We start from the raw sequence: 57,671 nt of genomic DNA, 5'->3' as shown, positions 1-57,671 counted from the left end.
AGTGCAGTTGTTTCTTTTCCCGGACACCCCTATACCCGAAGGCTGCTGGCAGCTGCTCCGGCGCTGCCGTACGGGTTGAACAGCGGGTTCCCGGCAAATAACAACAAGCGGCTGAGCGTCTAGTTGGGATAATTAACAAAAGGTGGTGACAAAATTATGGTTGCAGCAGGAGCCTGGGAAGAAGATAGAAAAAGACATTTGAAGTACTGGGTCACAGCCTGGGAAAAGGCGTCTGATTATCAAACCCGGAGGAAAATAGAAATGTGGAACAACCGGGCCGAGAGCTATGCCAAAAACACCGTCAAGGGGGAAAACAGCAGCAGGCAGAGGGCTGTATTTGAATTTCTCGGATCCTCAGGGGTCAGGGTCACAGGTGCAAAAATACTTGATGTTGGCTGCGGTCCCGGGAATTATGCCGTACCTTTAGCTATGGAGGCGGAACATGTATGGGCTCTTGAACCGGCTTCCCGGATGCTTGAGATATTGAGGAAACGTGTCTCGGATCAAGGTATTGGTAATATCACCTGTATCAACAGGCCCTGGGAAGATATCGATATTGAGCGGGAAGGCTGGAACGGTAAGTTTGACCTGGTATTTGCTTCAATGACCCCGGGGGTTAATGACCAAGAAACACTGGATAAGGTGGTTAGAGCCTCCAAAGGTTACTGCTATGTAAGTAAATTTGCCGGACCGCGCCGCAACAACCTCCAGGAGAAGCTATGGCAGCAGGTGTTCGGCGGTATCCGGGCAGATACTTCCATGGATATCATTTACCCGTTAAATATTGTTTATGCCATGGGGTATTTTCCGGCGCTGAGGTTTTTTCATACACACTGGGTTAATGAAGAATCTGTGGAGGATACAGCTCAAAAACTGAAGGACTGGATTTCGGGATATACAGAGATAACTTCCGCGATATTACGCGAAATAAAGGCAGTAGTCGATTCTGAAGCCGTCGGCGGTGTAGTCAGGGAGGAAGTGGAAGCCACAGTAGGGATGATGGTCTGGAAAGTATAAGCAAAATTGTCTGGACAGTCCAGTTGCAGTCATGATACAATTATTAAAAGAATATAGATGAGCAAGTGATTCTGTTTGACAGAATTGAAAAGGGAAGCCGGTGAAAATCCGGCGCGGTCCCGCCACTGTAAGAGGGAGTCCTGCTGCAAATGCCACCGGGGAACCGGGAAGGCGCAGCTTGGGCAGTGATCTTGAGCCAGGAGACCTGCTTGCTTTAATCTTACCGCCGGTACCCACGATGAATGGGGAGGAAGACTACAGTATTAGTGTTTTTTATTCCTTCCACACAGTCGTGTTGAGGGAATTTTTAGTTTACCCGGTATGGGCTTTTAATAATTATATATTTGAGTAGGTGTTATACCCTGAGGGGTGTAACTTAATAAACACAAGGTTTAAACGCTTTTTGACCGCAGAACGGGTGTAAAAAGAGGTATTATACTTACTCCTGTGATGACAGCGGAAACAATCAGCGATGCCTATTCTGCCACACTGTCAATTTGTTCTGGGGAGGTGGTCAGTTTAGGCTTAGCCTAAAGCTAATCCCCGGTCACTGTCTTAATGACCGGGGTTTTTGTTTCAAATTATGGAGGTATATTAAATAAGAATTGAGGAGGTTAAATCAAATGAGGATGTTAAGTGAAATTATGAAAAGCTCTTTGAAAAAAATAAAACTGCCTGTTTTCATAATCCTGTATGCTGCTGCCCTTCTTCTGACCTTCCCGCAGAATGCCTTTGCCATGCATATCATGGAAGGCTTTCTGCCGGCGAGTTGGGCCGGTTTCTGGTTTGTGCTGACTATTCCTTTTCTGATCCTGGGACTGCGTTCAATTCAAAAAACCGTTACTGCTGCGCCCAGTGTTAAAATGCTGTTGGGTCTGGCGGGGGCCTACGCCTTTGTGTTATCGGCTTTGAAAATACCGTCGGTTACCGGAAGCTGTTCCCACCCTACGGGAGTAGGTTTGGGGGCGATAATGTTCGGCCCTTTGGCTATGGTGGTCCTGGGATGTGTTGTACTTATTTTTCAGGCCCTCCTTTTAGCTCATGGCGGTATAACCACCCTTGGTGCCAATACCTTTTCGATGGCGGTGGTCGGCCCCATAGCAGCATTTGTGATTTACCGGGTTCTTAAGAAAATCGGCGCCCCCGGTTGGCTGGCAGTGTTTCTGGCTGCTGCTGCCGGCAACATGCTTACATATATAACTACATCAGTTCAACTAGCCCTGGCGTTTCCTCTGCAGAGTGGGGGCTTTACCGCTGCCCTGGCAAAGTTCCTGGGCGTATTTGCGGTGACTCAGCTTCCTCTGGCCATAATGGAAGGAATTCTGACAGTAGTAGTTTTCAATGTGCTGACTACTTATAGCAGGCAGGAACTACTGGAATTATCTGTTATCACTGAGGAGGTGTCGCAGTGAGAAAAAATCTGATCCTAATTCTTTTGGTAGTGCTGCTGGCTGTTGTGCCATTGCTTATGAACCGCGGAGCCGAATTCGGGGGTGCCGATGGTCAGGCTGAAGAAGTGATTACCCAAATTAATCCTGATTATCAGCCATGGTTTTCATCCTTGTGGGAACCCCCCAGCGGTGAAATCGAGAGCCTTTTGTTTGCTCTTCAGGCAGCTTTGGGAGCCGGATTTATTGGGTATTACATCGGTTATGTCAGGGGAAGAAAAAAGGCGGAAGAAAAGGAAATACATGCTAAAAATTGACAGTTTTGCATATGCCAATAAGCTGCGGAAGGTACATCCGGCCGAAAAAGCTGCCTTTGCCCTGACGACTATGATTTTGTGCCTGATTTTTTCATCAGTGACAATATCATCAGTTATAATTTTACTTATGGCAGGTGTGACTGTCGGGCTTGCCGGGATTCCTGTTAAAACTTACCTCAGGCTGGTGTTCCTGCCCTTCTCCTTCCTGCTGGTTGGGGTGATGACAGTTGCTGTTTCGGTATCTGCGGGTGATACCGTGGTTGGTGCAAATGCAGCGGAGTGGTTAGTCAGCATAAAAATGCTAAAAATAACCCTGGGCATTACTCCTGAGGGACTGCTTGCGGCTGCCAGGTTGTTTTTTAAATCCCTGGGTACGGTTTCCTGCCTGTATTTTATGTCATTAACAACACCTTTTGTGGAAATAGCCATGATGATGCGAAAAATCAAACTTCCTGCCTTGTTTATTGAGCTGGCTGAAATAATTTACAGGTTTATTTTTGTTTTGCTGAAAACTGCAGAAGATATTTATACAAGCCAGTCTTCAAGATGGGGATATTCTTCATTCAAAAACTCTATGAATTCTTTAGGCTGTCTTACAGCTGCTCTGTTTGTCAGGTCGCTGCATCGCTCACAGGAGCTTTTCACCACTCTCACGGCAAGAGGTTATACCGGGCAATTAAATGTGCTGGTCCCGCAATACCCTGTTTCTAAAGCTAACATAACTCTGATAATTATTGTAGAAACGTTTTTGATAATTTCTGCGGTCCTGCTGGAGGTGAATAAATTTGTCTGATTACATCATCGAAGCTGAAAACCTGATATATACATATCCCGATGGGACACAGGCCCTTAGGGGTATAAATATAAAAATACCCAAAGGGAAGAAGGTTGCGGTCCTTGGTTCCAACGGTGCTGGGAAATCTACCCTGTTCCTTCAATGCAACGGTATTCTGAAACCACAGCAGGGTATTGTGAAATATGACGGAAAAGAAGTCAGGTATGACAGAAAAAGTCTGCTGCATTTGAGGAAAAATGTGGGGATTGTTTTTCAGGACCCCGACAGCCAATTGTTTTCAGCGAGTGTATACCAGGAGATTTCCTTTGGCCCCCTTAATTTTGGACTTCCTGAAGAAACTGTAAGAAAACGGGTGGAACGGGCAATGTTGGCAACAGAAGTTGCCGGGCTGAAGGAGAAGCCTACCCATATGCTGAGCTATGGGCAGAAAAAAAGGGTTTCAATAGCAGATATTCTGGTCATGGAGCCTGAGGTAATTATATGTGATGAGCCAACGGCTTGGCTTGATCCCAAACATGCACAGCAGACGGTGAAGTTGTTTGACCGGATCAATAGCGGTGGTACAACCATCATGATGTCAACACATGATGTTGACCTGGCTTATTCATGGGCAGATTACATTTTCGTATTGAGCAATGGTGAGGTCATCGGAGAGGGGATTCCGGAACAGGTTTTTACCAATGAAATACTGATTAAGAAAGCAGACTTGGAAAAGCCATGGCTGGTACAGGTATCCGAAGTGCTACTGATAAAAGGCTGTTTACCCAAAGCGGTCGTTTTACCGCGTAACCGGGAAAGCCTTTTTGAACTCATTATTAATCACGGCACAAATGTTGGAGAGGAAGAGATAATTAATGATTTTGGTGATTTCAGGAACAAAGGAAGGGAGAGAGATCACATCTCTGCTGATCTCAAAGGATTATAAGGTGTTATCCGCAACTGTGGTAAACCATGGTGCAAGGCTTATTTTACATAATGATATGATGGAAAACACCCGGGAGTACACGATTCGAGAGGCTTTTAATAAAATATTTCAAATCAATCCATTCCGGCTGATTGTTGATGCTTCCCATCCTTATCCTGAAGGAGTTTCTAAGTTTGCCAAAGAGTTTTGCAGTAACCGGAATATTCCTTATTTCAGGTTTGTCAGGGAGGAAGTACAGCTTCCGGAGAACCCCCTTCTTTTTGCGGTCTATTCGTGGGAGGAAGCGGCAAGGAAAGCCGCGGAGATGGGAGATACCATTTTCCTAACTACAGGAAGCTTTAATCTGGAACAGTTTCTCTGCCACCCGGACATGGCCGGGAAAAGAGTTGTTGTCAGGGTGCTTCCCGACCCTCAGGTAATTACAAAGGTCCGGTCCCTGGGGCTGCCGTCCCGGGATATCGTGGCCATGCAGGGGCCCTTTTCCAGGGAAATGAACCGAGCCACCTTTAAAATGTATGGCGCTTCCGTAGTGGTAACAAAGGAAAGCGGCCGCGCCGGAGGGACAGACAACAAGGTCTCGGTGGCCCTGAAATTGATGATACCGGTAGTAGTTATAAAACGACCGCCGGTAAAAGGGCATGATGCAATTATTGTAAACTCTTATGGACAAGTACTCCAGGGAGTGAAGTCAATATTGGCGGATGATAAATAACGGCTTATAAATAATAGACTTTAATCATAATGAATTTTAATCCGGGAATGTCCCTAAAGTCAGTGTTCTCTTATTGCACAGAGAACCTCTATGGGGGCATTTCTCTATGTAAACGATTTTTTGCAATGGGCCCTGACATTTTTAGTTATGGGCATTTGACAAAAACCAAAAAATGGGGTAATATTTATATGGGCATATGCTCAAAATATTACTGATTCTGAAAGGGAGGAACCGCCATATGGCAGAAGCATGTAATACATGCAGTGAGAGCAGCGAGTGCACAGGTGAGGACTGTCCTGCAGCCTTAAAGGAGCTGCAGAAAATCAAAAATGTAATTGCTGTAATGAGCGGGAAGGGAGGTGTCGGGAAGAGTTCGGTGACTGGTCTTCTGGCGGCGTCTCTGAGGAAAAAAGGATTCAGTGTGGGGATAATGGATGCTGATGTTACCGGGCCAAGTATACCCAGGCTGTTTGGGCTGCAGGCCGGGCAGCTGGAAAACGGACACAGGGGAATTGTTCCGGCCGGGACCGGTTTGGGGATAGAGGTTATCTCAATTAATCTTTTACTGCCCAGTGAAGAAGAACCGGTAATCTGGAGGGGACCAATTATTTCAGGGGTCATCAAGCAGTTCTGGACAGAAGTGGGCTGGAGTGAGTTGGATTATCTGCTGGTGGACCTTCCGCCAGGGACGGGTGATGCACCTCTGACAGTGATGCAGACCCTGCCTTTAAATGGTGTTATTGTGGTTACTTCACCACAAAGCCTGGTCTCAATGATCGTCCGGAAATCGATTAATATGGCTAACAAAATGAACATTCCCGTTATTGGGTTAATTGAAAATATGGCTTACCTGGAATGCCCGGACTGTAAAAAACAGATTAGGCTATTTGGCTCGGACAGTACTGAGGAAATGGCGGGTAAAATGGGAGTGCCATTACTGGGGCAGCTCCCGCTGGAGCCAAGGTTTGTAGAACTCTGTGATAAGGGGAAAATTGAAGATTTTACCAGGGAAAAATCAGAGATAAATAGGGTTATGGAGGGTATAGTGAAAACCTTTGATACGGTTGAACAGATGAACTGAACAAAAAAGACTGTTGATTAAAGGGGGAGAAAGAAAATGGCCGGATTAACTGATGAGGTTAAAGGAGTAATTGAAAAATCAAAGGGGTGGGCATTTGCCACTGCAGATGTGAACGGTAATCCCAATGTGGTCTCAATAGCTTTTGGCAAGGTGTTGTCCGAAAGCCAGGTAATGTTGATTGATGTTTTTATGGATAAGAGTCTTGAGAACATCACCGAGAACCCAAAGGTTGCTGTATCTGTATGGGATATGGACACACTTCAGGGTTACCAGTTAAAAGGAAATGCAAGAGTTGAGACAAATGGCGAACTCTTTGATGAAGGCGTAAAAATGGTTAAGAGTATAATGCCCCAGCTTAGGGCAAAAGGGGTTGTTTTAATCGATATCGAGAAGATATATGTTACCAGCCCCGGGCCTGATATTGGGAAAGAGCTCTGTTAATCAGAAGTTTTTGATTGAAAAAGCACATGGTATATTTGAGGGGATGAAGTGTTATGAAAATAGTAATATCGACAGAGGGTAAGGAGTTAGATGCCCGGGTAGACCCCAGATTTGGCAGGTGTGAATGGTTTATTTCAGTGGATTCCGAATCCATGGATTTTGACTGCACGGCAAATTCTGCGGTTAATTCATCTCAGGGGGCAGGAATTCAGGCAGCCCAATTTGTGGTGGACAACCAGGCGGAAGCGCTGATCACCGGGCATGTTGGGCCCAATGCTTTTGAGGTTCTTGAGGCCTCAGGAATTAAAATTTATGATGGAACAGGTCTAAATGCAAAACAGGCAATAGAAGAATTGAATAGTGGCAAGCTTAGTGAAATAACAAAGGCCGGACAGGCACATGCAGGAATGAATGCAGGAACCGGAGCAGGAATGAACCGAGGGGCCGGTGCAGGAATGAGAAACGGCCCACGTGGCAGAGGACACGGGCAGAGGCGGCCCTGAGGGGAAATGATAATATCAGTTCTCAGTGGGAAGGGCGGTACCGGTAAGACTACGGTGGCCACCAACCTTGCCTGTTCCGGGCCCAAAACGGCTTACATCGATTGCGATGTTGAGGAGCCAAATGGGTTTTTATTCCTGAATCCTGCCATTGAGCAAAGGGAAAAAGTCAATGTAATGGTTCCCAGCATTGACAAAGATAGCTGTCTGGCCTGTGGCCAGTGCAGCAAATGGTGCCAGTTCAATGCCCTGGCCCAGGTGAAGAATAATCTGTTAAGCTTTCTGCAGTTGTGCCACGGGTGTGGCCTGTGTACCCTGGTTTGCCCTGAAAAGGCCATTAGCGAGGTCCCGCGGGAAATTGGTGTAATTGAACGAGGAAAGTTCAATAATAATGTGTTCATCCACGGAGTGCTGAAAACAGGTGAACCTATGGCCGTACCTGTTATTGACAGGATAATAGAAGAGATATGGAAAATAACTGCGGATGTTGTGATTATTGACTGCCCTCCCGGGACTTCCTGTTCTGTTATTGCAGCTGTTGAAAAGAGCGATTTTTGTCTTCTGGTTACAGAACCGACTCCCTTTGGGCTGCATGACCTGAAAATTGCAGTAAATCTGATAAGAACCTTGGATATTCCTGCAGGTGTGGTGGTGAATAAGGCCGATGACAGTTCCCGGATCATCAGGGGATACTGCGAAGCAGAAGGTATTCCGATTCTGATGGAACTGCCCTTTAGTAAAAGAGTTGCCCAGATATATTCAACCGGAAAGCTGCTGATCCAGGAGGATATGCTTCTGAAACAACAGTTTCAGGACTTAATGGCCAAACTGGAGGGGGTTATCTCATGAAACAGATTGCCATAGTAAGTGGTAAAGGGGGTACGGGAAAAACAACTGTCTGTGCCTCCCTGGCAGAACTGGCAAAAAACAAGGTAATTGCCGACTGTGATGTGGAGGCCCCCAACCTGCATTTACTTATTGATTCAGAGGTCCTCCGCGAAAAGGATTTTTATGGTTCGAAACTTGCTCAGATTGATCGGGAAAAGTGCCAGGAGTGCGAAAAATGTCTGACTGTCTGCAGGTTTGATGCCATTAGGGATTTTTCCGTAAATGAACTAAAGTGTGAAGGATGTGCTGCCTGTGTTTTCATCTGTCCGCATAAGGCAGTTGTTATCAGAGATGCGATTACAGGCAAAACAATTTTGTCGGCGAGTTCCTGGGGTAAATTCTCTCATGCGAGGCTTAATATCGGCGCCGACGGTTCCGGGAAGCTGGTTACAGAGGTCAGGAAAAATGCTTCAGGTTATGCCGGTGAGGATGACATCGTAATAATTGACGGTTCTCCGGGAATAGGTTGTGTTGTCATAGCATCAATAACCGGGTGTGATGCCATACTTGTGGTTTCAGAACCAACGTTGTCGGGAAAACATGACCTGATAAGGGTGCTTGACCTGGCAGAACACTTTGGGATAAAGGCCTATGTCTGCATAAACAAATATGACCTGAATGCAGGCATAACTGAGGAGATTTCGGATCACTGCAGAGAGCGCAATGTTAAGGTCCTGGGCAGTATTCCCTTTGAGAGGGAGGTCGGCCAGGCAATAAACCGGGGCATCCCGGTGGTACGGGTTCCGCACAGCGCTGCCGGAAGAGCTGTCAAAAAAATCTGGGCTAATTTAAGTAAAGAATTGTCTCTTGTTTAAGATGCTAAATATAACAGAAAATAAGGAGGGTTTTTTCAAGTGAGAGTTGCTGTAGCTATGGAAGGAAATGTGGTTTCGGAACACTTCGGCCACTGTGAAAGGTTTTGCCTGGCAGATATAGATAATTGCCAGATAACTAATTTACAGGTAATTGATAACCCAGGGCATGTCCCTGGATTTCTCCCCGAATTTCTGGCCGGTAAAGGCGTAAATTGCGTTATTACCGGTGGTATCGGGGCCAAGGCTGTCCAACTGTTTAACCAGAACAATATTGCTGTAATTTCAGGAGCCCGGGGTACAGATCAAGAAGTCTTGAATAAGTATTTGAAGGGGGAGTTGCATTCTACGGGCAGTATATGTACTGAACATATGCATGCCGGGGAGTGTGGCGGCCACAAATAGATTATTCCAGGGACACGGTTGTGTCCCTGGCTGCTTTCCCGACTAAATTGCAATTAATGGTTTAGAAAAGTTAGCTGTCAGCCGATAATTATAGTATAATATTTGATGTATGAATCTGTCAGTATATCGGAGGCGGTTATAAGATGCCCAGACCCAGAAAATGGCGCATAGTGGAATTTGTTCCACAGAATATCCATTTTATTCCTGCCGGCAGGCCCAAGTGTGACCTGGAGGAGGAAATTTTAAAGGTGGAGGAAATAGAGGCAGTCAGGCTGAAGGATATTGAAAGCCTTAACCAGGACGAGTGTGCCGAAAGGATGCAGATTTCGCGGCAGACTTTTCAGCGTATCTTATCTGACGCACGCACCAAGATTGCCACCGCCCTTATTGAGGGAAAGGCGCTGAAGGTGCAGGGCGGAGATTTTACGCGGAATGTCTGTAAGGTTTTTTGTCCCAAGTGCGAGGAACGCTGGGAAGAGAGATATGAAAATTATAATGATGCAGATGAAGACGGCTATAAGTGTCCTCGCTGCGGCTCAGAGGTTATCCAATGCCGGAACCTCAAGGGTGATTTTTGTTCAAAGTGCTGTCATAAAAGAATGAAGTAATAGTTGTTTACAAATTAACAGCAGTATTATATAATAAAAACAAATAATTAGCGTATGCCCAAAAACCAGTTTGTTTATTTGCTGTTTTGAGCATATTAAAAAGGCGCAGTAAAAGTACAAGTAAATGAAGTTGCATTATTTCAATCAGGCAAATTCCAAGGAGGAGACAACATGAAAATTGCTATACCTGACGATAATGGGCAGGTAAACCAGCATTTTGGGCAGAGCAGAAGTTTTTCCATAATTGAAATTGACAACGGTAATCAGGTTGTCGGCATCAACACTGTTTCTGCTTCGGGATTACAGCATCAGCATGAAGGAATAGCTGATTTCCTTAAGAACCAGGATGTTGAGGTGGTGATTGTCGGAGGTATCGGGCAGGGGGCCATTAGTGGTTTGGAGTCCCGGGGGTTAAAGGTATTGTTTGGCGCTGCGGGGCCGGTTAAGGATGCCGCCGAGGCTTTTGCGGAAGGTAAATTTGTTTCCAAAAGGACAGTCTGCAGTCATCATGGGGAACATCAGCAGCACAATCACGGGTGCGGCCACAGTTAAATAAAACAGGCACAGCTAAGGGAATCAGTTTCAGTTAAAGGAAGATTCGCTCCATTATATAGGGAGGGCTATTTTGAAAAGGGTAGTCCTCTCCTTTTATTTATTCAATTTTCCAAAAATATGTTTTGTGTTACGGGCTCCGGTGATATAATAAGTAACAGTTATGCAGGCTGTACCAGGCTAAATAAGAGAGGTAAATATCAATGAAGCATATTCATATGGATGAGTTTGCCAAACTGGAGTCACCACTTCATGCTATGGACCCCCGGGTGAAGGTACTGGCAATCATCCTCTTCATTTTCGTCTCAGTAACCCTGACAAAGCCGCGTTTTTTGGCAGTGGCGGTTATTTTCTGGGCGCTTGTACTGCTGATTTCCCGCATACCGGTAGGTTATGTGCTGCGCCGGCTTACATGGGTCATTCCTTTTGCCGGAATGCTTATTATATTGTTTCCTTTCATTACCCCTGGGGACACGGTCTGGAATGCGGATTTGCGTATTATTAGGATTTCTGCCACCTCACAGGGCTTAGAAAGAGCCCTGATGCTGTTATTACGCGCATTGGCATCTGTATTGGGGATTGTAACCTTGATGTCCACGACCAGGTTCAATAATCTGATGAAGGCCCTGAGTGACCTTAGAGTTCCCACCGTTATTGTACAAATGCTGGAGTTTACCATCAGGTACATATTTGTGACTATTGATGAGTTAAAAAGGATGGCCAGGGCCCGGAGAGCCAGGGGCTTTGTCCTTGGCCGGAATCTATGGCACTCCCAAACTGTAAAAACCCTGGCACAGATGGTAGGGGTCATGTTTATCAGGGCCTATGAACGCGGTGACAGGGTTTATATTGCCATGATTTCCAGAGGGTTTACGGGAAAGATGAACAGTATGAGTAATTTTGCAGCCGGCCCGAAAGACTACCTGCTGGCAGCGGTTATCAGCATAGTGGCTGCAGTACTGCTGGTGTTGGACAGGGCTGGATAAGGGAGGGCTTTTGTAGTGACGGCTATTGAAATAAGTGACTTAAGATATACTTATGCTGATGGGACAATGGCGCTGAAAGGAATCTCCCTGGCCATAAAAAAAGGGGCCAGGGTAGCCTTGTTGGGACCTAATGGGGCCGGGAAATCTACTCTGCTTTTGCATTTAAATGGGATAAACCTTCCTCAGCAGGGTGCGGTCAACGTGTTTGGCCGTCAGGTGAATAAAAAGACTGAGGCGGTGATCCGCCGGGAAGTAGGACTGGTATTTCAGGATCCTGATGATCAGGTGTTTTCCACATCGGTTTGGGATGATGTGGCTTTTGGCCCCTTGAATATGGGCCTGTCAAGGCATGATATTGAACACAGGGTGGCTGATGCCCTGAATACTGTGGGTATGTGGGAATTAAGAGAAAAAGCGCCACATCACCTTAGTTTTGGGCAAAAGAAGCGTGTTGCCATTGCCGGAGTTCTGGCGATGGACCCGGAGGTCATCGTCTTGGACGAACCTACGGCTTATCTTGACCCTGGCGGGCAGGAAGTGCTGATGGCTATTCTCCGGGATTTTCACAGCCGCGGCAAAACACTGATTGTGGCCACTCATGATATGGATATGGCTGCAGAGTGGGCCGATTCAGTTATTATCATTAAGCACGGCGCCACCCTTGCCCAGGGCGGGACAGAGCTGCTTGGGGATTGTTCGCTGATGAAGGAAGCAAATTTAAAGCTGCCCACGGTTTCACTGGTATTCAGCCACTTCGATGGGTTTAAGGGGAAAGCGCTGCCCAGGACGGTTGCCGAAGCGGTGAGTATTCTGAAAGGGTATTTAAAGTAAGTGCGGAGGGTCCGGAATTTTTTGCATTAGATCCTTTGTTTTGCAGGAACATCTGTAACTTCCTCGAATACTATATAAATTATCGCTGTTTTATTCGAAAGCGGCATCACTTGATGAGAAGAGCTCTATTATTGAATTGTGAGGTGTTAGACGTTGTTAATAGTGGGTTTGAATGGGAGTCCCCAAAAAGAAGGCAATACCGTAAACATGATTAATGCTGCCCTGGAAGCTGCATCACGCATGGGTGCAGAGACCAGGGTGCTCCATATTACCGATGCCATGAAGGGAGTTGCCCAGCCTTTCTGCAATAACTGCTCACCTGTATGTGAGGGTGTATGTGCCAGGGGCAATAATCTTGGAGAAGCATTTGACCTGTTGCGTAGGGCTGATGGTATCATTATCGGCAGTCCGGTATACTTTGGAACTGTTTCTGCACAGCTCAAGGGATTTTGGGATAAATCAAGGGTGCTTCGTAAGGAAAAGGCCCTGGTAAATGTTGTGGGCGGAGCTGTAAGTGTAGGTGCGTCGCGTTTCGGCGGCCAGGAAACAACAGTAAGGGCCATTCAGGATATGATGTTAGTCCAGGGAATGACGGTTATCGGGGATGGTTACATTGAGGATGATGCCGGACACCTGGGAGCCTGTGCCCAAAAGCCCTCTTCTGAAGACAGTTTCGGACTTGAGAGAGCAGCTATCATGGGACGCAGGGTTGCTGAACTGGCAGGAGCTACGATGGCTTTGCGGAAGAGGTAAGCGGGTGAGGTAAGCAGCGGGTGAGGTGGTTTCCGTTATGAAAATCAGGTTACGTATTGAAGAAATGGAAAAGCAGCAGCTTTCTCAATATGCTGCCCTCAGTTCTGCTAGCAGAGGCAGGGAGGTATGGGAAGAGCTATGCCCTGTCAGAACGGCTTTCCAGCGTGACCGTGACCGGATTATCCATTCCAAAGGATTTCGCAGGCTGAAACAAAAGACACAGGTTTTCATTTCTCCTACCGGTGATCATTACCGGACGAGGCTTACCCATACTCTTGAGGTCGCTCAGATAGCCCGCACAATTGCCAAGGCTCTCAGGCTGAATGAAGACCTGACTGAAGCAATTGCGCTGGGACATGATTTAGGGCACACTCCCTTTGGACATGCCGGTGAGGAAGCCCTTGACGAAGTGCTCGCAGACTTTGGGCTGTCATTTAAACATAATGAGCAGAGCCTGCGGGTTGTTGACATTTTAGAGCCCATGAACCTGACCCGGGAAGTACGGGACGGCATTCTGAACCATACCGGGAAAACAGACCCGATAACTTTGGAGGGCCGTATCGTCAAGACAGCTGACCGGATAGCATATATTAATCATGATATCGATGATGCCCTCAGAGGTGGAATTATCACCGAGGAAGATATTCCCCCGGAATGTATCATGGTTTTGGGCAGCAGGCACAATGAAAGGATTAACACCATGGTCACAGACATGATTGGCTCCAGCTGGGAAAGTCCTGAAATAAGTATGAGTCCTGAGGTATGGGAAGCCATGAATAGCCTGAGGGATTACCTGTTCAACAGGGTATACATAGGCTCAGAGGCCAAAACAGAGGAACAGAAGGCCAAAAAGGTACTTCAAAAGCTCTTTGCCTATTATGTTGAAACCCCGGAAGCGCTTCCGCAATATCTGCGAAAAATGCAGGCGGAAAGTACCGGGGCCCGCACAGCCTGTGATTATGTGGCAGGGATGACAGACGGATATGCTCTGCATACCTACAAAAAGCTTTTTCTCCCCAACCCATGGCTTGACCAATAGTTTAAATAACTAATAAATGGATATAATACTATTGTTTTGGTTAATTGGCATGAGTTTCCGAAATTTTTAAAAAATTTGTCGCTTAAGGAAGGAAAATTCTATGTGGTCTCGAATAGTAGTAGAGCAACTCCTAAAATTCTGGTAGATGCTGATTCGTGTCCGGTAAAAGACATAATTATTAAAGCAGCCGGTGATACTGGGACTCCTGTCGTTTTGGTGGCAAGTATTTCCCACCTTATTTCCTGTGATAATGAAGATGTGCAGGTAATAACTGTTGATAATGTTCCTCAGGCAGCGGATATGGCCGTGATAAACCATACTGATGCCGGAGACATTGTGGTTACAGGGGATTATGGACTGGCCTCACTGGCATTGGCAAGAGGAGCAATACCGGTTTCATCAAGGGGATTTGTTTTTACGTCTGACAACATAGACAGGCTGCTGTTACAGAGGCATATTGATGTCAAAATACGCAGAGGCGGTGGCAGGACCAAAGGCCCCAAAGCATTGACAGAAGCGGATCGGCAGAGTTTTGAGAGGGTGTTAAGGAAATTAGTCAAACAGCAGGCTCGGAATAATCTGGATATTTTACAAGGTGATAACCCTCCGGAAGGATAACAGATAATTTTGGCGAATGGTTTAACAATAAGATTCCGGAAAAAGGGTGGTTAAATTGAAGGTGTTTATTCCGGAAGAAGTAATTGATGAAGTGCGTGCTTCGAGTGACATAATTAATGTGGTCTCGGATTATGTAAGACTTCGAAAACAGGGTAATAACTATGTTGGCCTCTGCCCATTTCATAGCGAAAAAACCCCTTCATTTATGGTCAGCGCGGACAAACAGATTTTCCGCTGTTTTGGCTGTGGTGAGGGTGGTAATGTTATTTCTTTCATTATGAAGTGGGAAAAAATTAGTTTCCCTGAAGCTGTTAGGTTTCTTGCCAACAGGGCCGGAATTACAATCTCTGAAGAAGAAGACCCTGTAAAAAACGCCAGATTAAAAGAGCTTAATGAGGCATATGAAATAAATGAACTTGTTAAGGATTTTTATCAATATATATTAGCGAATCACCCGGTTGCCGGGGAAGCCAGGAATTACCTGAAAAAAAGGGGATTAACAGAGGAAACAATAGATAAATTTCAGATAGGTTTTGCCCCACCTTCGTGGGACGGTCTGCTCCATTTTTTAAATAAGAAGGGATATGCTCCGGAAAAACTGGAAAAGTTGGGTGTGGTTTTGGCCCGCAGCAAAGGGAAACCGGGGTTTTATGACAGGTTTCGAAATAGGGTGATGTTCCCTATATGGGATATCCGTGGTAAGGTGGTGGGTTTTGGAGGCCGTGTTTTGGATGACGGTGTTCCCAAATACCTGAATTCACCTGAAACGATTCTTTTTAACAAAAGCCATCTACTATATGGAATAAACAAAGCAGCTGAAAGTATCAGGCGCGAGGACCAGGCTATAATAGTTGAGGGATATCTTGATGTTATAACGTGCCATCAGGCGGGGATTTCCAATGTAGTGGCTTCACTGGGCACAGCTTTCACCAGAGAGCAGGGTAAACTCCTGCTAAGGTACTCTCAGTCAGTAATTATGGCTTATGATGCTGATGCTGCCGGTGTCCATGCCACAATGCGCGGTTGGCAGCTTCTTGATGACCTGGGCTGCAGGGTTCGCGTTGTCAGTATCCCGGATGGAAAAGACCCCGATGAATTTATCAGAACTCACGGGGCGGATGAGTTTCTTCAGGTTGTCAGGCAAGGCGCCCAGACACTCAGCGAATTTAATACAGATAGGGCCCTGGAAAAATATGATATGGCAACTTTAGAAGGAAAATTCAAGATTGCCAGCGAAGTAATACCTAGTATCACGAATATTTCAAATGAAATAGAGAAAAACGAAGCCATTATGAGGCTGGCCCAAAGGCTTCACCTGAGCCCGGAGGCAGTCAGGGCCGAAGTTGAAAAAAAGCCTCGGACAGCAAGAAATACCTGGTCAAAACGGGATAAAATTACTGACGCTAGGAATAATAACGATAATCGTGTTCTGGGCCAAATTGCTTCCGGAGACGAGGATGCCAGGTCAAAAGCTGAAGAATCACTACTGGTTTTAATGTTAAATGATAGCAATATATTTTTGAAAGTAAAGGAAGAAATAGGAGTTCATTTTAGTTTAAGGCAGGAATATCTTAATATTGTAAACTTATTGAATGAAATTGTTGAAAATGAGTTAGATTATCAACCGGCAGTACTTTTTGATCGTTTACAAGACGAATCTGCGACACAGGTTCTGAAAAGACTTATCCTTATGGAGATACCAAGGGAGAATATGAACCAGGTAATTGAGGACTGTATCAGGACCGTTAAAGAAGATGAAATACGGAAAAAACGTGAGGAACTGTTAAAAAGGATGGAAGAGGCAGATAAAGCACGTGACCAGGAACTCAGGAAGCAGCTCCTGTTGGAATATTCTAAGTTAATTTAAACTGGAGAAATTAGTGGTAAATTCCAAATGAAAGGGGGGTAGTACATGTCAAAGGATATCGTTCAGATCGAAGGAGTTCAGGAATTAATTGATAAAGGGAAAAAACGGGGAATTTTATCATATACTGATATAATGAACACTTTGCAGGGAGTTGAACTGACTCCTGAACAGATAGAAGATGTTTATGACAAACTGGCAGGCGCTGGTATTGAAGTTGTGCCTGAAGTGCCGGACCTGGAACCCCTCGATAGTGAGGAAATTGAAGCCGAAGGTGAGGAAGATGAAATAGAAGTTGACCTCTCCGTACCCGAAGGCATAGGAATAGATGATCCTGTACGCATGTACCTGAAAGAAATCGGCAGAGTCCCCCTCCTAACAGCTGAAGAAGAGGTAGAACTCGCTAAAAGGATGGAAAAAGGTGAGGAAGAAGCCAAACGAAGGCTGGCAGAGGCAAACCTGAGGCTGGTAGTAAGTATTGCCAAACGTTATGTTGGCAGGGGACTGCTGTTTCTGGACCTCATTCAGGAAGGGAACCTTGGCCTGATAAAGGCTGTTGAAAAGTTTGATTACCAGAAGGGTTTTAAATTCAGTACTTACGCTACATGGTGGATCAGACAGGCAATCACCAGAGCAATTGCCGATCAGGCAAGGACCATCAGGATTCCGGTACACATGGTGGAGACTATTAACAAGCTGATTAGAGTGTCACGTCAGCTTCTTCAGGAATTTGGCAGGGAGCCTGTTCCTGAGGAAATTGCTGAGGAGATGGATATACCGGTTGAACGGGTCAGGGAGATAATGAAGATTGCCCAGGAACCTGTTTCCCTGGAGACACCTATAGGTGAAGAAGAGGACTCCCATTTGGGTGATTTTATAGAGGACCAGGAAGCTCCTGCTCCGGCAGAAGCTGCATCATTTATCCTGCTCCGGGAGCAGTTGGAAGATGTTCTGGAGACCCTTACCCCGCGTGAGGAAAAAGTATTGAGGCTGAGGTTTGGGCTTGATGACGGAAGATCACGGACCCTTGAAGAAGTGGGGCAGGAGTTTGGGGTTACCAGGGAGCGCATCAGGCAGATTGAAGCCAAGGCGCTGCGAAAACTACGCCATCCGAGCCGCAGTAAAAAACTTAAAGATTTTTTAGATTAAGAGAGCATACTCCAGATAGCAGTAATTTGGTTAAGATAACTTGCACTGAATTCACTTAAACCTTGTATAAAACTCTTGACCGAAAATTAAATCTGTCGTATAATAAGTTTTGTCACTTGTGACACGTTCCTCGGTAGCTCAATGGTGGAGCAACCGGCTGTTAACCGGTAGGTTGTAGGTTCGAGTCCTACCCGGGGAGCCATTTAAATTCTTTAAATTCTGGCTATTTCAGCGTTATCCGATATCGCTGCAAGTTAAGATGGGCCTATAGCTCAGCGGTAGAGCAACCGGCTCATAACCGGTTGGTCCCAGGTTCGATCCCTGGTGGGCCCACCATAAATAAAAAAAATGGCCCCTTGGTCAAGCGGTTTAAGACACCGCCCTTTCACGGCGGTAACACGGGTTCGAATCCCGTAGGGGTCACCATTATAACAAATAACAAATTTTCATATAAAACGGGCGATTAGCTCAGCTGGGAGAGCGCCTGCCTTACAAGCAGGATGTCGGCAGTTCGATCCTGTCATCGCCCACCAGAAAACACAAACACCGATGAATCGGTGTTTTTTTGTGTTTTCTGGTGGGCGTGTGCAAGCAGAGAAAAATGGCATTTGGCTGCGTTGTGCGGTCAGCCGCAATCCTCGGAGTACTTTCAGTACGCCTGTGGTTGCGGCAGACCGTACGCCTTGTCAAATGCCATTTTTCTACCTCAGGGTCAGACGACATCCTACTTGTAAGGGCCTAGGGAGGATGTCGGCAGTCAGGGGGCTCCCCATTTTGTCGGGACGGCGGGCTTCTGGAGGAAGCCCGGGGTACCGGTAACAAAAAGGGGACATGGCAAGGGGCGGAGCCCCGCAGGCATGGCGATCCTGTCATCGAATGTTGAACAGCCTCTTGAGGGCGGTGATAATTTCAGTAAAACCTTAGGGGCGGGCGACTCCCTGCTTGTAAAGGCCGGGAATAGATGCCGGCAAGGCTTCCTGGTAAATATATTGAAGGTGCAGAGGAATAAAACTAATTCTTGAATATTGGCAGGAGTTTCCTTCATTTTGTCGAAAATCAAGATTTGACGGTGATGGAGGTAACATATGGCTAATATATATATCGATGAGTCTGGAAGTATGACCCACGAGGTGCATATAAAAAAGAATAAATATTTTATAACTACTCTAATACTTGTTGAAGAACCTGAAAAATTGAAGAGAGTTCACAAAAGGTTTATTCAAAAAAATTTTAGTAAACTAAAAGCGATAGATACAGACAGCAAAATGTTTGATGGCAACGATTTTATTGAATTAAAAGGTTCTGCTTTTACACCAGACATGAAAAGGGAATTTGTGAGCTATTTCTGTAGAAATAATCACTTTAGGGTTTTCTACATAAAGATAGATAATTCAAAGGCCAGCCAGAATCTTTACAAAAGTAAAGCAAGAGCTTTTAATTATGTTCTAAAATTAGCTTTTGAGCATCTGAACAACAGGGGCATATTAGTTGACAGAAATTGGGTTTTAAACATAGATGAACGGAATCTAAAAACTGAAGCCAAGCATCAATTAAATGAATTTTTAAATACAGAGCTATCAACAGGTAAGGATATTGTTGATGATATTTCTGTACAATACTTTAACTCTAGTCAAAATAAAATTATTCAAGTAGCAGATGTATTTTCAAACCTATTTTATTCTAATATACTGACAGAGGGCACTTACGACAATGAAATTAAACATATGATTGATAACGGATACTTGTTAAATATATTTAGATTTCCCCTTACTGAATAATTTTTTTACTAATTTCCTAATAATATATAGTGTAGCATCAACATTAAGTCCTATGTTATGCCTTTTTCTAGGTAAGCACTATATATTAGTGTCATGCATAGGCAATTGATGCTACGGTAATCTAATATAATTAGATTGTACTAATTTTCACTGTTGACAAATGATATTGAATGATGTATTCTGTAATTGAGTTAACAGTAAGTCCTGAGTACACGCCATTATCTTGGTAAGTGATATGTGTTATCATCGTGTTCAGGCAATTAACTTAAATTTAGTAATAAGACCTTTGATTATTTTCAGGGGTCGTTTCTCTTTTAAGTGAAATCCGCTCATAACATGGGCGGTCTTTTTTTAGGGGATAATCTGTTTTTTCCAAAGATGGCGTCTCCTGGTTTTTCTCGAGGCAAAATTTGTATAAAGGGGCGTTGCCCTGGTGAGTCATTTATATTGTTTTCTCATTTAGGGCAAAAAAGTAAGGCCGCCATATCGGTGGTCTTATTGTTTTTGTTTAATAGCAAAAACGACACTAATACAGCAAAAAGCGACACAAATACAGAAAAAATGCTTAAGTTTGAACAGGGAATAAACGATAATAAAAATAATTAGAAAAAAATTGTGCAGAATTGGTTTGCTGGGAGTGACTATCGGTGCAGCTTCATTTAACTATGTCTTTTTTTCTTTCTGCCAGGCACTGGGTGACCATGAACGGTATCAAGGGAGAACCACATACACACATCTGGGAGATATCCCTCAGGATTACCAGTGATTCCCTGAAGGGCCCTGACCTGGAAATTGGGTTCACCGAGATTGAGACGATTATCAGTGGGTATCTGTCTTATTTTGAAGGAAAGACCCTGAACATGCTGGAAAAATTCCAGAGATATAATCCTTCCACAGAAAACCTTGGTGTGTTCTTCTCCCTGAGATTCAGGGAACTTTTGTCAGGACACGGATTTATCCTGGAACAACTCACTATTAAGGAATCACCTACCAGGGGATTTACTGTCAGTGACCTGCAGAATGAAAGTCTCAGCCAGATCGAGGAATATCTCCAGGGGGAATTATATCCTGGATTCGAAAGTCCTGGTAGCCAAAGCATTCATGCAGAAACTGTCCGGGCCGAAAAAGAGGCTGCGGTTTCACAGGAGGATGTTTCTTCACAGGAGATTATAGTACAAGAGGCTGCAGCACAGGAGACTGCAGACACGCCTGCTAAAAAGGACACATTTCACACCATCGCGGCCTTGGCTGTTTTATTTGGGTTCAACCTGTTATTATACTCTCCGGTGCTGTTCAGCAGTCTGCCGTGGCCCTGGGGGTCTGATGCCTGGGCCCATCTCTATAAAACAGAGTTTTTGTATGATTCGCTCCAACAGGGGAATTGGTTTCCCCGGTACATGCCTGCCTGGGACAATGGCATCGACCCGTTTCGATACTGGGCGCCCCTGGCTTACTACGGTCTGGTGGTTTTCCGCTTCTTTACCGGAAATGCTGCCGAGGCTTTAATTGCATTTCTCTTTACGGCCAGTTTAATCGGCAGTTGGAGCTGGCTGCTTTTCAGGAAGTATGTCTCGCTATCAAGTGCCGCCATCATGGGGTTTCTCTGGCCGATAGTACCATATAATCTTTATATGGCCTTTGCTTCCGGCAATGCTCTGTGGGTTTTGGGTTTCGCTTTTTTCCCTGTCCTGGTTTATCTGGTTATGGAACTGCAGGAAGATTTACAGCACAAAAAACTTAAAATACTGGCCCTGGTTGCAGTGGTTAATCTGATTGTCTTAGCACACGCCATGGTTGCAGCGTTACTTCTTGTTGGCGTTACTCTCTTTGTTATGTTACTTTACATTTTCCGCGGTACTGGTTTAAAGAGATTTGTGCAGACAGTTTTACTGCTGGTTTTAAGTATTGCCATATCAGGTTGGTGGCTCGTCCCCAGTCAGATAGGCGGGGTGGCGGCTATTGATAAGGAGGCAGTGATACAATCACTCAACTACTATAATCCGTTGCATTCCTTTAATCCTCTTATTCGGTTGACTGACCCGGAAAAATTTTACATAGGGTTGGGATACTTATTGTTAGCAGCTTTAGCCGTATATAATTGGAAAGGAAAAACCCCTTTTCAAAAGGCCGGTATATTTGTAGCTTTGGGCATATTTCTAATAACCACACCGGCAGCAAAACCCTTCTACGGAAAACTGCCCCTTAGTCATTTGTTGTGGCCGGAACGTTTTGTCCCTGTGGGAGTCGGTTTCTTAATTCTGGGGGGTGTAGACCTTAGGAATTTAAAGGAGCGCCTGAAGCAAAGAAAAATTATAAGAATAGTTACCCTGGTACTGGTTTTCGGATTATTATTAGCTGACTGCCTTATTTCAACCAACATGATCAAGACACGTGATTATCCGGAAGAAATCACCAGACTTCTTGAAAAAACAAAAAATGACAGGTCTTTTAAGACTGCTGTTCTTGACCTGAGTAAAACCGGTTCTGTACCGTCTTATATAATCTCCCGCGATCATGGCCGGGAACAGGTTTTTGGCGCTGCCTGGCAGGGGGCCCAAACAAGCCACAATCTGATGATGCTGAATACATCCCTGGAAAAAGGGTGGTACAATTTTCTCTTTGACCGCCTGATAGAATTGGGGACAACACATATAATCGTACTGGATGAGACTGTGAAGGAACCCGGAAAATTTAGGGAAGAGGCCAGACAGTCTGGCTTCGTTTTTCAGGGAAGTGAAAACGGATTGTCCCTCTATGTTAAAGAAGCCGGGCCGTACATGGTAAGTGCAGACTACCGGATTCTCGGCATAGGAAAATTTGCCCCAAATCTGGCCATGATTTATCCCGAGATTAAACTGGGCCGCTACAGTGAAGTAGATAAATACAGTATCGAAGAACTAATGCATTATGAATCCCTGATGCTGTCCGGTTTTGACTGGGTTTCCAAAAAAGAGGCTGAAGACTTGGTGCTGGAATATGTTCAAAATGGGGGACGGGTGGTCATAGACCTCTCCGGGGCGCCTGAGGATGTTTTTTCCAAAAGGGCTTCGTTTCTGGGTGTAGTGGCAGAACCCGTAATTCTGGAAACTGCTCCTGTAATAAGCGCCAATTCAAAAAATGTGAAACTGGCGCCGATACCGGAAGAGAGTTTGCCCTGGAAGACTTTTGTCCTGGAAGGGGTTGACGAGGTTTCTTCACTGGTAACATTTTATGACCGCAAACGTCCTATAGAGGGTTACAAGATATATCGCGACCAGAACATTTATTTTATGGGTCTAAATCTTCCCTATTATGGGTTTTTAACGGGAGATGAAGTTATCCTGGACATGATCGGGAATTTGCTGCATACGGAACCGGGCCAAACACCGGTTAGAGAAATAGTTGAATTCAGCAGATACGTCCTGGAGGGAAATAATCAGTTGATAGACTTTTCCCTGCCCAAAAGGTTCGCCGGGCAGAGCATGGTTATTCCTGCAGCTTACCTGGACAGCATGAATGTTGAAATTGAGGGTCCCGAAGGAGCGGTCACGGGGATTATTCATAACCTGATTGAATTTCAGGGGAACGGGGGGGAGTATAGGATGAAGATTGTCAATAAGTGGCCTGAGGCAACAAAGGCGGGAGGTATTTTGACCCTTTTGGGGATTATTAGCTGCATCTGGCTAATATGGGGAGATAAGCTGAGAGTGCAACTCAGGGGAGCCGTTAAAAAGGCAGCAGCGATACTGCCCATAGTGGTGATTCTGACCACAGTGTCTTTGTTTTTGCCACCGGCTGTATTGGCGGCAGAGAATATTGCTGCAGATGGCGAATTTGGTGACTGGGAGGCACAGGTGTATATCGATGACCCACAAGGGGATATAATGAATGTCTCTCACCAGACCGAGACTGCCGGAGATACCAGACGCCTCTATTGGGGTACAGACAAAGACGGTGAAAACCTGTATTTTAGTATTATCAGATATCCTTCTCTCACAAAGCAGGACCAGAAACATAAGATGACTGGAAAAATATTTTTTGACACCAATGATAACGGTGATTATGGAGAATCTGTAGATAAGATTGGGTTTTTTCGTTATGACCCCGGTTCAGGAATGGTTGCCGTAAAGGTCTTCAGGGTTGATGACCAAAATAACAGTCCAGCCTGGCATACTATTGGAAAGTGGGGGGAAAAGGCAGCCGGCAAAGACGAAGGGCTTCAGTTCGAATTTTTCTTTCCGCTGGAGGAACTGGGGATAATTTCTAACCAGTCGATACGGTTTTATGCAACAACCTCATTCATTGCCAATGATAATCCCAAGCAGGATGATGACTGGGTTCTGGACCCCGGTTTTGATGATGCTGATTTGTACAAGCATGATTTTGACCTTATTCCGGATGAAGGCGACATTCTTTACAGTCCGGTGCCTGTACTGGGATACCCGCTGCTGGGTGTGCTTTTGGCCATGGGTCTTGCTGCAGGGGCGCTGCTGCTAAAAAAGAAACAGGGGACAGCTAATGGAATTAATTAATTATATTCCTTTATTAGTCATTTGGGCCGGTGGAGTTGTTTTTTTCAGGGCTAACAAAATATGGGTATTTTATTTTTTGTGGGGGGCGATAGGTTTTACCGTTTTGGCAGCTTTTATGCTCCAGGGGACGATTATTGAAACTACACTGAGCCGCACAGCCATAAAAGTAATAACCTATTTTAATGCAGTGATGAAAATTCCGGTAATGCCTTTTGCTGATGTAGGAACTATGCTGATGACCGGAACCCTCATGAGCGGCTATACCTCGCTGGAAATCGGAACTGAGTGTTCGGGTCTGTTGGAAGGCGCCGTTTTTTGGGGATTGACTTTGTTTTATCCGGTGTTTAATCTTAAAAAAAAGCTAGAGACCCTGATTATAGGGAGTATGCTTATTTATTTTGTTAACCTGCTTCGGGTACAGCTTATTGTTACTGCAATTTTTCTGGGAGGAAGAAATACGATTTTTGTGGCACATACCATCTTAGGCAGGGGTGTGTTCTTTTTAATGATGATTGTCCTGTACTGGTTTTTCTTTACCAGGAGAACTCTGTTCTTTATAGACAGGCAGTCGTCCCTGGAGGGATAAAGATAATGAACAGGGATTTGCTTTACAGTTTTATAGTGTTTTGGGGGATATGGATTCTGATTCCTATTTTGGTTGATGGGGTAATTGCTCTGGTCCACATTGTATTTTCCTGGCGGGAACTTAGGGAAAGAAAAAAGGATGATGCCAATGATGGCCGATTACCAGGTTTTTATCCCCAGATATCTGTGGTTATACCGGTTTTTAATTCGGAAAGTACATTATTGGAGTGTCTGGAATCAGTTGCCTGCCAGACTTATCCTATGGGTAGAGTCGAGTTATTTTTAATTGATAATGGCAGTACTGATGGCAGTCTTGCAGTCTTTCAAAGCTTTTCCGACAAAAACCCGGATATGATTCTAAGATGGATTAAACTTAATGAACCGGGCAAGGCTAAGGCCTTAAACACGGGAATTTTTTTGGGCAGCAGCGAAATTTTAATTAACATCGATTCTGACACCAAGCTTGGGCCTAATGTGCTTATGGAGACGGTGAAGGCCCTTTTTGCGCAGGAGGAAGTTGCCGGCGCCACAGCAGCAATTATGATCGATTTCAGCAGGATATCAAAAAAATCCCTGCTGCTTAGGTTGGTCCAGTCATGTGAACTCGTTGAATACCTGGAAGCATTTTTTATTGGGAGAAAATATCAGGCACATCATAATAATTTGTTTACCCTGGCAGGAGCCTTTTCGTGTTTTAACAGGAAGAGTCTTCTGCAAACCTTTCTTTATGACCAGAATTCGATATCAGAAGATACCAAACTCACCTTTGAACTGCGCAGAAAAAATCAGTGTAAGAAAATTATGTTTCTTGAAAATGCGAAGGTGTATGTAGAACCAATTCCTTCGTTGAAAAAGCTGTATTCCCAGAGGGTTAGGTGGCAGCGGGGAGAACTTGAGGTTATCGCATCATATGTTGACCATTATAAAGGTGGTTTATTGAAATTAGCGAGGTCGTATGCCGCCCGCACTTTGTTTGTGGACCACACCCTGATGTTCCCGCGCATTGTATGGACGATTCTAACCCCGTTATTAATATTTTTTGGTTATCCGATGGAACTCATTATTTTGGCAAACTTTTTTGTATACCTGGTTTATTTGTTCATTGATATTAATTATTTGTTAATTGCCTATCAGCACATAGATGGAGAATATCAGGATTATTTAAAGAATAATGCCTGGAGGGTGATTTTTATGCCGCTCTACAGGTTTCTGGTATTCTGGTTCCGTGCTGCCGGGGCAATTCATGCGGTAACCGAAAGAGCCATCTGGACAGTGGAAGACCCGGTTAATCAGACAATAAAGGCTATCGGGAAACTAAAGCATTAAAAAGAGCCCATAACAACCTACCGCCGGCTACCATAAATCCCTACAGACCCAGCAACAACCTTTCGGCTGCTACAGAGCCTTACGGAACCTATGACAACCTTTGTCAGACCATAATAAGCCCCTAACGAGCCTGTAATGACCTTTCGGCCAGTACAGACCCCTAAGCCGCGTATTCAGAGCAAAATCTGAAAAGAACTCTTCCAGAACCTATTATGATCGTGGCTCGACTATTACAAATCCCTTTTGAGCCCATAGTAATCGTTCGGACCACTAAAGACCCATACGAGACCTGTAATAATCTGCGCTCCGGCCATTACAGAGCCAAAAAGAAGCCAAAAGGAAACTAGAGAAGACCCTGTAATGACCTTTGCTCGACCATCACAGACCCTTTTAAGAGCCTGTAATGATCTTCGCTCGGCTGTTATGAACCCTTTACGTTCAGTATTGTGCCCGGAATATAATTTTAAAATACGCGGCAATTAAAGAAATTTTAGAAATCAGTTAATTTCATGAGAAAATAATCTTCTAAAAAGGTTTTTAACAGTGAAATGTGGAAAATAATAAGATGAGATAAGAATTTAGAAAAATGGTCATTAAAGAGGGATATGTATTGAGACTTCCCCCGCGGTTAATGACAATTGCAAAATTTATTCCAACTGGCAGCGTAGTCGCAGATATTGGTACAGACCATGCTATACTGCCGGTTTATTTGATTAAACAGGGCATTTCAGAGAAAGTGATTGCCGGAGACCTCAACAAAGGCCCGCTGGAAATGGCTGAAAAAAATGTTCTTGAAGCAGGCCTCTTGGACAAAATAAGGCTCAGACAGGGTAACGGACTGGAAATAATCGATGCTGGCGAAGTAGATACAGTTGTTATTGCGGGGATGGGAGGTGCCACGATCCGGGAGATCATTGAAAATGCCGGGGGCGCTGCTCATAGCTTGAAAAGACTGGTTCTTCAGCCGATGAATGATTCCCGGCGGTTAAGGCAGTGGCTGGTCAAAAACGGGTGGGGCATTGAGGACGAGGATGTTGTTGAGGAAGACGGCCGGCTTTATGAGATTATTTGTGCTGTCCCTGGAAATGAAAAGACTGCGGATATGGAGATAGTAGCAGTGGGGCCGAGGCTGTTTGAAAAAAGACACCCGCTCCTGATTAAAGTAATACGGAATGAATTGGATAATTATAATAGGATTTTTTTAGATATGGGAAAAAGCGCTTCGCCGAAAACCGCGTTAAAAAGGCGGGAAGTTCGGCAGGAAATCGAGATTTTGGAGAGGATTGAAAAATGCCTGCTCTCAAATGCCAGACAGTAATTAATTTAATGGAAAATTATTTCCCCAAAAGTCTTGCTGAGGAATGGGACAGTATAGGTCTACAGGTCGGGGACCCCGGGAGTGTGGTCACCGGAGTCATGGTAACCCTGGACATCAATGTCCAAACAGCAGCTGAGGCTGTAACCAAGGGTGCAAACATGATTGTTTCGCACCATCCTTTGATATTCAAGCCGCTAAAGCATATCAGACGTGATTTGGCCCATGGCAGCTTATTGGCTGAACTGATAAAAAATGATATCAGCGTATATTGTGCCCATACTAATATGGACAGCGCCCGGGAAGGAGTAAACCAGGAGCTGGCAGAGCTGTTGGAGCTTCAGGACCTGGAAGTATTAAACCCCGATAAAACTGAGAGACTATTTAAAATAGTGGTTTATATTCCCCGGGGCTATGAGGATGTAGTCCGTGAAGCCATGGCCAGGGCGGGTGCGGGGTGGATTGGTAATTATTCGGACTGCACTTTTTCGGTGCAGGGGACCGGTACTTTTAAGGCGGCAGAAGGGTGTGACCCGTTTATCGGTCAGGTGGGCGTACTAGAAAAAACAGATGAATTCAGGATGGAAACGGTAATCCGGGAAGAACATGTCCACCGGGTTGTCAAAGCCATGATTAAAGCCCATCCTTATGAAGAGGTCGCTTATGATATTTTCAGGCTGGAAAACACCGGTCAAAGGATGGGTCTTGGAAGGGTGGGCACACTTCCCCAGGCGGTGCGCTTAGAAGATCTGCTTAAAAGTATTAAAAGAAATCTTAATATTTCAAACTTGCGCTATGGCGGCAGTCCGGATATGACAGTGCGGAAAATAGCGGTCTGCGGTGGAAGCGGGGCCAGTTTGATGCATAAAGCCGCATTTGCGGGGGCAGATGTATTTCTTACCGGTGATTTGAAATACCACGAAGCTCAGGATATTCTCGCACTTAAAATGGCTTTTGTGGATGCCGGGCATTTTGCCACCGAATTTCCTGTTGTTGACAGGGTTGCCGGTTTGCTGCGGAATGGCTTTGACAAAGCGGGATACAGCGTACCTGTTCATGTTTCGGAAAACAACAATGATCCTTTCGGATATTTTTAGTAGAAGGCTATAGCCTTCTATTTTTATTGAATAAAAAATTCTATCAGATAAAAAATAGGAAAAACAAAAAGGGGTGACGGGATTGAAGAATATTACAAACCTTTGGGAAATACAGAACCTCGAAGAAAACAAAGGGAAAATACAACGACAGATTAAGTCTATTCCTGAATACAGGGAGCTTAAAGAGTTAAAAACAGAGATTGAGGCAGGGCAGAAGGAAGTACATGGATTGAAAAGGGAACTGGAACTGGTGAAAAAAAGTATTCGTTGTGAAGAAGATGCACTGGCAGTTTTCAAGGAGAAGATTGAAAAAGCAAGTGAGGAACTGTATGGAGGTCAAAACAGCAGCGCCAAGGAGCTGGAAACGGCCGAAAAAAATGTTGCCAAACTCAGGCTGCAGTGCACTGCTGTTGAAGAAAAGATATTGGTAATTATGGAAAAGGCCGATAATCAGGAAAAAAAGATTGAAAAATTGAGGTCCGCACTGGAAGACCGGAAGAATACCTTTAAAAGCCTGAACAGCAGGTATAAAATAACAAAAGAGGGTTTATACAACGCTCTTACAGAGGTTACTTCACGCTTGGATGTAATTAAGGGAAAAGTACCGCCGGAGGCGCTGCAAAAGTATCAAAAACTTTGTACCGGGTTTAAAGACGGCAAAGGGATTGCGGCTCTGCAGGGAGGGATCTGTTCGGGGTGCAATATGAGTGTTTCTTTTGACATATTAAAAAAAGCAAAAGACCGCAGCGATGTAAAGTGTGATAATTGCGGGAGGCTTCTGATAATGAAGTAAACAGAAAAAATCACTTCTTGTCTGTTTTGATAAAGCACATAACTATTTATCTTCATATAATGATATTAAGCAATTCCTGTTGAATTATGAAAAATATGAAGATAGTAGGGAGTGTATGAAATTGAATACCTTATATATAGCAGTAGCCGGCCATGCACACCAGAATAATGGCGAATCGGGTATTGGAATCTGTTATTATACCGACCCTGCCGGGGTGCCATTTTATGAGGAAGCGGAGTACCTCGGTATAGAGACACAGAATTCGACAGTTTATCATGCGATTTTCCGGGCTTTATCAAGGGCTGCAGAATGGAAATTTAAAAATGTGGTCATATTATCAGATAATCGGCTGGTAGTCGGTCAACTTGCCGATAATATGTCTGTCAGGGCACAAAGTATCATGCCGCTTCATGAAAGTGTAAAAAAGATTTCCAAGTCATTTAACAGTCTGAAGGTATCTTTTATAAAAGGGAAAAATAATCAGAAACCCAAGCAGCTTGCAAAGGCAGCCTCGGCGGCATCATCAGAACGCATAACCGCCCAAGCCCTGAATTTTGAGGTTTATCCGGGCATATCGGGGCTTATTCTTGCCTTTACTCCTAAAATGATGCTTGTCAGATTTAAGTACGAGAAGGGCTCCAAGATTGGAGTTCACCGGCACTATCACGAGCAGGGCAGTTATATCGTCCAGGGAGCGCTGAAGTATGTGGTTGCCGACCAGGATATCGTAATGCTTAAAGGCGCCGGTCTGGTGGTTAGTTCATATTCCGACCATGAGATTGAAGCTCTGGAGGACACGATAGAAATAGTCACATATCAACCAATGAGAGCAGATCTGCTGGAAGTGAGCCAGCACAAATAGTGGGTTAAACCTGCGATATTTAATAGTTATATGAAAGCTAGATATATGGGAGTTAGATATATGGAAGTAACATGGATAAACAAGGTATTTGACTTATTTCTGAAAAGGTGTTAAGATAAGAATCCAAAGTTGAATATAAATCGAGTAAATCAGGTGATCGCGGATACCAGTCCGAAAGGCGGTATCTGAGGAAAGTCCGGGCTCCACAGGGCAGGGTGCTGGGTAATACCCAGTGGGGGCGACCCTAAGGAAAGTGCCACAGAAATAAACCGCCACGGTAAGAGGCCAGAGCCTTTAAGGCCGGAGTTCATCCGTGGTAAGGGTGGAAAGGTGAGGTAAGAGCTCACCAGCAGCCAGGCGACTGGCTGGCTAGGTAAACCCCACCTGGAGCAAGACCGAATAGGGGGGCAATGGAACGGCCCGTTCCGCTCCCGGGTTAGGTCGCTAGAGGCGGCTGGTAACAGCCGTTCGAGATAGATGATCATCCAACGACAGAACTCGGCTTATCGATTTACTCGGTTTTAATTATGCAACGGCAGCGTATATTTTTGCAAATATGCGCTGTTTTTTTGTGCGGAAATCGGTTGCCAAAAATAGACCTATTTCGAAGGGACGACAGACAGTTTTATTCTAGAAAGAAACATTATAATTGCAATAAAAAATAATTTATGTCGGTAATGTTGGTTATTATTGTCGAAAATATAGGCTTTCCTCATGATCCGGCAGATATATTAATCAGAGATGGAAATAAAGTTCTTAGGGAAGTTCAAGCAAAGTCGAGCGATAAAGCATCTAGTGCCTTATTTGAGATGTCAGATAAAAAATATGAGGGAATGCAAAAACTGTTCAACTCTGATAAAGTTGATAAAGCCCGTGAACTCGCTGAGAAAAGAGTTGAAGCTGGGACATTAAAGGCACCGGAATACGCAGACACGCTGGAAAATATGACTGGAGAGTTGAAGCATGGAGAAATCTGTTCCGGTGGTACGAGCTATAATGAAGCAATGGAAGCCGCCAGGAATCCACAAGGTTATTCCCACAAACTTGAGTCAAAACAATTTAGAGAAGAATTGTGCCAATCTGTTAAATCAACCATGATTGCTTCAATAGTAATTGGTGGAGGAATTTCTGTTTTAAAAAATTCTATATCATTGTGCAAATCGGAAATTGATTCGAAAGAGTTTGTTGGAAATGTGGTGATAGATACTGGTAAGGCTGGGCTTCGTGGTGGAGTTACCGGTATGGTGAGTACCGGGGTTAGAACTGTTGCACAAAAGTCTGGTAATGCTATTCTTTCGAAAACAAATGTGGCTACAAGCATCGCAGTTGGAATGATCGATGTTGGAATTACCGTAATAGATTTTATCAAGGGTGATATAGATTCTGAACAAGCAATGATTCAGATTGGAGAAAAAGGTTTTAGTACCATGGCCAGTGTATATTCAGGAATGACTGCAGGTGTTGTTTTTGGACCGGGTGGAGCATTGGTGGGTAGTTTGATTGGATACATGCTCGCGTCAAATATTTATCAGACATGTGTTGATACTTTCAAACACGCAAAACTTAGAGAAGAAGAGGCCGTGAGACTAATTAGATTGTACGAAGAATCTATTGAGGTCATGAGGGCAGAAAGAGCTCAATTTGAAAAGTTAGTTGAAGAAAGACTGCAAAAAAACCAGTATGTTTTCAACAATTTCTTCAATAATTTTGATGAAGGGGTAATGAAGTCTGATTTAATGTTATGTATTAATAGCATGTCAGAAATCGCATCATACTTTGGGAAAGAATTGAAACATGCCGATTTTGAGGATTTTGATAGTTTTATGAAATCGAATGATACATTAATTTTGTAGGCTCAGTAGATAAATGGCCTTTATAGATTCAGAATGGTTAGTAGTTTATAATTTGCGAATTTGGCAATAAATTATCATAACTGATAAATTGTTGTCACCTTGATATAAGATAATCTCCTTGGTACTTAAAGGGGATTTATTTTTTTCATCAAAAGAAACAAAAAGGAGAGTGAAGGGGGTGATACTGTTAACAATGCACTGGCACTGTGTCCAAACTGCCATAGAAAAGCTCATTGGTGCAAAACTACAAAAACAAACCGGGCTGTTTCCTGAATCTGGTCCTCAGTGACTGGACAGGGACAATCGGGTGCAAACTGTGGGATTTTTAAATATGACAGTAGTTAAAAAGGAAATCTAATATTCTGCAATAAGGTTCCATAAAGTCTAGCTAATCTAAAACAGCACTTCAAGGAGGCTCTATGGAAAACACTTTTATGCTTGTTTTATTATTAACAATATTTTTCGCAGTGATTCTTCCCCGGCTATATAAGAAGCCTAGGGTTGTTGCAAGTGCTGTCATATGTTTTGCCTTAGTAACAGGTTGTAACTATGCAGCTACAGGTAAAAACAACCTGATAACAGATAACCAGGCAGTAAATAATCGCACGGTAAACAACCACAGGGTTGACAGTCAGATAGAAGTGGTCCCGGCAGAGGTCACATCTGTAATTGATGGTGATACTGTAGATGTCATTGTGGATCGGAATCGGGAAAGGATACGGTTGATAGGGGTAGATACTCCTGAAACCAAACACCCCACCCAACCGGTGGAGGCTTATGGCCCGGAAGCTTCGAATTTTACCAATAGAGTATTAAACGGTAAGTCAGTCTTTTTGGAATTCGATGTAACAGAGAGAGATAAATACGGGCGGATGTTAGCCTATGTTTGGCTTGAAAAGCCATTAACGGGCAGTAATAGGAAATCAGATCCAAAATGTTCAATGCGGTTCTGCTGCTTAATGGATATGCCTAGTTGATGACAGTTCCGCCAAATGTAAAATATGTCGATTACTTTAAAGACCTTCAAGCTCAGGCCCGGAAAGACGGCAATGGGTTGTGGGGATTCACGGGGTCAGAGTCCTCAAGGGGGAGATATGTAGGCAGCAAAAAATCAAATAAATACCATTACCAGGAATGTCAATGGGCAAAAAAGATACTTCCCGGGAATGAGATTTGGTTTACGGATGTTAATAATGCCAGAGCGTATGGATATACACCATGTGGTGTTTGCAGCCCACGATAGTATTAGGATGATTACCCCAATAACTAAAGCCTCCGTTTCTCAACAGGGTGATATGCTCCCCTTGTGGTAGACAGTTTAAATAATAAAACTGTTTATCACAAGGAGGAGCTTTTTTTGTCCCACAAATCGAAAATATCAGGAGTAGAAAGAATATCGGCTGTTGAAAAATACCTTCGCGGGGAAGACTCACTTAATCATTTAGCAATTCTGTTAGGTGTTTACCCTTCAAACATCAGACAATGGATTCAAACTTATCAATCAATAGGTCCAAATGGTCTGCTTAATGTATCCAAGAATATTTCCTATTCAGAGACCGGAGTTATTCTATGAAGGGTATAAAGGTTATTCTTGCGGCTATTACTGCAGCTTCAATTGCACACTATTTTAAGAGGGATTATGCTGTGTTGGCTTTTAGCAGCGGAGTTACGGTTTTAAGGCCCTTGATGAGAACGTTGGGCCTGAAACTGTTCTACAAATACTTTTTGCATTGGAACTTTATGGTGATACAGATGTGGGATTGGTATTGGAGGAAGGTTTAAAGCAGCTCAATAAATTTGAAAAAAAGGGGCTTAATCCTTACAGATGGCGCATGGAATCAAGGAAGGGACCCACTTAAGGTGGCAGCCTATTATGACAAACTCAGTGTTATTGGTTTCCCTCCGGCTAAACAAGGAAAAATCCGTCAATTGGCGGTAAAGGGAACAGGGGATTTTTCTTTTGTTGAAGATGAAACAAAGGTTTTTGCTGCAATATTAAAGTGTTTAAACTAGGATAGAACTTTTCAATTGTGATTTGTTCGGGTAGGACCAAAAAAGTGGAATGAGATTTTTCAGTGAAAAAAATAATTACACTTTTTGACAGCACAAGTGCAGTTTTAAAAAGGTGAGCAAAAAACGCTTGTTTTCCTAATAGTAGCTTCGAAAATTAAGAAATTATGTGCAGGCCTTATTTGAAAATCATTGAATAATTTGATGGTATGAATTTTGCATATATAATTTATTTAGAAGTTTGTTCGAAAGGACTTTAGAAGAGACAAGGTATACCTGAAAGACGTACTGGAGCTTAGCGAAAACCGTGATCTGGGCGCGTCTTTATAGAGATGGACCGCTCGGAGTTTGAATGGGCGCTTAGCTACAATGAAGTTGAATACATGATGGAGGGCACGCTTGAAATAAAGATTGGCGACAGGGTGATATCCGGACATGCCGGCGATGTCGCCACGAAAAAGTTCAAAGTCACCATTGTGTTTGTGGATAGATTGAGCGGAGCGTTATTCTGGTCATCTCCGGCGACACCGCATAACGCCGACCCCAATTAGTCCAAATCAAGTGTCGAAAAGAAAGTTCTCTTGACACTTGTTGTATCAGAAGAACCGTCCGAAACCGCTGAAAAAGTCGCGTTTTCGAAACGAATCTATGCGAATGGGGGGTGCAAAAAGCCTAAAAACTATAAATCTTATGAATTTTTCAGCGGTTTTGAATCAGCCACTCGACAATATTTGGCGAGTATCCGCTTGCGATGTATCTCGATATGCAGGATTACTACCGCCTGAAAAGCAAAACATGAGATGATTGAAAGGAGAGTTAACAATGGCAAAAGAAATATCTGATTTCGAAAAGGCAATGAATCAAGAGATTGAAAACCGAATTTCTCAGCTGGAAAATGAAGAGTATGACCTCGGCAAGCCCTTCAACAAAGTGGACTGGTTTTTCGTTGGTGTGGCGATTTTCGTGGGAGCGGGCATGATTATTTGGGGATTAGTGTGAATGGAGGAGAAAGAATATGAGTAAAGCAACCGATCAAGAAGCCATTTTCGGCGTAGTGCCGATGATAAAAAGCGAAAAGAAATACGGATTTATTGACACACTGCTGATTACCAGCGGATATGCCATTGCCACATGGTGTTATACACAGGGCGCTTTTATGGCGCAAAACCTGACTTTTAAGCAGTTAATAGCAAGCGTGTTCGGTCCCAACATACTTTTCATCACGCTGATAGCGCTTCCGGCGATTTTTGCGGTCCGGTATGGCGTGGACATTTGGGTTTGGATGCGCTCCATCTTCGGTGTAACGGCCAACAGGGTGATTGCAGTTGCGGTAATAATCATGGTGCTGCCTTGGTTTTCAGTGTGCGCGGATATATTCGCGGGTTCCATGATGCGTCTGGCCGAGGAGTTAGGGTTTGGAATTGCGCCGGGATTACGGCCGGTAGTTGCCTTGGTTTGCGTCCTCCTCGGAATGTTTATCGCGCTTGGAGGCCCGGGGACAATCAGATTGACCAACCGGTTTATGGTCTCTGCTCTGCTGCTGGTTGGAATAATCGCGACTGTTGTAGCATTTACCGCTGTACCGCTTGAGTCGATTACCAGCTTTACTCCTGCGACGTATACGAAAGACACCTACGCTCTGAATATAGAAGCCAGCGTGGCGTTTGCCATTTCCTGGGCTATGGGGGTAGCTGTCATACCGAGGCTGTGCAACAATGAGCGAAAAGGTTATTGGGCCACTTCCATCAGCTATGGTGTTGTCGCTCCGTTCTTTGTCTTTACCGGGGGCGTATTGTCTCTGGCAATGTTTGCAAAGACCGGAATCTTCACGGATGATCCGACAACCATTCTTGCCACGTTGGGCGGACCCAAGTTAGCACTGCTCTCTTTGTTATTGGTTGCAATTGCCAACATCGGAACTGCCGGTACGGGTACTTACATATACAGCATGATCCTGAAAGCAGTTTTCCCGAATCTTAAGTTTAAGTGGTTTGCCTTTATTACGACAGCTTACATGGCGGTCTTGACCCTTTGGGGTGGCGTAGTAGAATACTTTGGCGCGTTTATTTCCTATTCTGCATTTCTGCTGGCTCCGATTTGCGGTATATTGATAGTGGATTATTTCTTTATTCGCAAACAAAAGGTTTCACTGCGCGCTCTTTATGACTCAAATAAGAGCTTCAAACCGATAGGTTTCGTCTCCGTTGTGCTGGGTCTTGTGTCAGGGGCTTTGGTGTATAACCCTGGTACCGGCGAGATCCTCAGTCCTGTATTCTATTTCACCACCAGCAGCGGGCTTTCGTTTATAGTCGGCTCAGTGAGTTATCTGGTCTTATCCTTTGTCATGGCAAAAAGAAAAAAAAATTGACCAAGAAGAAGTAGTGAGTGCTTAATTTCTTTATGTGAGTGTCACAGGGGCGGTTAGAGACTACATTGCCTGCCTTTAACCCAACTTCCCGCTAAAAAGGGCCAATTATCCTAATATATACTCCTGTCTTTGACAGTTGTGGAATGAGAAAAGCTTGGGATCCCTTATAAATAGGGCGTTCCAAGCTTTTTATTTGTCTTTTAAAAGTGAGTAGTGTTTTTAGTTTTTTGTGCCTTTAAAAATTTTTTTCATCTGACTTGTACTCACTTGTTTTGCTGTTTACCTTCGAATTGGTTATTCAACCAATTCGAAGGATACAGGAAAATCGTTCTTTTATTAAAAAAATAAGTATTACAAAAACAACTGCAAAAAGGGGAAAATGCAGTTGTTTTGTATAATATATAATTTGAGATAGTTTGAAATAACCGGGATTATTGATATGATAGTATTAGGTTAATTTACAAAACAACTGCAAAAATTAAAAATTGCAGTTGTTTTGTAAAATGCAACTTATCTTTAGAAGATAAATATGTGTTAGTGGGAGTGAGAATATGACCACGATAAATAGAAGTTTCCAAAATATAATGTACACATAGGGTTGGACACAAAATTTCAAAACTAAGATATAATGGTGACATGATGAATAAACGAAAAAAATATTCCCCAGAGGAAAAAGCCAATATCGTTCTTGAGACCCTTCGAGAGGAAAACACATTGGCTGAAATTGCAAACAAGTATGAAGTAAGTCAGCAGTTGATAAGCCGTTGGAGATCCGAGTTTCTCACCAATATGCCTTCAGTCTTCGACAAGAAGGCTACAGAGCTAGAGAAGCTAAAGCAGGAGTTCGAAGTTGAGAAGGTAGCTCTCGAGCGTAAAGTTGGAGAACTAACCATCGACCTTGATTGGCTTAAAAAAAAACAAGTTCAAGTATTGGAACTGAGGAAAAAAAGCGCTAGTAGAACACAAAAAGTCTAAGTTGACAATCAAACGCCAGTGTGAGCTCATTGGGCTCCCGCGATCAACCGCTTACTATCAAAATGTTGAAGTTGAAGTGTCAACAAGTGAGATTGCGATTAAGAATGCGATTGACAAAATTCACTACAAGGAGCCTTCTTATGGGGTTAGGTGCATCCGGAACGAGCTTCAGAAGCTAGGGTTTGAAAAAGTCGGCAAGCGGCTTCTGCGGCGATACATGGAAGAAATGTGTATCCACGTATTCTATCCAGGACCAAATCTTAGTAAGCGAGACAAGAAAGCTAAGACTTACCCATATCTACTGCGAAACCTAGATATCAATCATCCGAATCATGTCTGGTCAATCGACATAACCTACATAGGGACACCAGAAGGATTTGTGTATATGGTAGCCATAATCGACTGGTACTCTAGGTTCATCGTGGGGTGGTCAATCAGCAACACTATGCATTCTGACTTCATTGTTCGGGCAGTAGAAGCTGCCATTGCCACTTATGGAAAGCCTGAAATTATCAACAGCGACCAGGGCAGCCAGTTTACATCCAGGGCTTATATCGATTATATAAAGGGTCACGAATCCATCAGGATCAGCATGGATGGAAAAGGCCGCGCCACTGACAATATCATGATAGAGCGCTTTTTCAGATCGTTTAAGTGGGAACGGTTATATCTGTTACGCCCTGAAACTATCCGAGAAGTAAAAGAGATGACCAATGAATTCATGGCCCATTACAACATCGAAAGAAGCCACCAAGGGCTTGATTATGCTACTCCGCATAATATCTATTACAAGTACAATACGCTTGCAGCTTAACAACTAAAATATGGAAGGGATATTTATCTTAGCAAATCTATTTTCGTGTCTTGACAAGCGGGGACATTATATTTTGCCAAAACGAGGAGTTGAGAAAAAGATGGGATTTATTTGTCCGAAGAATTGATAACAAGGATATTCCGGAATTTCCTGATGTAATGAAGCTTATTAAACGTTTTCTTTTCCCCGTTTATGAATCAATATGTAATGAGAAGGATTTTATTCTCCGATGGGAGCACGAGTCTATTCAGTAGGGAAATATTGGTGACAACGCCTGAATATGGGTATTTTAAACTGACAAACACCTGTCACTTATATATGCTAAGATCCCCCTGAGAACATGCGGGGGATTTTTTTGCCTAAATTAAGGGAAAATATGGATAGCTTAAAGGTTTTGAGCAAAAAATGAAGAAAAATGGAATTAATAAAATCATCTTAAAAGCGATGTGACGCCCAATGAAACAAGCAGTAATAAGTTTTATAGTGAACCAAAAGAAAAAACTTATAGAATGTGAACTTATAGAAAGACATGTAATTGGTTCTCTGGGGATTGACGGCTACTGGAAGGCCGGAGGATATCCGGTACTTGCTGAAATAATCACAGACATGGTTGAAAAGGGCATCCTTTCACCGGTTAAGGCAAGAGGAATAAACTGTAAGAGTCCCGAGCTTTATAATATTTACCGGATTGTGCCCAGTGATGAAAAGCCGGAGCTGGAAAAGAGGCGGCAGCTATTAACCCAGTATCATCCAATGATAAACACCTCATTTTATCTCAGGCACGTCAAAGAGCTTGAGCAGGATGAGAGGTACATATCTTTACTTGACCGTTTTTTAAAAGATAACCCTGATTTGGGTAAACTGACTCCAATTACTGTTAATGAGCGGTCTTTTCAGGTCTTTCGTGATGAGAAGTGGCTTCTTTCGGTTCAGGGGCAGAATTTTTTACAGCGGGTTGGCCTGGACTTGGATAAATTGCAGTGTTATATTACTCATGAGCCGTTTTTTTATTATAGCAAGAAGCAAAACAGCGGCCCAGTTAATGTGCTCATTGTAGAGAACAAAGACACGTTCTTTTCCTTGAAGACTCTTTTTCAGGAAGGCATTAATTCATGGGATGGTATAGAGTTTTCCCTGCTGATTTATGGTGAAGGGCGAAAGATAGAAAAAAGTATTTCCTTTTACGGGGAACTTGATGATTATCAAAATGTAACCTCTGAGTTTTGCTATTTTGGGGATTTAGACCCCGAAGGAATTAGTATATGGCATGCTCTTGCTGCGAAAATACCTGTTAAACCGTTTGTCTTCTTTTATAAGATTTTGTTTGAGAAGTATGGTTTTGATGCCCCTGTGGTTAGGAAAAACCAGAGGTTTTCCCATGAGGCAGTTGAAGAATTTGCGGCATATTTTACCAAGGATATTGCGGCAGGGATGAAAAAGATGCTGATGGCGGGGTATTACCTTCCTCAGGAAGGACTTGATTATGCAGCTATGCGGGTTTTGGCGGCAGAGCAGAAAGATTAGGTGGTGTTAACCCGGTGCGAACAGAATGGTTCAATGAGATGTTAAGCGGTTTTGGGGAACGGATGAGTAATATTGCAGTTTTTACTCCAATTATCGCATTAGGCCAGAAAACCAAATACCCTTATAACCTCCCCACATTAGGCGTAGCCGTTATGCTGTTTATCCTGGAAGATATGCTTAGGGTTGAGAAGGATTGTACTTATGAAGCAATAGCTTTTTTCCTGCAGCATATTGTCCGCCAGCAGTATAATGAAGAGCTTAGTCAGGAGGAAGCCGCGGAACTGGCTGATTTTATAGTTCGGGAAGGGCTGATGAACAATGGCCGTCCTCATTCCTTTACTTATCCGGATATCGAAACAAATACCGAAAAAACCCATAAATTTCATTTGGTAGAGTTAGAGGATTATGATATCAAGGATAAATTGGTCCGCCTTAAACTTTCCACGGCAGGCCTGGAGATGCTTTTCAAGACCAAGGAAATGTATAATGAACTGCAGGTTTCCATTACTCAGCTTTATTTAAGACAGCAGATCCAAAAAGGGGTTTTTGACGGGGCGCTAAGGTCTGTCGAGGAACTGGCGCTGGCCGTTAAAACAGAAAAAGAAAGAATACGGCAGCTCAAGGAAAAGATTATCCGTGATGTTCTCCAGGTGGCCAGGGAACGGGAATTGGAGAAACAGCTGGAAAGAATTAATGAGCAGTTAAACAGGGAAAAAGCGGTGTTTCATGAGCTTCAGGAACTGATTGATTATACAATGAATGAATACCATGCGGGTAAACTTACAGCAAAAGAGGACCGGGCAATTGAAAAGATCATTAAAATAAGGCGCCGGCTAATTGATGTGATACATTTGCACGAGTCACTTTTTACAGAAAAAATACGGGTCCAAAACCTGATGGTTAATGCAGTTGAATCAATGATCCTGACCGCATTTAACCCTAAGGTGAATTTTGAAACCGAATTCCTCTTTCCGGTTGTACAGAGGAATATTGAAATAAATGTGCTAAAGAAGCTATTGGACCCTGTCCTCCCAGTGAATAAACCCTTAGCTTACAACCCTGGCAGGGTTTTTGAAGAACAAAGGCTGAAAGGTCAGGGTGAAGAGCCGGGTGAACAGGAATTGCCGGAGATGGTAGAGGAAATCCAGCGCAGGGAGGAAGAAAAAGAGCGTGAATCTCAGTTGGAAAAAGAAAGGAAGATGGAGAAATACCTGCTAATGCTGCTTACACCTTTGATTGAACAGGATGAGATTAAGGTCAGCAGTGTTCTCCGGCAATTAAAAGAGAATGATCCTGCTGAATATGAGGAGCTTATCAATCAGCTGGATTTCTATCCATTTATTGTTCAGCTGCACCAGATGGGCCGGATACCAATGATGGCCGGGTGGGAAACAGAAACCATGGTCCTGGATGATGTGCCCAGGGTGCTGGTAAGAATGGCGGCCGGTTATAGCGATATTTGCGATTTAAAAGCAGTTGAACTAATTGCTGGAGAAGAGATAATTCACCTGCCTAACGGTTATGTAATGTCAGATTTTACAGTAAGGAGGGTTAACCCTGATGGAGTGGCTTGAGGATGATGTGCGATGGGCTTTTAAAATCTTTATGAAACTGCTGGAGAAAGGCGTTATTGACGAAACCCAGCGGGATTACCATTACAATTACAGCCGCCCTGAGGTGCGAAATATACTTGAAGAAGTAATTGAGAAGGAAGCAGATGTTAAGATTTTTTCCACCGGTGATATGTTATTTCTATCCCCCGGAGTGGGGAACCGGGTCTTTGGATACAAGAATGATGAACTGAGGAAAAAGCTGGGTCTTCGAAATAACAGTGAACTTTACCTGGCGTATTTCATCATCCTCAATCTGCTGGCCAAGTTCTATAACAGTGATGACCAGTCTTTGGCTTCCCGCCAGTTTGTCCCTCTTGAAGAACTGGAGGAAACCGTATCTATGCACGTCAGTACTATTATGGAAGCAGACCCGGCGGATATAGAGGCCCAGGAAGATAATTACCGGATAAACTTACTGAGTGTTGCTGAAACATGGCTGGATATTCCGGCCTTTGATGACAAGATTGTCAATTTAAAGAAGGCTGTAAACAACAGGATCAGCTTTATTCTGAGAATCATGAGATTTCTGGAAGAAGAAGGATTGGTCCAGGTGCTGGAAGACAGGGAAATCAGGCTTTTACCCAAAATGGAGCACTTAGTTGTTAAGTATTATTTTAACAGTCATCGCAAGGATTATTTGCTGCAGATGCTGTCAGAATCCCTGCCCCTGCTGGCCAAAGACATTTCAGCCGCAGCTTTGGAACTTAAGGAATGATAGGAGAGATACTATGCCGCGCATCAGCCGGATAAGAGTGACTAATATCCAATTTGATAACGGGAAAAAACACCTGCCTGATATTCTTTTTGACACAAAAGGGGTTGATTCGCTTCTGTTACTGGCTAATGGCGGAGGGAAATCCCTGCTTATTCAGCTGATTTTACAGACGGTGCTGCCCAATACCAAAATGGGTGAGCGAAAGATTGCCCATCTTTTAAGGCACACCCAGTATACCGGTCATGTGGCGGTTGAATGGCTGCTGGATAACAGCGGGGACCGCAGGCAGTTTTTGTGTACTGGATTTTGTTTCAGCAGCGGCCGCAGCAGTGATGTGCAGGTGCGTTATTTTAATTACATGTTTGAAAACAGGCCAGGCCTGGATATTGAAGCGCTACCCCTGGTAGAGACCGATAATATAAATGGGATGAAGCGTCCGATGCAGTACCAGAGACTTAAGGACTGGCTGCGTGATAATAATATCCAGGCTATCGAATCACCGGGTATTTATCAGGAGCGGCTTAAAATATACCAGATAGTCCCTGAGGAATGGAAAAACATAAGGGATACAAACGGTTCGGAAGGCGGAGTGGACAAGTTTTTTGAAAAGAGCCGGACCACCATGCAGTTACTGGATAACCTGCTTATTCCGACTGTGGAACAGATTATTTTCCAGAATGAAACCCGGAAGAAGGAACTCTTTAATGCATTCACCGAACACCGGGAAATGCTCATGCAAATACCGGTGATCAAGCAGAACCTGAAGGATTTTGCCGCCATCCGCGACCATGCTCAGGGAGTTGTTGATGAAGTGGCTGAACTTGACCGCCTGCAGGGGGATCTTGGGGCCAAGACCAGGGAGATGGTCAGGCTGGCCCGGACCTTTTATACCTTCTCCGAGGAGGCGAAACTTGAGACGGAAAGCCTGCTGCAACAACAGGGTGAAGTCATTGAAAGGAAAAGGGAGCTTTCCTGGAAGAGCAGGAGTTATGAGGCATTCCTGAAACAATTGGAACATAAAGCTGCCCAGGCCGTGGGGAAAACGCTGGAAAACGAATCTCTGAGAGCGAAAAACGATTTGGATAAGGCAGGTAAAAACGAAAGAGTTCTAAAAGCCGCTGATTATTTTAACAAGGTTGAGAAGGCCGAAACAGACGAAAACAAATATCGCACGGAACTGGATTTAATGGACCGCGGCCAGCCGGAATTATTAGGTCTGCTTAAGGAAAAGAAACAGGTTATGCGGGCGGCCTGGGATGAAAAGAAAATATATTTGGACGGACAATTGGCATCCAGGGAGAAGGAACTTGTTAAGCTTATAGATGAGAAAAATAATATAACAAGAGAGCAGGGACAAGCCAGATCACAGGAAAGGGAAATGAATGGTCAATTGGCAGATGTAAGTAACTGGCTTAAGACGTATGACAGGGCCAGGCAGGAACTGCTCCCGCTGGTCGGCCCGGAAGAGGTTATTGGTCCTTCCGCGGGGCTTAAAAACCGGGAAAATGAATTTCGTTCTTTGGAAGCTAAGGAGGTTGATACAAATCTCCATAAACAAGAGTTGAAATCCCGGTTTGATGGCCTTGGCGAAGAGATCCTGAGCCTGAAGGGTGAGCAACTTAAGGTTGAAAATGAGGCAGACCAATATAGAGACAGGATTGCAGGTTTTTCCAAAGAAGAAGACTCTGTCAGAGGCCTGCTCAGTGAACAGCATTTGTTTATAAAATCCATGTTCGAACAGAAGGAAGAAGTTCTCCTGAGACTGCGGGATATCTCTGACACTGTTCAGCAGCATAAGCTGAGCATACAGGCAGAGCTGGCCAACCTGCAGGAGAAGTGGGCTTTATTGGAAGGCCGGGATTTTTATGTACCCCACCATGATCTGCTTAAAATAAAGAACAGGCTTGAAAAATCCGGGATTTTCGTGGTTTTAGGCAGTGAATGGCTGGCAGAGCAGCAACTGTCTGAGGAAGAAAAGGAAGCTGTTATCCGGACTCAACCGGGTCTGCCCTTTGCAGTTTTGATTGAAGAGAACCAGGTTCCTGCCGTAAGAAGTATAATGAAACAGGCTCGGGAATGGACTTCTGACATCCCTCTCCTGTTCTTGGTGAAGAGTGAGGGAATTTTAAGAACCGGTGGACAGGCGGATTCTTTTATACCGCTTTGGCAGGAAGAATTATTTATTTATCTTCCTGAATCCTTCGGAGTCTATACCTCTGCTGAATTCTTTAATAGGACGAAAAGCGGGCTTGAGGAACAGATTTCTGTTAGGAAAGGCGAGTTAAGTGAAGTTACAGCCCGGGAAAGAAACATTATTTCGCTTCAGGAAAAGGTAAAAGATTTTTATCAAAAATACAACAGCCGGCTAGTGGATGGATGGGCAGCATCCGAGCAGATGCTGCTTGGTCAGGCGGCATCTCTTGGAGGAAAAATTGAATCAGGTGAAAAGGAAAAAGATCTGATAAAAGGGGAAATGAGCCAATTAGAAAATACCCTTCAGGAAATAACTGTTGAGAAACAGAAGCTGAATTCGATAATTGAAAAGCTTAAGGCATATTGCCGGCTGCATGATGAGTATCCTGTCAAAGCGAAGGAACAAACAGAGCTTACTAACCGGCTTGAAGGACTAAACACTAAAATGGCAGAGCTTCAGACGAGGTTGGTGGAGCTGGCCGGGGAAGAGGAGAAGGAGAAGGGCAGGATTAAAGAGGCCAAAGGCTTGATAAACAGCCATAAGGACAGTTTTGCAGCTTTTCAGCTGGCTGATGTTGAGCTTGTACCGGTACTCAATTTATCATATGATGATGTCGAAGTTGAGGTAAAGGGCATAATTGAGCAACTTTCAAATGCACAGAAAGAGCGCCAAAGCACCCAGACTTTGATGGAAAATGCCGTGAAACGAAAGAAAGAATACCTGTTACAGGTGGAAGACACCGGAATTGATGAGGACTGGCTGAGACAAAACCGCCGCATAGTGACCAGAGAAGAGATATTGGATGCCGGGAAAGTTGTCCGGGAGCGCCAAGATGCTTATGATAAAAAGAAGGTTGAGCATGAACAGGCAAAAATTAAGACTGCTAAGCTTGAAGCAGTGCTTGAGGATATAGTGGATAGAATTGCTGCTGATTTTTCCGGGCAGGAGCCCTATGACGGCTTTTCAGAAGCAGACCACCTTTTGGAAAAGGAAAGCACTGCTAACCAGATGGATAACGCAAAAAAGCTTCTGGAAGAGCTGGCAGTACAAATTAAGTCTCGGGTTGATTGGCAGAAAGAAACACATGACGCCTATGAAACCTTAGAAGAAAAGATACCTGAAGAAGTACGGCGGTTTTGGGATGAAAGTGTCCCGTATTCTGCCGGGGAATGGGAGTCTTTCAAAGTCAAGCCCCGTAAAATTGTTTCACAGCAAGAAACAGAACTTAATAACACTAAAAGTAATATTGAAAAACAGAGGGGAACAGTCGCAAGGCAATTTGACCGGTATCTGGGCAAACTTGAGAGCACGGAGAATCCAAAGGTCAGGCAGTTTATCCGTGACGTTAAGACCATAATGGAGGATAACCGCCTTTATGATTATGATTTTGTGCAAGACCAGTTCCTGCGAATTTTTGAAGGTTTGGAACAGTATGAGATTCAGTTCAATAATACTCTTGCCGAGTGTGAAATAAATAAAAAACACCTTATCAGCCTGTGTTTACGTCGTGCCGGGGCAGTTTATGAGAGTATTACAGAAATTCCGAAAAACTCCCGGATTAAACTTTATGAACGCGAAATTCAGGTGATTCGCCTGGACTGGCCCCTGCTTGACGAAGCAGAAGGCGCTGATAAAATGAATTATTATTTTGAAAAAGCCCTGGAAGATATGCAATTGTGGAAACAGGAAGGTAAAGATGATGATGAAATTAACCGCAGGATGGAAGAAAAACTGAAAACCCGGCATCTGCTGGACATAATTGCTCCTCTTGACAACTGCCGGGTAACAGTCTATAAACCCCGGCAGGAGTCTGTAATCCGTCACGGTAAAATTGATTATGCACCCTGGGATGAGGTTTCCCGCTGGTCGGGGGGAGAAGAATACAGCATCTATATTACCATGTTTATGATTATGCTTACCCACATCCGGCAGCAGACTGAAGGGCGGAGGGACCTGTGGAAGGTTTTAGTTGCCGACAATCCTTTTGGTAAAGCATCTTCACCTCATATATTGGATACTGTTTTCCAAATAGCTGCGGCAAATAAGATTCAGTTATTTTGCCTGACTGCCCATAAACAGGATGACATATTGAAAAGGTTTCCGGTTGTTTACAGTCTGCAACTGAGAAACGCTTATGGCAAAGAAATAATGTCCGCGGAGCAAATGGAAAGCGGATTCTACCGGCTTGATACGGCTTCAGGTGACGGCTCCCAGATGATGCTGCCGGTTTAACAAGGCTTTAAACCGGTAAGACTTTGAAAGAGTGAAAAAGAATACTGTTACTTTACCGTGAGATAATTTTCCTAAGAACACGATTTTATGGAATCGAAATCTACTCCCGAAATGTATAAAAGAGCAGATATATAGCTTATAATGTTAAAAAACGGTATTCGGGTTGAAGTCTTTGGCTTGTACTAATAAAATATAAATAATAGGACTTGTGGGCTTGTTTGGAATGTCAAATAGAAGGAAGGAGATTATCAATGGTAGATAATCAAAAGATATCTATAATTGTAGAAAAGCTGGTAAAGGCCTATGAGCCAAAGAAGATATATCTTTTTGGCTCCTTTGCATGGGGAAAACCACAAGAGGACAGTGACCTGGATATTCTCATAATTGTTGATCACTCAGAACAAAAAACATATAAAAGAATGAAACCGGCTTATCAGGCTCTGAGGGATATGAGAGTTTCAAAAGATATATTGGTATACACCGAAGAGGAATTTGAAAAACTTGCATTAGAGCCATCTTCATTGTTTTATAAAATAAAACTCCAGGGAGTGAAACTTTATGAAGCTGCATGAAGACTGGTTAATTAAAGCTAAACACGATTTATTGTCTTCCAAGAAATTATTTGCCGGTAACGATCCAATTCTTGATACAGCGGTATATCATACGCAGCAATGTGCTGAAAAATCATTAAAGGCCTATTTAGCGTATTACGGAAAACCTGTGATTAGGACTCATGATCTGAATGAACTGGTTAACCAATGTGCTGACATTGACCCGGATTTTGATGTTTTACATGACCTTGTTGATGAATTAAACCCTTATAGCACGCTTTTCCGGTATCCCGGTGATTTATTAACACCGGAACACTCAGATGTGGAAATTGCTATTGAAATTGCTGCGAAGATAATGACTTTTGTTACAGAAAAGATTAAGAAGCACGACGGACAAACAGCAGTCACTTTACCGTGAGATAATCTCTCTGAAACTATAAAGCAGGGTGGTTATTTTTGGAGTATGCAGGTATTTTAACTAAAACCGTTTCGAGCTGCCGGTTCAAGGGTTATTGAACTGAAAAAGCTAATCGAGGCCAGGCATCACACCACATGGTACACCGCAATAATAAACAATATCGATAAAGAGGAATTATCCAGATTTTCTGAATTTGAAGCATATGGAAACTATATTTATAAAAATTATCCCAATCAGATGATATTGAGAAGGCGGCAAAATCTGTGCTTAAGAAGGCGCGTCATTAGAAACCTATCCAAAATAAACATACCGGAACTAGCCGGCAGATATCGTTCTATTTCTTTTCATGCGTACTATCAGTAGAATCTCCTAATGATATTCAGCAGCGGCTAGCTTGCCCAGGGATCATATGGAATTAGTCTTTTTAAATGCAGAACAGGCCGCAGAAAAGATTTTGCCTTATTGTTCAGCATACTTGCTGCAAAGGAAAAGGTGCTATTCGAAATTGCCAACATATCACATTGACTTAACAAATAAAAGTCGGGATAGAAGTAATTGTCGGGGAGCGGACTGTATAAGTCTTGCACAGTTACAGGATGATATTCCGAGAACTCTGAGGCAGCAACATCTATTTCGTCGCTGGCCATGAACAATACCGGATCAGGCACTATTGACCAGATGGAACTAAGCCAGCTTTTGTACCAAGCACTTGGAGCAATAAAGAAAAATACTTGTTTGTTTGTACCTTTATAGTCATTATAATCTCCTCTTCTGATATGCAATCCGATAATTGTTTTACCCCGGGAGAACAGGTTTGCCAAACCTGTGTCCATCTCAGCTTTTATTTCAGGAACCGGTATAAAAAGAGACTGAAAATATTCTTTATAAGGTGCAAAGCTGGATGTATGAAACTGAAAATTTCCTGAAAAATCGACGTTTTTGTATCTGGGTGTAGGTTCTGTGAAAATTTTCTACATTATCCGGTAAAAAAATCTGGTTTATCCTTAAATTACCTAACAATTGTGATCTTTTATGATGTTCTCCTCAATATTTTTGAGGAGATTTTTGTTTAGACACAATTCGACAAACTTAGAGGAAATTGTCGGAATATTACGATAAAAACCTTCTAAAAACTGAAGGGAAAAGATGGTGTAATAGCGAAAAAAGAACATTTACTAAATATTGTTTCTTTAAATGAAACAAGTTACCAGGAATTTTGTGATAAAAAGTAAAAAGTTGGGGTGTTAGTATGACGGTGAGCTGCTTGCGTAAAAGAAAGTTGATGTGTTGGGTAACAATGGTTCTGATATTGTTGACCAGTTTCGGAGGACTTGCCGGTCTGCCGCCGACATTGGCGGCGGGAGATGCTGCTTCGGTTAGTGAGGCTGTCTATGACACCTATAACCCCCCAGCCATAGATGATGCCGGGATTCTTGACAATTCCGCCAGTACCTCCACCGACGAGCCGTCAACTAATCAATCATCCACCAATCAATCATCTGTTAATCAATCATCCACCAATCAATCATCTGCTGAAGAGCCCGCCACTTTTGAGGCTGTCTATAATAACAATCACGATTCGAATCTAACAGAAGGTGATACCGATGATGAAACATTTTCTGACCAGTCTGCAAATGACACCGGGATCTCAGAATCTGTTTATGATGATGTATACTCGGATGTTTATCAACCCTCCCAAGTTATTATCAGCAACTATGTCTATGGACCTTCACCGGATTTTGTGAGTAACTATGATTATGAACCGGTCGCTCCGGAAACGCCTCAGGCCGACAAACCCTCCGGCAGTTATCCCCTGGGTACTGAGATAGCCCTTTCCACAACCACCGTTAATGCTTATATTTACTACACCACTGACGGGTCTTCTCCTCTGGAGGCTGGTTCTCTCTACACATATCCCATTGAGCTTCAGGAAGCGATTACTCTGCAGGCTGTTGCTGTCAGCGACTCTGTATATAGCGATATTGCTAATTATAACTATACAATAGAGCCAATTACCTTTAGTCACTGGAGCATATGCAATGATGGCAGGGTGAATCTTGACAACCAGACTGATTTTTATATTGAAGCGCATTTTTTAGCCATCGAAGACATAACCACCATCGAATATGCCTATTCAACTGACGGTACTTCATGGATTTCGTTTGACTCAGTCGACTATGACTCAGGAGTCCAGTATTATAGCTGGAACTCGAATTGGTATCGCCAGATCAATATGAACCTCAGCGGTCTGCTGGACGGAGTTTACACTCTCCGGGCCACGGCTGCTAATGAAGAGGGCGCTTGTGTTGAAGAATGCCAGTTTACCAAGGATACTGTGCCGCCCGGAGCCGTGACCGGCTTAAGTGCGGCGCCCAATGCGGATAACACGGCCATGATCCTGAACTGGACCAACCCGGCAGAGGATTTTGAGTACGTAGAAATTTTCAAATATAATCCCAACGAGGATGAAGGCTATTACAGCTATGACCTGGAAGAGGAATATGACTGGGATTGGCTGGTGTACACTGATGAAGCCACTTTTATCGATTCGCAAGTTCAACCTTACAATACTTATTATTATATGGTAGTAGCATATGACTCTCATGGCAACTGGTCACCGGACCCGCCATCAGTATTGGGTGAGATGGATGCAATTCCAATTACCCTGAAAGAGTTTTATTTAAATAATGACGGCACTGTTAATGCCGATAATGCGGAATATTATGGAGTGGAAGCCTATTTCGGCGCTGCCGGAGAGATCACATCAATTGATTATCAGATTTCAACTGATGAGGTGGTCTGGGACAGCCCTGTGGTCACCTATGATGGGGAGTTAGATTACAGCTACTGGAGTAATGGCTGGTATCGTTATACCGAAATGGATGTCAGTGACCTGGCAGACGGCCATTTCTGGGTTCAGGCCACAGCCTCCGATACAGATGGTAATAGTCTGACTGTAAAAGAGGTAGTCTATAAAGACACTGTTGCCGACAATGTAAGCAATCTTATGGCAGTCCCCAACGAGAACAATGACGCAATTATCTTAAGCTGGACAAACCCGGGCGATCTCCGCTATGTAGAGATTTACAGGTGGGTATATGACTCCGGAGACTCGGGGAGCGGCTACTGGGACTATCTTGATGATACCTGGGGATCTCCTGAGATAAACACTTATACAGATTATGAGGTTTATCCGTATAAAAACTATACTTATATGATCGTGACCTATGACCAGGCGTGGAATGACAATGAAGAGGCCGATCCGCCGCAGATGACCGGCAGCCTTATAGTTGATGGCCCGATTACCCTGGACGAGTGGTATCTTGAGAATGATGGGAAGATTACCGCATCCAATGTCACCTCTTATTCATTAAATGCTTCTTTTCTTGCGGGTGAAGATATTGAGGCAATCGATTACAGCTATTCCGGCGATGGGGTTTCCTGGCAGCCACTTGATCCATACATTTCTTATGGCGGAACCATTGGCAGCAATTCTGAGGAGTCGAGGTGGTACCGTTCAGTTGACTTAAACCTTAGTGGACAGTATGGCCCGGCTGACGGGATATATCTGTTCCGGGCAGCTGCTGCCGGTGTTGATGGCAATTCGCTCTCTGTTGAACGATATGTTTACAAGGATTCCACCAGACCTGCCAATGTAATAGGTTTTACAGGAGAAATCAATGCGGAGAGCAATGGTTTTCTGCTCAACTGGACAAATCCGGCTGAGGACTTCGATTATGTAATCGTTCAGAGAAACAGCACCATTCTGTCAGGCAGCTTCACTGGCTCTTCCTTCAATGATACGACTGCATTGCCGGGAGTCCCCTACGAGTATAAGGTAACTGTTGTCGATGAATTCGGCAACCGCTCCCTGGATCCGCCTGTACTAAACAAGGTGCTGCCTGTCGATGCACCTGTATTCGTCACCATGAGCCCATCTGAGGGTTATCAGACCAGATACAACTCTGTTTCCTATTCCGCCGAGTACCGTGATGATAAGGAGATAACTTCAATACTGTTTGAGGTTTCTCAAGACGGTGAGACATGGGTTCCGCTTAATGCCGCCAATGCAACACCGGGCACATCATATAATAACACTTACAGCAAAGCAGGTACATGGGACATCACGCAGATTGGGGAGGCTGCTTATCAGATTCGCGCTACTGCAACCAATATCGAAGCCCGGAGTACCACAGTTTCCCGCTGGGTATATATTGACCGGTTAGCTCCGGCACTGCCGACCGGGTTCAGTGCAGCTTCAGCTGCCAATGGAATCTACCTTACTTGGGACCAGACTGAAGATGCAAGGTATTACTACCTGGTCCGGGAACTTAACGGAAACTATAACGGTTCCTGGTACATTTACTCTCCTGAGCACAGCTATACTGACATTTACGTTGAACAGGGAAAGACCTATTTATACGAATTGTATGCTGTTGATAACATAGGCAATGAAGGACCGGCAGTGACTACGTTTGGGGAATACTATACGGGACCGGCGCTCATTCTGAATGGCGGGCCTGAAGTGGCCACAACAGGCAGTCCGTACAACCTGACCGGGACTACCGAGCCGGGAGCCACGGTAACCGTTAACGGCAGCGATGTCCCCGTAGATGAAGCCGGACAGTTTTCATATGATGTTACACTTGATTCTGCAGTAACCACACTGACTGTCGCCGCCACCAACAGCGCCGGAACACACACTTCAGTCCAAAAAGTGAATCTGGACAGTACAGCCCCATATGTTTTCAGCCTGGAACCCCAGGATACAGTTAATGATTACCCTCTCCTGAAAGGCACCCAGAGTAAACTCACAGCCAAGGCAACTGATTATTCCGGTTCCGGTGTCTCTAGGATCGATTTCCAGATGTCCTTTAATGACGGGCAGACATGGGACGTTATCGGGTCCTTGCCCGCTGACAAAATGTGGTCTTATAGCTGGGATTATTATGACCCCGTGACCGGTACATACCAGACGTCCTGGACCGGGAACTACTACTGGGACAGCACTGTAAGTGTCGGTGTTTATGGGCCTCCTGCAGATACGTCCTACAAGTTCAGGGCGGTAGCCTATGATAAGGCCGGGACCCCCTCCAATGGGACGCCGGTTAGAATATGGAAGATTAATAATACCCCCCCGGCAGCACCGGCAAACCTCATAGCTATTCCAACTATGGAAAAGGTTACCCTTAGCTGGTCGGCCAACCCAGAAACAGACCTTGCTTCGACCCCTTACAAAATATACAGGTCTGTGACACCGGGTTCCGGTTATGTTCTGATTGGTTCATCAGCAACAACTACATATGACGATACATCGGTATCGGGCGGGACCACCTACTATTATGTGATAACTGCAGTGGACAAGGCCGTCAACCAAGGCCCTTATTCAAATGAGGTTTCCAGCCAACCGCTGCCTGACAATACAGCGCCTGTTATTAAATCTACCAGCCCGGGTGAGGGCAGCACATCGGGCGGGACTAGCGTTAGTGTTAGTGTATCTGCCACTGATAATTCCGCCAGGGGAATAAAAGCCTTTACCTATGAGTATTCCACTGATCAGGGCATTAACTGGAACGCCATGACAGGCTATACCAGCGGTCCCAGTAAGAGCTATTATTCAAATGATTATTCTGGTTCTAAATCCTGGCAAACCTCAGGCCTGTCCTCAGGCAGTTACATGTATCGTATCACGGCTTTCGACTATTCCAATAATACCGCCACTGTCAGCCGGTCTGTTTACCTGGATGTTTACACAAGCCCTGTTCAGAACCTGCAGGCCGTTCCCGCCGAAGGAGCTGTTGTGCTCAGTTGGGACGCCATTCCGGAATCTGACTGCAGCGGGTACGAAATATACAAATCAACTTATATTACCGGGGGGTTCTCTGGTATCACCACTGTTGGCAAGGACATCCTTACTTACCGGGATACCGGTGTTACGTTAGGCAAGACCTATTACTACCAGGTTTTTGCCTATGACCAATATGGTAACAGGAGCAAGGTTTCCCCGATAGTGTGGTCCAAACCGGGAGATGATATGACCCCTCCGGTGGTCACCCTGATAGATCCGGCTGATGGTTCACTGACCGGAGGACCATCTGTCAGTTTCACTGCCAGGGCTACTGACAATAAGGCTGTTACCGCTATGGACGCGGTTTTCTCGCGAGATGAAGGGAATACCTGGGAGGCTATGAATGTCTCCAAATCCGGTCCATATCAAGGTGGTTACAGCCCTGATATCTATTATTATACGAACTTTACCTGGAATACTGCAGGCCTGTCATCCGGTGCATACATGGTCAGGGTTACCGCCGGTGATGCCGCCGGCAACCAAGGCTCTGCTGACGTAACCTGGACCCTTGATAAGACAGTGTCAGAAGTCGTCTATCTGAGTACAACTCCAGGTGATGCCAGCATCAAGCTTGACTGGCAGCTGATATCGGATTCTGATGCCAATGGCTACCTGATTTCCCGCAGTACCGACCAGGACGGATCATACTCAGTTATCACCGGTTATTGGGATTATGGATACTGGCGTGAAAGCTGGCTTCCGGCCAGTCAAAAATCATACACCAATACGGGTTTGCTTCCTGACACTACATATTATTATAAGGTTATTTCCCGTGACCGGTGGGGCAACCGGGCTGAATCTGCCCCGGCTGACGGGACTACCTGGGCTGATGAGCTGGCCCCGGTCATAATGAGCGTTGAACCTGTAAACGGGACCACTATAGGGGGAGATACCTCAGAGCAACTGACAGTGTATTTTAGAGATAATAATGGCTCAGCCGGAGCAACGGCCAGGATAGAATATGCCACGGCGGATTCTGAGTGGATGCCGATTACCGGCCAGATTACTGGACCCAGTCAGGGATATTATGATCCTAACCCCTATTTTTATGGCAGCTGGGATCTGTCTGCCATGGCCAGTGGCAGCTATACTGTCCGCTATGTGGTTTATGACGGCTCTGGCAATAACACTATCGAAACCGTAAACTACCAGATTGATCGCACGGCTCCCCAGACGCCCGGAAACCTTACCGCGACTTATGGGTCCGGCAGTGTCAGTCTGGTTTGGGAGGCGTCTGCCAGCGCCGATGTGAATTACTACAGAATCTTCCGGGCCAATTCCGTGGCAGGACCCTATACCGAACTGACGCGGGTTTATGGCCGGGCGACGGTGAGCTATCTTGATTCATCTGTGGAATCGGGTCTGACTTACTACTATAAGGTAACTGCTGTTGATAACTTTGAACAGGAGGGTTCGGCTTCCAATATAGCCGCCGCTGCTGCCATAGCTGACGATGTGCCTCCTGTCATTCTGGGGATTTCACCTGATAATGCAACCATCTTTGGGTCTGCGGCCCAGGTTACGGTGCGGGCTGAAGATAATATTGCTCTGTCCAGAATAACCCTGGAGTACTCTGCGGATGGGGGAACCGGCTGGCATGAGATTAATACCATTGCTACCAGGGAACAGGCTGACTTTGAGTGGGTGACCACACCACTTAACGGGCCGGTACAGGTCAGGGCCATTGCCCGGGACTCTGCCGGTAATGTGAGTGACGGGAACCCTGTCCGTTACTATACCATTGATAACCAGGGTCCTGCCCAGGTAACCGGTGTTGTCTATACCCCTTATGCCACCAGTGTGCTGCTGCGCTGGGATGACGTACCTGATGCTGATTTTGCCTATTTCCAGGTGGAGCGCAAGGATGCACCTGATGGAACCTACTCTGTTGCCGGTACGGTTTCAAGTAAACTGGGGTATGAAGTAAAAGGTTTAGCTCCGGGTACAGAGTACTGGTTCAGGGTTGTGGCCTACGACACACGGGGGAACCGGGGCACACCAAGTGATGAAATACCGGCAAAAACCACGGCAGATACGCAAGGACCGGTAATTACCGCTATTCAGCCAATCCCGGGGTATTTCACCAGTGAGATTCCCCTTATAATTACTGCTGAAGATGATTTCAGCGTTTCTTCTGTAACAGTTCAGTTTTCTCGGGACAATACCGCATGGGCTGACCTGACCACCGTAAATGTGGCCAATGGGTCTGCCAGGGAGGTTGTATCGTACAATTGGGATGTGTCGGAAATAACTGAGGGGTCACTCTATGTGAGGGCTTTGGCAGTTGACACAGCCGGGAACACCGGACAGGTGTCTGCAGCTTATCAATACATTGTTGACCGTACTGCGCCTGAGGCATCTGCAGGTCTTGAAATCGAAGCCTCGAGCGGGTATCTGACGATTTCCTGGCAGCGCGCCGCTGAAGCTGATGTTGCCGGTTATAACATCTATAAGTCTGAAGAAGCCGAGGGGCCGTATATACTGCTCCATAGTAAACTACTCAGCCTTAGCTGCCGCGACCGTGATGTCTTACCTGACAAGACATACTATTACAAAGTATCTGCCAGCGACCTGGCCGGAAATGAGGGGAGTCCCGCCGGAGCTGTTTCTGCACAACTGCTGGCAGATAATGAACCGCCCCAGGTTATCAGCATGGGGCCCGGTTCAGGTGCGACACTGCCGGCAAATCCAAAGATCTATGTGCTGGCCAGTGACAATTACCGCTTAGCAAGAGTAGACCTTGAATACCTGCCGGAAGGTTCCGGTGATGAGGAATGGACTCTCATTGAACAAAAAGAAGTTGATGTTTATGGTGAGGTACTTATATATGAATGGGACACTTCAGGCCTTACCGATGGCAGTTATCAGGTTCGCGCCACCGCCCTTGACCAGGCGGGAAATGCCGGCACCCCGATGACAGTAGCTTATACCCTTAATGTGGATCCACCCCAAAAACCAGTTTTGGATGGGACTCCAGGTGGTTGGAGTGTTGAGTTGTCCTGGACGTCCGCAAATGAGCCGGACCTGGCCGGGTTCCGCCTTTACCGGGGAACGGTAATGGGCGGGCCGTACAGCCTGCTGAAACAGACTACAGGGACAAGTTATGCTGATACCTCCCTGATTCCAAATCAAAGATACTATTATATGGTGCAGGCAGTGGACAAATACGGCAATACCTGTGACAGTAGGGAAATATCGGCTGTGCCCACATCTGAGGATCACATCGCCCCGGTGGCTGAAGCCGGGGATGACCAGGCAGCCACCGTTGGCATGGAAGTGTCTTTTGACGGCACACTGTCCAAAGATAATGACAGAATAGCCCGCTACCTGTGGGATTTCGGGGATGGCAGCACTTCTGAAGCGGCTCAGCCCGCACATGTCTATGATACTTTTGGGACCTATACGGTTGCCCTGACGGTTTACGACCCTGCCGGCAACTTTAGCAGTCCTGATTGGATGCAGGTTACCGTGATGCCGCCACTGAGGGCGGGTTCCCTGGAAGTCAGAGTTCTTGATGACGTCAGCGGAGCTGTTATCAGCGGCGCTAGTGTGGTGGTGCAGTACCCTGATGGGACTATCCAGAAAACCTATACCAACACACAGGGTTTGGCCAGCATGGCAGTCCTGCCGGGTGATTATAAGGTTTATGGCTATAAGACAGACTTTAAGCCTGCTGCCACTGATGCTGCAGTATTTGTCAACCAGAAGACTACGGCTACAGTGCGCCTGAGGCAGGGGCAGTTGGTTGTGGGAGAGCTGACTGTCAACCGGATGACTCTTGATGAGATAGAGGCAGCCGGAATTGATGTTAATGCCCCTGAAAATCAATGGGTATATGAGTTCGAAATTCATTTGGCATTCAATGATACACCACTTGAGCCTCAAACCTTTATGGTCAATGGCGCCGGTGATTTTGTGGGCAGCGATGGAGGCGGCTTCGGGTTCTCCTTTAGTGACGGCGGGGAACAGATGCTTGCTTACCCCGTGGCCGTGCCCTATAAACAACATCCCGAAGTCAGGCCAACTATTGCTTACATGGTAATTCCGGGAGAAGCCCGGTGGCTGAAAGAATTCTTTGAGGTAGGCCTGACTCTGGAGAATACTGCTGACCCGGAATTCATCCTGGCCGGTTCCACGGCAGCATTAAGGCTGCCGGAAGGACTTGCTCTGGCCCCTACCCGGGAGACCCAGACACTGCAGATCGATCTGGGCGAAATTGCCGGTGGCGAAAAGCGTGATGTGAAATGGATTATTCGCGGAGACCAAAAGGGCGAGTATAACCTAGAAGCCCAATATGACGGTATTCTGCAGCCCTTTGGTGATCCGGTGCAGACCATATTCCGCACCGAGGAGCCCATCAGGGTCTGGGGAGATGATGCCCTGCAGATGCATGTGGAAACCCAGGACTGGTCCTGGCGGGGTTATCCCTACCACCTGCGGCTTGGCCTGGAAAACGTATCTGATGTTCCGGTATACAATGCCGCTTTGGAGCTTAAGGATTACAACAAGCAAGGCTACATCTATGCACCCAATCAGGAACTGGTCAGGAGTATTCGGGAACTTCCGGCAGGGGAAACCCTGTGGGCTGATTACTGGCTGATTCCGGC

47 protein-coding genes, 4 tRNA genes, 1 other RNA gene, 1 pseudogene and 1 riboswitch (2 of these 54 running past the window's edge) are annotated in these 57,671 nt (G+C 44.7%); of the genes and pseudogenes, 52 read left to right on the top strand and 1 reads right to left on the bottom strand.

Translation table 11 applies throughout. The annotated features are described in order from the left end of the window. The 51 genes and pseudogenes from Ga0451573_RS03710 to Ga0451573_RS03470 all read left to right on the top strand — a co-directional run. Positions 1-123, top strand: partial view of an ABC transporter ATP-binding protein gene (locus Ga0451573_RS03710; RefSeq protein WP_231682527.1) — the 3' end only. The gene continues 1,602 nt to the left of window position 1, outside the view; the window shows 123 of its 1,725 coding nt (coding positions 1,603-1,725); the start codon falls outside the window, past its left edge; the stop codon is at positions 121-123. 33 nt (positions 124-156) lie between these two features. Next, on the top strand, positions 157-1,017 hold the full coding sequence (locus Ga0451573_RS03705) for a class I SAM-dependent methyltransferase (RefSeq protein WP_231682526.1): 861 nt from the start codon (positions 157-159) through the stop codon (positions 1,015-1,017). A 46-nt stretch (positions 1,018-1,063) separates the two neighbouring features. Next, a riboswitch (cobalamin riboswitch) is annotated at positions 1,064-1,244 on the top strand. A gap of 396 nt (positions 1,245-1,640) precedes the next feature. Beyond that, positions 1,641-2,429, top strand: a complete 789-nt coding sequence (locus Ga0451573_RS03700; RefSeq protein ID WP_435052281.1) for an energy-coupling factor ABC transporter permease — start codon at positions 1,641-1,643, stop codon at positions 2,427-2,429. Positions 2,430-2,485: 56 nt separating this feature from the next. After that, complete coding sequence (locus tag Ga0451573_RS03695) at positions 2,486-2,722, top strand: energy-coupling factor ABC transporter substrate-binding protein (protein ID WP_231682636.1); 237 nt, start codon at positions 2,486-2,488, stop codon at positions 2,720-2,722. Beyond that, on the top strand, positions 2,652-3,515 hold the full coding sequence (gene cbiQ / locus Ga0451573_RS03690) for a cobalt ECF transporter T component CbiQ (protein ID WP_231682525.1): 864 nt from the start codon (positions 2,652-2,654) through the stop codon (positions 3,513-3,515). Before Ga0451573_RS03695 ends, cbiQ (Ga0451573_RS03690) begins: the two co-directional genes overlap by 71 nt. Next, positions 3,508-4,443, top strand: a complete 936-nt coding sequence (locus Ga0451573_RS03685; protein ID WP_231682524.1) for an energy-coupling factor ABC transporter ATP-binding protein — start codon at positions 3,508-3,510, stop codon at positions 4,441-4,443. Before cbiQ (Ga0451573_RS03690) ends, Ga0451573_RS03685 begins: the two co-directional genes overlap by 8 nt. Further along, positions 4,373-5,155 carry a precorrin-6A reductase gene (cobK, locus tag Ga0451573_RS03680; protein WP_231682523.1) on the top strand — a complete coding sequence of 261 codons (783 nt, stop codon included), beginning with the start codon at positions 4,373-4,375 and terminating at the stop codon, positions 5,153-5,155. The genes Ga0451573_RS03685 and cobK overlap by 71 nt, the downstream gene beginning before the upstream one ends. A 238-nt stretch (positions 5,156-5,393) precedes the next feature. Continuing rightward, positions 5,394-6,236 carry an Mrp/NBP35 family ATP-binding protein gene (locus tag Ga0451573_RS03675; protein ID WP_231682522.1) on the top strand — a complete coding sequence of 281 codons (843 nt, stop codon included), beginning with the start codon at positions 5,394-5,396 and terminating at the stop codon, positions 6,234-6,236. 36 nt (positions 6,237-6,272) lie between these two features. Further along, complete coding sequence (locus Ga0451573_RS03670; RefSeq protein ID WP_231682521.1) at positions 6,273-6,677, top strand: pyridoxamine 5'-phosphate oxidase family protein; 405 nt, start codon at positions 6,273-6,275, stop codon at positions 6,675-6,677. Between the two features lie 53 nt (positions 6,678-6,730). Next, positions 6,731-7,180 (top strand): NifB/NifX family molybdenum-iron cluster-binding protein, encoded by a 450-nt coding sequence (locus Ga0451573_RS03665; RefSeq protein WP_231682520.1) that lies wholly within the window; start codon positions 6,731-6,733, stop codon positions 7,178-7,180. 6 nt (positions 7,181-7,186) lie between these two features. Next, a complete protein-coding gene (locus tag Ga0451573_RS03660; protein WP_231682519.1) occupies positions 7,187-8,026 on the top strand; it encodes an ATP-binding protein in 840 nt (279 codons plus the stop codon). Continuing rightward, positions 8,023-8,880: an ATP-binding protein gene (locus Ga0451573_RS03655; protein ID WP_231682518.1), complete on the top strand. Its 858-nt coding sequence runs from the start codon at positions 8,023-8,025 to the stop codon at positions 8,878-8,880. Before Ga0451573_RS03660 ends, Ga0451573_RS03655 begins: the two co-directional genes overlap by 4 nt. Positions 8,881-8,919: 39 nt before the next feature. Next, the gene (locus Ga0451573_RS03650) at positions 8,920-9,282 is read left to right on the top strand and encodes a NifB/NifX family molybdenum-iron cluster-binding protein (RefSeq protein ID WP_231682517.1); all 363 of its coding nucleotides are present in this window, start codon (positions 8,920-8,922) and stop codon (positions 9,280-9,282) included. A 143-nt stretch (positions 9,283-9,425) separates the two neighbouring features. After that, positions 9,426-9,890, top strand: a complete 465-nt coding sequence (locus tag Ga0451573_RS03645; RefSeq protein ID WP_231682516.1) for a DUF134 domain-containing protein — start codon at positions 9,426-9,428, stop codon at positions 9,888-9,890. 171 nt (positions 9,891-10,061) lie between these two features. Further along, positions 10,062-10,442 carry a NifB/NifX family molybdenum-iron cluster-binding protein gene (locus tag Ga0451573_RS03640; RefSeq protein ID WP_231682515.1) on the top strand — a complete coding sequence of 127 codons (381 nt, stop codon included), beginning with the start codon at positions 10,062-10,064 and terminating at the stop codon, positions 10,440-10,442. Between the two features lie 203 nt (positions 10,443-10,645). Further along, the gene (gene cbiQ / locus Ga0451573_RS03635; RefSeq protein ID WP_231682514.1) at positions 10,646-11,428 is read left to right on the top strand and encodes a cobalt ECF transporter T component CbiQ; all 783 of its coding nucleotides are present in this window, start codon (positions 10,646-10,648) and stop codon (positions 11,426-11,428) included. Positions 11,429-11,443: 15 nt separating this feature from the next. Then, a complete protein-coding gene (locus tag Ga0451573_RS03630) occupies positions 11,444-12,259 on the top strand; it encodes an ATP-binding cassette domain-containing protein (RefSeq protein ID WP_231682513.1) in 816 nt (271 codons plus the stop codon). Between the two features lie 153 nt (positions 12,260-12,412). Next, positions 12,413-13,012, top strand: coding sequence for a flavodoxin family protein (locus tag Ga0451573_RS03625; RefSeq protein WP_231682512.1), 600 nt, complete (start codon positions 12,413-12,415; stop codon positions 13,010-13,012). Positions 13,013-13,049: 37 nt separating this feature from the next. Continuing rightward, a complete protein-coding gene (locus tag Ga0451573_RS03620; protein ID WP_231682511.1) occupies positions 13,050-14,051 on the top strand; it encodes a deoxyguanosinetriphosphate triphosphohydrolase in 1,002 nt (333 codons plus the stop codon). Between the two features lie 102 nt (positions 14,052-14,153). Beyond that, on the top strand, positions 14,154-14,669 hold the full coding sequence (locus Ga0451573_RS03615; RefSeq protein ID WP_231682510.1) for a YaiI/YqxD family protein: 516 nt from the start codon (positions 14,154-14,156) through the stop codon (positions 14,667-14,669). A 61-nt stretch (positions 14,670-14,730) separates the two neighbouring features. Continuing rightward, a complete protein-coding gene (gene dnaG, locus Ga0451573_RS03610; RefSeq protein ID WP_231682635.1) occupies positions 14,731-16,536 on the top strand; it encodes a DNA primase in 1,806 nt (601 codons plus the stop codon). A gap of 45 nt (positions 16,537-16,581) precedes the next feature. Then, entirely contained in the window at positions 16,582-17,682 is a 1,101-nt protein-coding gene (rpoD, locus tag Ga0451573_RS03605; RefSeq protein WP_231682509.1) for an RNA polymerase sigma factor RpoD, read from the top strand. 127 nt (positions 17,683-17,809) lie between these two features. Next, positions 17,810-17,884: transfer RNA gene (locus tag Ga0451573_RS03600), tRNA-Asn, on the top strand. 59 nt (positions 17,885-17,943) lie between these two features. Further along, a tRNA-Ile gene (locus tag Ga0451573_RS03595) sits at positions 17,944-18,018 on the top strand. A 14-nt stretch (positions 18,019-18,032) separates the two neighbouring features. Beyond that, positions 18,033-18,108 (top strand) — tRNA-Glu (locus tag Ga0451573_RS03590). A 31-nt stretch (positions 18,109-18,139) separates the two neighbouring features. After that, a tRNA-Val gene (locus Ga0451573_RS03585) sits at positions 18,140-18,215 on the top strand. Between the two features lie 552 nt (positions 18,216-18,767). After that, positions 18,768-19,460 (top strand): DUF3800 domain-containing protein, encoded by a 693-nt coding sequence (locus tag Ga0451573_RS03580; protein ID WP_231682508.1) that lies wholly within the window; start codon positions 18,768-18,770, stop codon positions 19,458-19,460. Positions 19,461-20,107: 647 nt separating this feature from the next. Further along, positions 20,108-23,971, top strand: a complete 3,864-nt coding sequence (locus tag Ga0451573_RS03575) for a 6-pyruvoyl-tetrahydropterin synthase-related protein (RefSeq protein WP_231682507.1) — start codon at positions 20,108-20,110, stop codon at positions 23,969-23,971. Next, positions 23,958-24,557, top strand: coding sequence for a hypothetical protein (locus Ga0451573_RS03570; protein WP_231682506.1), 600 nt, complete (start codon positions 23,958-23,960; stop codon positions 24,555-24,557). Before Ga0451573_RS03575 ends, Ga0451573_RS03570 begins: the two co-directional genes overlap by 14 nt. A gap of 5 nt (positions 24,558-24,562) precedes the next feature. Continuing rightward, complete coding sequence (locus Ga0451573_RS03565) at positions 24,563-25,882, top strand: TIGR03111 family XrtG-associated glycosyltransferase (protein WP_231682505.1); 1,320 nt, start codon at positions 24,563-24,565, stop codon at positions 25,880-25,882. Positions 25,883-26,492: 610 nt separating this feature from the next. Next, the gene (locus tag Ga0451573_RS03560) at positions 26,493-27,200 is read left to right on the top strand and encodes a tRNA (adenine(22)-N(1))-methyltransferase (RefSeq protein WP_231682504.1); all 708 of its coding nucleotides are present in this window, start codon (positions 26,493-26,495) and stop codon (positions 27,198-27,200) included. Beyond that, entirely contained in the window at positions 27,173-28,294 is a 1,122-nt protein-coding gene (locus Ga0451573_RS03555; RefSeq protein ID WP_231682503.1) for a Nif3-like dinuclear metal center hexameric protein, read from the top strand. The genes Ga0451573_RS03560 and Ga0451573_RS03555 overlap by 28 nt, the downstream gene beginning before the upstream one ends. 82 nt (positions 28,295-28,376) lie before the next feature. Next, a complete protein-coding gene (locus Ga0451573_RS03550; RefSeq protein WP_231682502.1) occupies positions 28,377-29,087 on the top strand; it encodes a zinc ribbon domain-containing protein in 711 nt (236 codons plus the stop codon). A 121-nt stretch (positions 29,088-29,208) separates the two neighbouring features. Beyond that, on the top strand, positions 29,209-29,949 hold the full coding sequence (locus Ga0451573_RS03545; protein ID WP_231682501.1) for a reverse transcriptase-like protein: 741 nt from the start codon (positions 29,209-29,211) through the stop codon (positions 29,947-29,949). Between the two features lie 141 nt (positions 29,950-30,090). After that, positions 30,091-30,471: RNase P RNA component class A (gene rnpB / locus Ga0451573_RS03540), an RNA gene on the top strand. Between the two features lie 155 nt (positions 30,472-30,626). Next, a complete protein-coding gene (locus Ga0451573_RS03535; protein WP_231682500.1) occupies positions 30,627-31,802 on the top strand; it encodes a hypothetical protein in 1,176 nt (391 codons plus the stop codon). 138 nt (positions 31,803-31,940) lie between these two features. Continuing rightward, a complete protein-coding gene (locus tag Ga0451573_RS20210; RefSeq protein ID WP_353740062.1) occupies positions 31,941-32,075 on the top strand; it encodes an HNH endonuclease in 135 nt (44 codons plus the stop codon). 146 nt (positions 32,076-32,221) lie between these two features. Continuing rightward, the gene (locus Ga0451573_RS03530) at positions 32,222-32,779 is read left to right on the top strand and encodes a thermonuclease family protein (RefSeq protein WP_231682499.1); all 558 of its coding nucleotides are present in this window, start codon (positions 32,222-32,224) and stop codon (positions 32,777-32,779) included. Positions 32,780-33,108: 329 nt separating this feature from the next. Continuing rightward, positions 33,109-33,375 (top strand): helix-turn-helix domain-containing protein, encoded by a 267-nt coding sequence (locus Ga0451573_RS20205; protein WP_353740060.1) that lies wholly within the window; start codon positions 33,109-33,111, stop codon positions 33,373-33,375. Next, positions 33,372-33,584 carry a hypothetical protein gene (locus Ga0451573_RS03525; protein ID WP_231682498.1) on the top strand — a complete coding sequence of 71 codons (213 nt, stop codon included), beginning with the start codon at positions 33,372-33,374 and terminating at the stop codon, positions 33,582-33,584. Before Ga0451573_RS20205 ends, Ga0451573_RS03525 begins: the two co-directional genes overlap by 4 nt. A gap of 15 nt (positions 33,585-33,599) precedes the next feature. Further along, the gene (locus tag Ga0451573_RS03520) at positions 33,600-33,815 is read left to right on the top strand and encodes a hypothetical protein (protein WP_231682497.1); all 216 of its coding nucleotides are present in this window, start codon (positions 33,600-33,602) and stop codon (positions 33,813-33,815) included. A 329-nt stretch (positions 33,816-34,144) separates the two neighbouring features. Further along, positions 34,145-34,363 (top strand): hypothetical protein, encoded by a 219-nt coding sequence (locus Ga0451573_RS03515; protein WP_269438078.1) that lies wholly within the window; start codon positions 34,145-34,147, stop codon positions 34,361-34,363. 271 nt (positions 34,364-34,634) lie between these two features. Then, positions 34,635-34,811, top strand: coding sequence for a hypothetical protein (locus Ga0451573_RS03510; protein ID WP_231682495.1), 177 nt, complete (start codon positions 34,635-34,637; stop codon positions 34,809-34,811). Between the two features lie 16 nt (positions 34,812-34,827). Further along, positions 34,828-36,180 carry a cytosine permease gene (locus Ga0451573_RS03505; RefSeq protein WP_231682494.1) on the top strand — a complete coding sequence of 451 codons (1,353 nt, stop codon included), beginning with the start codon at positions 34,828-34,830 and terminating at the stop codon, positions 36,178-36,180. Between the two features lie 639 nt (positions 36,181-36,819). After that, positions 36,820-37,969 (top strand): annotated as a pseudogene (locus Ga0451573_RS03500) (IS3 family transposase). A 456-nt stretch (positions 37,970-38,425) separates the two neighbouring features. Beyond that, on the top strand, positions 38,426-39,493 hold the full coding sequence (locus tag Ga0451573_RS03495; protein ID WP_231682493.1) for a Wadjet anti-phage system protein JetD domain-containing protein: 1,068 nt from the start codon (positions 38,426-38,428) through the stop codon (positions 39,491-39,493). A 14-nt stretch (positions 39,494-39,507) separates the two neighbouring features. Then, positions 39,508-41,067 (top strand): hypothetical protein, encoded by a 1,560-nt coding sequence (locus Ga0451573_RS03490; RefSeq protein WP_231682492.1) that lies wholly within the window; start codon positions 39,508-39,510, stop codon positions 41,065-41,067. After that, entirely contained in the window at positions 41,054-41,821 is a 768-nt protein-coding gene (locus tag Ga0451573_RS03485; protein ID WP_231682491.1) for a DUF6063 family protein, read from the top strand. Before Ga0451573_RS03490 ends, Ga0451573_RS03485 begins: the two co-directional genes overlap by 14 nt. 13 nt (positions 41,822-41,834) lie before the next feature. Beyond that, complete coding sequence (locus tag Ga0451573_RS03480) at positions 41,835-46,247, top strand: coiled-coil domain-containing protein (protein ID WP_231682490.1); 4,413 nt, start codon at positions 41,835-41,837, stop codon at positions 46,245-46,247. A 251-nt stretch (positions 46,248-46,498) separates the two neighbouring features. Further along, positions 46,499-46,819 (top strand): nucleotidyltransferase domain-containing protein, encoded by a 321-nt coding sequence (locus tag Ga0451573_RS03475; protein WP_231682489.1) that lies wholly within the window; start codon positions 46,499-46,501, stop codon positions 46,817-46,819. After that, a complete protein-coding gene (locus Ga0451573_RS03470) occupies positions 46,806-47,216 on the top strand; it encodes a HEPN domain-containing protein (RefSeq protein WP_231682488.1) in 411 nt (136 codons plus the stop codon). The genes Ga0451573_RS03475 and Ga0451573_RS03470 overlap by 14 nt, the downstream gene beginning before the upstream one ends. A gap of 389 nt (positions 47,217-47,605) precedes the next feature. Here Ga0451573_RS03470 and Ga0451573_RS03465 read toward each other — a convergent pair whose 3' ends face one another. Then, a complete protein-coding gene (locus Ga0451573_RS03465; protein WP_231682487.1) occupies positions 47,606-48,037 on the bottom strand; it encodes an alpha-1,2-fucosyltransferase in 432 nt (143 codons plus the stop codon). A 476-nt stretch (positions 48,038-48,513) separates the two neighbouring features. Here Ga0451573_RS03465 and Ga0451573_RS19680 point away from each other — a divergent pair, with 476 nt between their 5' ends. After that, positions 48,514-57,671, top strand: the 5' portion of a protein-coding gene (locus Ga0451573_RS19680) for a fibronectin type III domain-containing protein (protein ID WP_269438077.1). The gene runs 3,898 nt beyond the window's last position; the window shows 9,158 of its 13,056 coding nt (coding positions 1-9,158); its start codon is at positions 48,514-48,516; its stop codon lies beyond the right edge, outside the window.

This window comes from Phosphitispora fastidiosa (assembly GCF_019008365.1).
In the GTDB taxonomy this organism is placed as follows: Bacteria; Bacillota; Thermincolia; order Thermincolales; family UBA2595; genus Phosphitispora; species Phosphitispora fastidiosa.
Note: the sequence above shows the minus strand (reverse complement) of the source record. Positions and strands in the feature narration are given on the sequence as shown.

Coding starts and splice junctions, on each gene's coding strand:
- Ga0451573_RS03705 (WP_231682526.1), top strand. CDS start 157: ATGGTTGCAGCAGGAGCCTGGGAAGAAGATAGAAAAAGACATTTGAAG.
- Ga0451573_RS03700 (WP_435052281.1), top strand. CDS start 1,641: ATGAGGATGTTAAGTGAAATTATGAAAAGCTCTTTGAAAAAAATAAAA.
- Ga0451573_RS03695 (WP_231682636.1), top strand. CDS start 2,486: ATGAACCGCGGAGCCGAATTCGGGGGTGCCGATGGTCAGGCTGAAGAA.
- cobK (WP_231682523.1), top strand. CDS start 4,373: ATGATTTTGGTGATTTCAGGAACAAAGGAAGGGAGAGAGATCACATCT.
- Ga0451573_RS03675 (WP_231682522.1), top strand. CDS start 5,394: ATGGCAGAAGCATGTAATACATGCAGTGAGAGCAGCGAGTGCACAGGT.
- Ga0451573_RS03670 (WP_231682521.1), top strand. CDS start 6,273: ATGGCCGGATTAACTGATGAGGTTAAAGGAGTAATTGAAAAATCAAAG.
- Ga0451573_RS03665 (WP_231682520.1), top strand. CDS start 6,731: ATGAAAATAGTAATATCGACAGAGGGTAAGGAGTTAGATGCCCGGGTA.
- Ga0451573_RS03660 (WP_231682519.1), top strand. CDS start 7,187: ATGATAATATCAGTTCTCAGTGGGAAGGGCGGTACCGGTAAGACTACG.
- Ga0451573_RS03655 (WP_231682518.1), top strand. CDS start 8,023: ATGAAACAGATTGCCATAGTAAGTGGTAAAGGGGGTACGGGAAAAACA.
- Ga0451573_RS03645 (WP_231682516.1), top strand. CDS start 9,426: ATGCCCAGACCCAGAAAATGGCGCATAGTGGAATTTGTTCCACAGAAT.
- Ga0451573_RS03640 (WP_231682515.1), top strand. CDS start 10,062: ATGAAAATTGCTATACCTGACGATAATGGGCAGGTAAACCAGCATTTT.
- cbiQ (WP_231682514.1), top strand. CDS start 10,646: ATGAAGCATATTCATATGGATGAGTTTGCCAAACTGGAGTCACCACTT.
- Ga0451573_RS03620 (WP_231682511.1), top strand. CDS start 13,050: ATGAAAATCAGGTTACGTATTGAAGAAATGGAAAAGCAGCAGCTTTCT.
- rpoD (WP_231682509.1), top strand. CDS start 16,582: ATGTCAAAGGATATCGTTCAGATCGAAGGAGTTCAGGAATTAATTGAT.
- Ga0451573_RS03580 (WP_231682508.1), top strand. CDS start 18,768: ATGGCTAATATATATATCGATGAGTCTGGAAGTATGACCCACGAGGTG.
- Ga0451573_RS03570 (WP_231682506.1), top strand. CDS start 23,958: ATGGAATTAATTAATTATATTCCTTTATTAGTCATTTGGGCCGGTGGA.
- Ga0451573_RS03565 (WP_231682505.1), top strand. CDS start 24,563: ATGAACAGGGATTTGCTTTACAGTTTTATAGTGTTTTGGGGGATATGG.
- Ga0451573_RS03555 (WP_231682503.1), top strand. CDS start 27,173: ATGCCTGCTCTCAAATGCCAGACAGTAATTAATTTAATGGAAAATTAT.
- Ga0451573_RS03535 (WP_231682500.1), top strand. CDS start 30,627: ATGTTGGTTATTATTGTCGAAAATATAGGCTTTCCTCATGATCCGGCA.
- Ga0451573_RS03530 (WP_231682499.1), top strand. CDS start 32,222: ATGGAAAACACTTTTATGCTTGTTTTATTATTAACAATATTTTTCGCA.
- Ga0451573_RS03525 (WP_231682498.1), top strand. CDS start 33,372: ATGAAGGGTATAAAGGTTATTCTTGCGGCTATTACTGCAGCTTCAATT.
- Ga0451573_RS03515 (WP_269438078.1), top strand. CDS start 34,145: ATGGACCGCTCGGAGTTTGAATGGGCGCTTAGCTACAATGAAGTTGAA.
- Ga0451573_RS03510 (WP_231682495.1), top strand. CDS start 34,635: ATGGCAAAAGAAATATCTGATTTCGAAAAGGCAATGAATCAAGAGATT.
- Ga0451573_RS03505 (WP_231682494.1), top strand. CDS start 34,828: ATGAGTAAAGCAACCGATCAAGAAGCCATTTTCGGCGTAGTGCCGATG.
- Ga0451573_RS03495 (WP_231682493.1), top strand. CDS start 38,426: ATGAAACAAGCAGTAATAAGTTTTATAGTGAACCAAAAGAAAAAACTT.
- Ga0451573_RS03485 (WP_231682491.1), top strand. CDS start 41,054: ATGGAGTGGCTTGAGGATGATGTGCGATGGGCTTTTAAAATCTTTATG.
- Ga0451573_RS03480 (WP_231682490.1), top strand. CDS start 41,835: ATGCCGCGCATCAGCCGGATAAGAGTGACTAATATCCAATTTGATAAC.
- Ga0451573_RS03475 (WP_231682489.1), top strand. CDS start 46,499: ATGGTAGATAATCAAAAGATATCTATAATTGTAGAAAAGCTGGTAAAG.
- Ga0451573_RS03470 (WP_231682488.1), top strand. CDS start 46,806: ATGAAGCTGCATGAAGACTGGTTAATTAAAGCTAAACACGATTTATTG.